This is a genomic window from Acinetobacter sp. 102, assembly GCF_037028485.1.
Taxonomy (GTDB): Bacteria; Pseudomonadota; Gammaproteobacteria; order Pseudomonadales; family Moraxellaceae; genus Acinetobacter; species Acinetobacter higginsii.
Window position 1 is genome coordinate 115,343 of record NZ_JAZEZK010000009.1, and the last position, 57,671, is coordinate 173,013.

A 57,671-nucleotide genomic window follows, 5' to 3' on the forward strand; every position below is an offset into this window, starting at 1 on the left:
TAGCGATTGGTGAGCTCTTTCTTTAATTGCTCTATCGCATTGTCATGTTCTTCAAGTTGACCACGTAACTTACGAATTTCTTCTTCAAGTTTTTGGTTCTTTTGCATGATTTCCCAGTTCAAGCTTGGAGAACCTGCAACAACATTATTGGCCTGTTGTTGGCTTAAAGAGCGCGATTCAATAGGAACATTGGCATATAAATGTGCACTGCTGAGCAGGGCAATAAAAAGTACGGAATGCTTTTTTAGCATAAAAATTCATCCATAAGTTGAAATATAAAGCTGTGGTCGAACAAGTCTTCACCTTTTACTTGCAACACACCAGATATAGATTTTTGATTAAGCCATTAAAACAGCAACTCATTTAAATGCAATAAGCATTTACAATCTTCAAGCACTTTTGAAGGAAATTGGTTGGTTGTTGTTTAATGTTTAAACACAATTAAAATAAATAGATAACAAATATATAGAGATTGATGAGGAATTAGGCAGTTGAGTTGAAAACTCGCTGAAAAACAGAGACAAGGCTTGCAACTCGGATAAAAATCTCTATACTTTGTCAGGCAATGGTAGCCCTGCTGGTAGCTTCGCAATTGTACTCTACGAACCCCGCCAGGACCGGAAGGTAGCAACGGTAGTAGAACTATGATGTGCCGAAGTCATGCTGGTAGGGCTGCCACCATTTATTCCTCTTCGCTCGTTCGAGCAATCGCTTTCATAATTACCCCCATATCAAAACCACGATATTGCAAAAATCGAACTTGTTTCGCTTTGATTTTAGGGTCAGTTGCGACTTCTTCTCCAAATTTTTTGACCTTAAGCTGATAGGCTTGATCAACCCAGTCTACTTCTTGAAGTTCCTCAGTAATCAGCTCTGCATCCAGTTGTTTTGCTTTTAATGCCTGTTTGATTCGTTGTAAGCCTTTACCTTTTCTAATTTGGCTGGCGAGCGTCAGCTCAGCGACACGTTGATCACTTTGATAGTTCTGTTGTGCTAATTCTTCGACAAGGTTGGCCACTTCATCTGGATTGATTGCATAGAGATTTAGTTTGCTGATTAATTCAGCTTTTGAATAATCACGACGCGTGAGCAGGGCAAAAGCATAGGAGCGTAATCGTTGCCCAGTGAGCGTTTTAGGTTTCTCGGTTTGATCTGAATTAAACATGCCTTCCTCATTAAAAAACGCCCCGAAGGGCGTTTCAGTTTAGATTTCTAGTAAATCTGGTTCTTCTTCGATCTCATTTTGAGCTGCTTCGTTTTTATTCTTGGTGAGAAGCTGTTCACGAATGATTTTTTCAATTTCTTGAGCCATCAATGGATTCTCTTCAAAATGACGAATCACATTATTTTTACCCTGCCCAATTTTGTTACCTTGGTATGAATACCAAGCACCTGCTTTTTGAACGATATCTTGTTGAACGGCTAAGTCAACGAGTTCGCCCAACTGGTTGGTACCTCGACCATACATGATCTGGAAGACCGCTTCTTTGAACGGAGGTGCCATCTTGTTTTTAACAACTTTAACGCGTGTTTCGTTACCTGTAATTTCATCGCCTTCTTTTACTGCACCGATACGACGAATATCTAAACGAACTGAAGCGTAGAATTTAAGCGCATTACCACCAGTCGTTGTTTCTGGGCTACCAAACATGACACCAATCTTCATACGGATTTGGTTAATGAAGATCACCATACAGTTCGAACGTTTTGCATTACCTGTGATTTTACGCAGTGCCTGACTCATCAAACGCGCTTGTAAGCCCATGTGTGAATCACCCATTTCGCCTTCAATTTCAGCTTTAGGCGTTAATGCAGCAACGGAGTCGACAACGATGAGATCAATTGCACCTGAACGAACCAACATGTCAGCAATTTCTAATGCCTGTTCACCGTGGTCGGGCTGTGAAACCAATAGGTTATCAATATCTACACCGAGTTTACGTGCATATTCAGGGTCTAAGGCATGTTCTGCATCGATAAATGCACATGTACCGCCATTCTTTTGACATTGTGCAATTGCTTGCAATGTCATGGTGGTTTTACCTGAAGATTCAGGACCGTAAATTTCAACAATACGACCCTTAGGTAATCCGCCAATCCCTAATGCGATATCGAGTGTTAAAGAACCCGTAGAAACAGCTTCAACTGCTAATACAGTGTTATCACCTAAGCGCATCACGGTATTTTTACCAAATTGCTTTTCAATCTGACCTAAGGCAGCTTGTAGCGCTTTACTTTTATTATCATCCATCTCAAAACCTCAAAACTTTATTTCTTAACGACTAACCCAAGTGGATGTATTGAATCTCAACTTGTTGGGACTTGAGTATAGTGGCAGATTCTAGTTGTTTATTCTACATCTGATCTGTGTCTATGCGACACGAGATGACGCATCCAAAAATAGAAAATATTCATCCCATCTATTCATCATGATAAGACCAGGATTCTACATTTTCTTGTTTAAAACGATTGATATCACGACGATCTTTTTTACTTGGTCGATGATCAGGTCGGGCTAGATTATGCAATTTTCGTTGTGAGGCATGCAACTCTCTGCGGGTAATACTTTCTGCTGTTTCTTCATAAAGCAGTTGCGCCATTGGTGCACCACCGCGGATGGCGGAAAGTGCTTTCACAACCACAGTTTTTTTATCGAGACCCTGTTGAATGGTGAGTTCCATTCCAACACGCACATCTCTAGAAACTTTAACGCGATCATTGTTGTGATGGACTTTGCCACCTTCAATCGCAGCTTTGGCAATTGAGCGTGTTTTAAAAAAACGAGCCGCCCAAAGCCATTTATCAATGCGCATGGCATCCATGCTTTCTGCTTCATGCTGTTTTGGCATCTGTTACCTGTTGGTTGGTTTCAAGATAATCAAAAAGTTCGGTTAAATGATCAAGTGCAGGGTATGGCAGCTCAGTTGCGGCTTTCGCAGCTTTGCTACTAGACGGCTGTAGAATACTGAATAACTGGCAGATACCAAAGTCTTCTGCACCTTTGAGCACGGCAACTGTATCGTCAATAAATACTGCTTGTGCGGGATCAAATGGGTGCAATTGTTGTAGCTTTTGCCAAAAAGCAACTTCTTCTTTGGCATGCCCGAGTTCTTCGCTACTGATCATAAGTTCAAAGTAGGGGCTTAGTTCTACATTTTCAAGTTTGAGTTGTAAGCCTGCACGATCTGCATTGGTCAGTAACCAACAGCGATAACCTTGGGCATTGAGTTGCTGCAGGAGTTGATGGCAGCCGACGCGAGCACGAATTTTTTCGCGATGCTCGTATTGCAGTTGTAATACATCAACTCCAACTTTAGCCGTCCAGTACGCCGAAGAATACCAAGATAGTGTATGCTTGTGTTGTTGGTAGAATTGAAACAGTGTTTGTTGGCTTTGCTCCAGCGTACATTGATGTACTTGAGCGTGTCGTTCAGGCAAACAATGATTCCAAATAAAATCATCAAAGGCTAAATCGAGTAAGGTGCCATCCATGTCAAACATGGCGATTGGTTGCTGCTGTAAATCTGAATATGACATAAGGTTGGTCTATGTTTATTAAAACGCTTGCTCCACAAGATCAGTTAATTTCACAACTTGTTCCGATCATGGCGCAGGCAAGTCAAATATTGTTGGAAGAATACCAAAGTTATTGTGCTGGTTGCGAGTTTAATATTCAGGAAAAAAGCGATGATTCGCCTGTAACGCAGGCTGATTTAAAGGTAAATCACTTTTTATTAAAGCACTTAGCGACAGTGACGCCTGAATTACCTGTGCTATCAGAAGAGAGTGATTACTCTGCTCGAGCGGCATGGCAGCGCTGTTGGATGCTAGATCCTCTGGATGGGACTAAAGAGTTTATTCATGAGCGTGACGAGTTCACGATTAATCTGAGTTTGATTGACGGTCACCAGACCATATTTGCGATTATTGCTGTGCCATGCGAGCAGGTGATGTACATCGGACATACCTCGCAATTACCGTATAAATATAGTTTTAGTCGACAAGAGTGGTTCCAATATCAGCTTGAAGAGCATGATATGGTGGCTCCTTTACAAATCGGTTTGAGCCATAACAGTAAAAATCCAAAATATAAAAACTTTATCGAGCCAATCTTACAAAATCGTAAGGTAGAGCGTCGTGAAGCAGGCAGTGCTTATAAGTTTTGTATGATGCTTGAAGGTGAAATTGACATTTATCCTCGGTTCCATCCAACATCAGAATGGGACACCAGCTCAGGCCAAGCCTTGTTAGAAAGTATTGGTGGTGGCTTGATGACCTTGGATCAAAAACCATTTCTATATAATCAACGCGAGACTGTGTTGAATGGTGGCTTTATCGCTTATCGTGATCAGCATTGCAAAAATATTGCATACGATGCGCTCAGTCGTTCTGGCATTTTAGATTGAGTGTTATCTGGCTCATGCTATAGTGAGTTAAATTAAAGCCTGTATGTGAATATGACTCTGCATTTATTGCCTAAAAGTATGTTTGAAGCAATTGATTTACTGCCAGATGCTTCAACGCCTGTGACTTTGTTTACACGCCACTCTTTACGTGAATTGGTGAATGGGCAAGGTTTGGCAGGCTATGATCTACAGTTGACTGAACAAGGTCGGGATTTGGCTTATGCTTGGGGGCAATATTTAATTCAAAATACGGATCGGGCGATTCAACATTGTATTTCCAGCCCGATTCAGCGCTGTGTGGATACTGCTGCTTTGATGATTGAAGGCGCTGATGAAACACGTAAAGTCGTTAATACCCATCAAATTGAAATTGTTGAGCAGCGTTTGTTGGTTGAACCGGGTAGCTTCGTGTTGGATATACAGCAGGCTGCACCTTATTTTCGTAAACAAGGTGCTTTAGGTTTTATTAATAGTTTTGTCAATAATGCTTTACCTGGGATGAAACATCCCATTACAGGCGTATTTGATGTATTGGAATTGCTTTATCATACCCATCCTACACAACAGAATGGTTTAAGCTTGGCTGTAAGTCATGACACGATTCTTGCTGCCATTGTTGCGGTGATTTCTGGTAAAAATCAAATTGAACAAACGGATTGGCCAGACATGATGGAGGGTTTGTTTGTATGGTTTGAGGGTGAGGACTTTGCGGAAAGTCAATTAAAATGGATTTGGCGTGGTGAGCGGCAAGCGTTAGAAATAAAGCAGTTTTTGAATCGCTAGTTCTAATTGATAATAAAAATGTTGCTTTGAAATATTAAAATCAAATCGGATAATAACTCACTAATCAAGAGCATTAGACTGCTGTTGATGTGAATCCAAACCGATCATTTGGATTCAAATATCAACATGATTGAATTAAAGTCTGATTAACCACATTTTCCAATTTTTTGTCCTTCGATATTGCTGAGGTTTGCTTGCAACTTGGTTGAAGCTGAACAGTGAATATTCCCTGAAATTATTGACTTATCTAAACTTAATATTGTCGCAGCTTGTGCAATATGTATATCACCACTGACACTTGAGTTAATTAATTTGATTGCTTTTGCTTGGTTAGCTTGAATGCTGCCTTGGATAGACGAGCTATTTAAAATCAAACTGCCACCTTTCCCGATATTTACATCGCCTTCAATTGACGAATTGTTGAGTGTGCAATTTGCACCTGCGGGAACAGTGAGAGCACTGACCGTATTGTTCTCGATCGTATTTGTGCAGCTTGCAGCAAAACTGAGACTACTGCATGAAAAAAGTGCGACTGCGATGATAACCTTCCCATTCTTATTCATTTGGCTCTCCAGTTTTTGTAGATTGATTGTTGCTCAAAACTTAAATTTAAATGAATTCTATATGCCTGAAATAGGTAGTTTGAGTGAGGGAAGTGTAGTGCTGTTGGTGGGGTTATGTTCAATTTGGAAATGTAAATAAAATTGAATTAGATTAAAAGTGTAATAAATCCAGTATTTCTTGTTTTTACGATAAATTAATTTCCCTTCCTGCTATTTAAGTTGATAGTATATATAAATACATGATTTATATTAACTTTAACTAATTAACTTAATTTGTCATTAACGATAATTTATCAAGTTTTTCTTGGGGAAGTGTGATGCAATTACAACTTAAACATTTAACGGTTTGTTTGTTATCGGCCATGCTCGTCGCTTGCGGTGGTGGTGCAGATCATTCAAATGCAACAAATAATACCGAGCCGCCAAAAAATGATCATGGTACTGGAGGGAATACCAATCCTACGCCAGGTGATGGAACCAATGAGTTACCGGGTGATGGGACGCCTGAGACACCAAATAATGGCTCAGGAACTACTGTGCCAGAACTACCAAATGGCGGTAATACTGGTACAGGTGGTGTCACACCAGAAGTTCCGAATACTGGCAATAATGGTTCGGGAACGACAACACCTGAAACACCGAATAATGGTAATAACAGTTCAGGAACGACAACACCTGAAACGCCAAATGGCGGTAATACTGGTTCAGGTGGTGTTACACCAGAACTGCCTAATACTGGCAATAATGGTTCAGAAAATACAAAACCTGAAACACCGAACAATGGTAATAATGGTTCGGATAACACGACACCAGAAACACCGAGCCAAGGTGGAGGCGGAAATACAGAAACACCGTCCATTCCACCTGTGGTAGAAAAGTATCCAGAACCTCGTAAAAATATAATAGATGAATCGGTGCTTGGTTTTTATGATTACGATAAGCTTGGACTGCCACGTCTACTGCGTAATGATCTAAATGGCAGTTTTGCTGCGATGTTGCAATTTGCACAAAGTCATGTGGTCAATCCTAAGAATAATGAAAAAGACTCAATGCCGCGTCTAACCACAGAAAAAGATGCCTTGTTGTTGGTGACACCATTGGCAGAAATGGGTGATTTACAGAAGCTACAAGTCGAAATTTATCAAGGCAATCAACTACTCAGAACGGTTAAATTGAAAGAGCCGTCAAGAATTGCAGCTTCTGATCAATCCAATACTGATGGGCGTCCGCCTGTGAGTTACTCTAAAAGAGCATGGACGGTTGCCTTAAAATGGAATGAAATTCGTGCCGGTTTACATCTCCGCGTGGTTGATCCACTGAATAATCGTAGCGGTGATTTAACTTCCGACAATATTGATTTGGCTGCACCAGGTGAATTGGTAGTGCAAAATATCCGTTTGGGCTTATTAACGGACCCTCCGAAGTCAACAGGCCACTATATGTTGCTTGAACCTGCCAAAGCGGGGACAGATTATTTTCAGACCATTCCTGCTGCACGTATGATCGTGACCAAATATGAGGATTTAAAGCTGAATAAAGTCATGGTCGCAAGTGGTGTGATCTACGACTCGGCAAGTGCAACCACGGGTGATGTTTATAGTGGTGATATGCGTGAAAACACGGCTAAATCGACTTTTGGTGTGGGGATTAATTTAGCCAATTGGGGTGTCACCAGTGCTTCAATGGCGAGCCAAGAACAGCCACAAATTACGCAAAGTGTGGTGGCCCATTATGCACGCGGCAAATACAGCAACGGTGAGGCAACTCATGGCCTCAGTGGCGGGAATGGTATGCTGACCTTGATTGACTCTGTAGGTAATGAGTTTAGTCATGAAATTGGTCATCATTATGGATTGGGGCATTATCCTGGTTCTGTCGGGGATAATATGTTCTGGGCAGCGCATCATGCTGATAGTGGCTGGGGCTATATTGCGTTTAGAAATAAAATGCGCGGTAATCTCAATTGGACTACCACTAATTTAGGTGATGGTGCAAATGGTGTACCGAATTTTCTGAATAAATATGCCTATGGTTGGGATGCGATGTCTGGTGGTGCGACGGCAAGTAGCATTTCTAAATATACTCATTACACCGGCTATAGTACCTATTTAAAAATTCAGCCTGCATTTGATCGTTATGTTTGGGATGCAACTTCTCCAACGGGTTATAAAAAATGGAATGCCACAACTCGGATGATGGAGGTTGCTCAGCCTAAAACACCAAACTCAAGTAATGTTTGGTATAACCGTGCTGATGGTAATTACTTGAAACCAAAAATGTTTGGTGTGCCAGTCTATACGATTTTGGGGGGATATGATCCAGAGGCGCAGGTTGGCTTGGTTTATCCTGCTGCAAAAGGGAATTGGGGTAATGTATTTGATCTACCACAAGCCAATCCAAATTCAGTAACAGCAAGTTGTTGGCTGAATGTGCAGTTTGCCAGTACGAGTCAAAATATTGCTTTAGCACCACAACGAATGAACTCGAATAGCAACGCCAATAAATTCCATGTCAACCTTGCGCAAAGTGAAGCACCGCAGCAAGTGAATTTGTATTGTAAAAAGGCCAATCAAGCAGCTGTGCTACTTTCAAGTACATCTATTCCTGTGAGTACAGTGGCTCTAGCACCTGCAGTTGAAATTGGTAAAGAAGCAGAATACTCAGCTCTTAGAGCGATTGAGTTGCCTCAATTAGAGCAGGCCTTAGTCGAGAATAAAAACAAGCCAGTTGTAAATCTTTCGACGGATGCAAAGTTACTATTTGATTCATATAGAACCTTTAAAGATCAACTATCACCTGATGCTCAGAATGAGATGGTACGTTATACCCAGCAGCAAATTAAGCTTTATCGACTCAATCGCTGGATCAATGTATATCGTTCGGATTTGACCAATTTAAATTCCGATGCATTAACTGCATTCCATGCTTTTGTTGAAAAGTTAGAACTCAAAGGTGATTTGAATTTTGCATCAAGCACCAGTTTATTAAACAGAACCAATTGTTTAAAAGCTGAGAAGTTGGCGAATGGTGATTTAAATGCATTTATTAGTGGATCAACAGGCTGTGTCGGTGATGACTCTGAGAAATGGATTTATGATGCATTGGGTAAAATCCATAATAAGCAATATATAGATCAGTGTTTAACGACTACAGCTGGTAATGTTATCAATCTCACACCTTGTAGCAGTGCAAGTAGTCAAGTGTGGGAGCTTGATACAACTGCGCTGGCGATTAAGCAATCGAATCAGTGCTTCGATTTGGAGGGTGGCTACTTAACCAATAATCGTGCACGTCTAATTCGCTATCGTTGTACCAGTGGTGCCAATCAAAAATGGACGATTCCAGTCGTAAATAACAGCCTCGTTCTTGCTGGTTTGTCTGCAAAGAATCTGGTATTGGCGACTAAGCTTTTACAATCTAGTCCTTAATGATTTGGGTATTTTATCTCAACGTCATAAGTTGATGATATGAAGTCCTTCGGGACTTCATATTTTTTTATGCAGAGTATTTTCTTAGAAAGTTGAAAAAAATAATAAAAGTGCACTTTTAAAATGTAGAAATTTTCGTCATGATAGGCTTATAAAAAGAGAAACTTGACGCATAATTGGATAAAAAGATGTTATTAAACACGATTTACTTATGGGAGCCTGAGGTTTTTACAGGTAAAGTCCCTTCGGAAGATGATTCACATCAAGTTGCTTTTGAACTGCATCAACAATATCGCCATATCTCTAGTCATGGTAGAACTTTGCAAGCATGGTTGAACTTATTTAGCAACAAGATTTGTGATCCGCAATACCAATCTTATTTTTCTGAACAGACGCAACAATGGGTGCAAGGGATTAAGACTAAGTTCGCTCAAGGGTTATGTGCCAGTGTGCAAGTAGATGTTCTAGCAAATGAAGCACAAAATGATGCGGTCTATCGGGTCTTTTATGAGGCCGCGCATGAAACAGGAATTGGCTTCTATGAGTCAAATTATAATGTGTGGGGAGTGGGTGAGTTACAATCCCCTGAAAATGCGGTTTCAAATATGTTGCAGCCATATTTGTTAGAACCTTTAAAAATCAAAGTGACTGAACCAATTTCTGAGCCTAAAAAGCAATTAAATCATTTTCAAATACCACAAAGCATGCCTGAAGCGGAACAATTGATTAGTCAATGGTTTGAGCAGCAAAGTTATGCCCAGCATTTAAAGTTGGATGTATTTAATGTTGCACATGATTTTATTTCAAATTGGGGCAATATTGGACGGCCTGAATTGGCGTTGGATGCAGGATATCGATGCTTTTTACTGACCCAAAAGCAGCTTGGTATTTTCTATCAGTTGAAAATGGTGCTTAGGAAATTAACAGTCAGTCCAATGCTGTCTTTTGCGATGGATTTTACGGATCGTTTTATTCCTGATCAATTGCAAGAGCAGTTGCCTGAACGCCTGATTTTTCGTCTACGTTCAATAGATGTGCATAAAAATACGGGGCAAAAAAATAATGTAGAACCGAGTTTTGCGTTGATGGGGCGCTGGGATACACAAACAGATATTCAGGATTTCTTTACTAACTTAGATGCTTATATCAATTTTATTTTTTCAAATCTAGGGCAAGGTCGGTTAGAAGTATTACAGGCATGGGCTTACGGTGATATGCCAGTAGATATTAAAATCGATTTGGATTTTCGCTTTGAGTTGATGATGATTGCATTAAGCCAAGATCAGTTGTATTTGCAAGAACGCTATCAACAGCATAAGGCTTTGTTGATGCAGAGCAATGCTCGAGCGAGCGATTTGGGTTTGTTGGAGGAGAGTTATATATTATGCCAAAAGCTGCTCAAGATCGTGACAGAGGCGGGAACGGGCTTACAGCCTTATGTGAAAAATTAATGGCAATAAAAAAGCCCGAAAAATTCGGGCTTTTTTATGTGCATCAAATTAGTTAGCTAATGCTTTAACTTGAGCGTTCAAGCGGCTCTTATGACGAGCAGCTTTATTTTTGTGGATGATGCCTTTATCAGCCATACGGTCGATTACAGGTACAGCTGTTTTATAAGCTTCTGTAGCAACAGCATAATCACCAGCAGCGATCGCATTTACAGTACGTTTGATGTAAGTACGAACCATAGAACGTAAGCTTGCGTTGTGTTTACGTGCTTTAACGTTTTGACGAGCACGTTTTTTAGCTTGAGCAGAGTTTGCCACTCGTGCACTCCTTGAAAATAAGTTGGTCTGGGCGGGCTGAAGTTAAAACCAATAAAACATTAGCAACATTCACCAGCCCGTAAACAAGTGCCATATTTTGAGGAAACTAAGCCGCGAAGTCAAGTCTTGTGATACTTTTAAGTACATTTAACAGGTGAAAACTGTGCAAGAAAACGTTACATTAGCCTTAGATATTGATTGGAATAAATAAAAATGAAAATAGGTGATAAAAAGGCAATCGTCATTGGTGCTACAGGTTTGGTTGGTCAAGCACTCATTGATGAGTTACAACATTCGGATGACTTCAATGCGATTACCGTTGTTGTCAGAAAAAAATCAGATACATTAAAAACTTACAGTAAAGTTAATCAGCTTGTTTTAGAAGATTTCTTATTACTCAATGATGAGGATGTTAGTGCTTATACGCATGCATTCAGCTGCTTGGGAAGCACCATAAAACAAGCAGGATCGAAAGAAGCATTTTACGCGATTGACTATGAAATTAATGCCCATTTTGCTGATTTAGTTCAGGATAAAAATATTCATTTATTAATGGTCAGTGCGTTGGGAGCGAATGCTAATTCACCAGTTTTCTATAATAAAGTAAAAGGTGAGTTGGAAAACTACCTCAAAAGCTTGTCAATTTATAAGCTATCGATCTTCCAGCCGTCACTATTAATTGGTAAACGAAGTGAAGTGCGGGTCTTGGAAGATATGGCTCAAACGATTTTTAAGCTCGTTGAAAAGACATGGACCAGACCGTTTAAACTTAAACCTGTAATGGCTGAGCAATTGGCGCATACTATGTTGCTTGCGGCACAAACGCAGACAGCTGCATTCAAACTCTATGACAATTTAAGCATACAACAAAGCAAATAATGGAGAATTTCAGTGACAACGATCCCTTTCGTAACGTGTGATTTGTTAGATGATAATCCTGAAAAAGACCTACAAGTGGTAATACCCTCACTCGATGGTAAATTCTTTAAAAGTTATGGTGCGCGTAAGACCTTTGGTGGGCAAGTGGTTACTGTAAAGTGTTTTGAAGATAACTCCCGTGTGAAAGAACTTTTGGCAACTGATGGTACTGGCAAAGTCTTGGTTGTTGATGGTGGTGCTTCAATGCGTTGTGCATTGATGGGAGATTTGATTGCGGAGTCTGCGGTAAAGCATCACTGGAATGGCGTGGTGATCTATGGTTGCGTACGTGATGTCGATGCGATTGCAGAATTGGATTTAGGCGTACATGCATTGGCTGCAATCCCGCAAAAAAGTAATCGTAAAGGCATAGGTGAAGTTGATATCACATTGTATTTTGGCAGTGTGACGATCAATTCTGGTGATTATCTCTATGCAGATAATAACGGTATTGTGATTGCAAAAGAAAAACTAGTCGATTGCTAAAAGGATAGCGTTATGTTGAAAATGGTGAACCATCAATTCAAGGTTTTACAATCTGTGGTGGCAAGTGTGATTGAAGGTGGGAGAGGTGTCTCTGGTACACCATTTCCAAATCAACCTGCAAAAGCACTTAAGCTCTATGAATTCGAAGGTTCTCCATTTTGTCGTCGTGTCCGCGAAGTCATCACCTTGTTGAATTTGGATGTAGAAATTTATCCATGTCCTAAAGGTGGTCAAAAGTACCGCCAAATCGTCAAAGCAAAAGGTGGGAAACGCCAATTTCCATTCTTGATTGATGAAAATACAGGTGACCAATTATATGAGTCACAACAAATTATTCATCACTTGTTTAAACATTATGGGAACAGTGGGAAGACACCGAAGAAATTTAGTCATTACCCAAAACTGCCTTATGTCTCTACTTTAGCAACAGTTGCTAATGCAGCGCGTGGTGTATGGATTAACCAGCAGATTGTTGATCGTCCAGCACCAGCTGAATTATTGGAGCTGTGGAGCTTCGAGGCCAGTCCTTATACTCGTTTGGTACGTGAAGTTTTGACTGAATTAGAACTGCCTTATATTTTGCATAATGTCTCAAAAGAACGTTGGCAGGACATGGGACCAGCAGCTTTGCGTTTAAAACCTGGAAAATATATTCCATTGCCTAATGGCAAACGCGAAAAGGTTGTAGAAGTGATGGGGAGAGATATTCAGGTTCCGTATTTGGTTGATCCGAATACTGGCGTAAAAATGTTTGAATCTGCCAAGATTGTTGAATATTTAAAAACGCAGTATGGAAAATAAATGTTGAGAAAGCATCTTGTAGAAGATGCTTTTTTTATAGGTGGTTGTGATGTGAATGTTGCTTGATTGGTCGTTTTAGCGGTTTAATACCAGTGAAAAGTAGAGTGAAGTGATTGATCGATGTTAAGCCAGCTGAGCAGCCTATTCAAAAGTTCTAAAGAGACACCTGAGCAGTTATTTTTAAAAGAACATGCTTTAGCATTTGATGCAGAGCAGGGCACGATTCTAAATGGTGTGGTGTTAAATAGCTTGAGCATTCGTTTGGAATATTTTTCTAATCGAAAATTAGATCGATTTGATGATTTAGAAAAGCTATTTCGGATTGCACCGCAAATTAATGAAAAGATCGATTTGGAAATTCATTCACAACGCTTTGTTGAGCGATTAGGAAATACAGAAGAAAATTTAAAAGAGTTGAAGCAAGCGATTAAAGTGTTAAACGACTATTATGTGAAGTTTAAGCGGGCGAGATAGTAATGAAAGTTTAAATTCAGATGGGTGGTTTTTTTGTGGTTTTAAATGTAAAAAAGGGAATAAATCTAAAGACTTAATCCCTTTTTTTGATCAGGTCGGAGATTATTTTTCAATAATCGCCGTTACACCTTGACCACCAGCAGCACAGATCGAAACAAGAATACGACCTGAACCTTTTTCATTTAAGATTTTCGCAGCAGTCGCGATGATACGACCACCTGTAGCAGCGAATGGGTGACCCGCAGCTAAAGAAGAACCTTTGATGTTGAGCTTGCTACGATCAATTGAACCTAAAGGTGCATCTAAACCTAAACGCTCTTTACAGAATTTTTCATCTTCCCAAGCTTTCAAGGTAGAAAGAACTTGTGATGCAAATGCTTCGTGGATTTCATAGTAGTCGAAATCTTGAAGTTTAAGGCCAGCACGCTCAAGCATACGCGGAACTGCATAAGCAGGCGCCATCAATAAACCTTCTTTCTTACCAACGAAATCAACTGCGGCAGTTTCAGAGAAAGTTAAGTAAGCAAGTACTTCGTGACCATTTGCTTTCGCCCATTCTTCAGACGCTAAAAGTACACATGAAGCACCATCAGTCAGTGGAGTCGAGTTACCCGCTGTCATGGTTGCAGCTTCGCCTTTACCAAAGACTGGTTTTAATTTTGCTAATTTCTCAGCAGTCGAGTCAGCACGTAAGTTGTTGTCACGATTTAAACCCAAGAATGGTGTAATTAAGTCATCGAAGAAACCTTCTTCATATGCTTTTGCCATTTTTTGGTGAGAAGAAGCAGCAAGAATGTCTTGTTCTTCACGTGGAATACCCCACTCAAGTGCAGTGATTGCTTGGTGGTCACCCATAGATAAACCCGTACGTGGCTCACCATTTTTAGGTGCATCCATAAGATCTTTAACATTAATTTTTGCTAGAGCTTTTAAACGGTCTTTACCAGTTTTAGCAATGTTAAGCTCTAATAATGCTTTACGTAAGCCATCACCGAAAGCGATTGGTGCATCAGAAGTGGTATCCACACCACCTGCGATACCCACTTCGATTTGACCTAAAGCAATTTTGTTTGCTACAAGAAATGCTGCTTGTAAACCTGTACCACATGCTTGTTGAATGTCATATGCAGGCGTTTCTGGTGCAAGTTGAGTATTTAAAACACACTCACGAGTCATGTTGAAATCACGGCTGTGCTTTAATACTGCACCAGCAACCACTTCACCTAGGCGTTGACCTTGTAGGTTGAAGCGCTCAACCAAACCGTTTAACGCAGCTGTAAACATGTCGATGTTAGAAGCTGTGAAATAAGCGCCGTTAGAGCGAGCGAAAGGAATACGGTTACCGCCGATAATGGCAACACGGCGCACAGTGTTTTGGCTCATGGTTTTATCCTGTTGAACAGAAGGTTTGGTTGTTTTAGCTGTAGCTGCTTTCGTCGTAGTAGATGATGCAGCAGTGCTTTTTGTAGTCCCCGCACTACGTGTTGTAGAGCGAGCACGCGTTGTTTTAGGTGTCGTCGTTGTCGCTTTCGGAGTTGTGCTTGCAGTTTTACGCGAAGTTGAAGCTGCTTTTGATGTATTTGACACAGTCTCTTGAGCGGAAGTCTCGACTGCTGGATTTTCTTGAGTTGTTTTGCTCATAAGGCTTTTCCAAGCATAATTGCGATATTCTTGCTACAAACATACCATATTTCAAATACTGCTGTATTGACTAGAATGACGCTTGAGACCACATTCAGGTCAAGACATCTAGACATGAACTCAAGTATGATTTGTTATGAGTCAATCAGACATTGATTTCATGCCATATCCCAACATGATTCATGTGTTTGTAACAAATTCATTTGTATGAGAGATAATAACCATGACCGATCAGTACCAAGCATTTACACAATCACCTCTAGGTAAGTTTGTCGTAAAAAATCTAGGTTTACCATCGCCAGTTGCGCTAGATCGTTTTGAAAGTGCTCAACCAGTTGTAAATGGTGCAGTATTGCTTGGCGCAGCACCATCAAGCACGGTTTCTGCTGCGATTGCTCAAGTTCTTAGCAACATTCATGCAGATAGCTATGTGGGCAATAATGTCGAATTACAACAAACTGCTGCAAAAGTAGGTTTAAATCTTCGTCCTCTTAATGCAGATGACAAAGAATCTAAATTTAAAGCGGTTGTATTTGATGCGTCTGGCATTCAAGATTCAGAACAATTAAAAGCGTTATACGACTTCTTCAATCCAATCGCACGTCAAATCTCAAGTTCAGGTCGTGTGATCGTGATTGGTACTACACCTGAGACTGCAAAAACAGTAAAACAAGCGATTGCACAACGTGCGCTTGAAGGTTTTATCAAATCTGTTGGTAAAGAATTCAAAAAGGGTATTACTGCACAAGTGGTCTATGTCGACCAAGGCGCAGAAGCAAACCTTGAATCAACTTTACGTTTCTTGATTTCACCACGTTCTGCTTATGTATCTGGTCAAGTGATCCGTGTGTCTAAAGCAGATGTGGTTGATTTAGATTGGGCGAAACCACTTGCGGGTAAAACAGCATTAGTCACTGGTGCGAGCCGTGGTATTGGTGAAGCGATTGCGCATGTATTGGCGCGTGATGGTGCACATGTCATTTGTTTAGACGTTCCACAACAACAAGCTGATCTTGAGCGTGTTGCGGGTTCAATAGGTGGTTCAGTATTGGCAATCGACATCACTGCTGCTGATGCGGGTGAGAAAATTAAAACTGCTGCTGCAAAACAAGGCGGCGTAGACGTTATTGTTCATAACGCTGGAATTACCCGTGACAAAACTTTGGCAAATATGAAGCCTGAGCTTTGGGATCTTGTAATCAATATTAACTTGTCTGCAATTGAGCGTGTTAACGATTACTTACTATCTCATGATGGTTTAAATGCAAATGGTCGTATCGTTTGTGTATCATCAATTAGTGGTATCGCAGGTAACCTTGGTCAAACTAACTATGCTGTGTCGAAAGCAGGTGTAATTGGTTTGGTTAAATTTACTGCGCCGACATTAAAGAATGGTATTACCATCAATGCGGTTGCACCAGGTTTTATCGAAACACAAATGACTGCCGCGATTCCGTTCGCAATTCGTGAAGCAGGTCGTCGTATGAACTCGATGAACCAAGGTGGCTTACCTGTAGATGTGGCTGAAGCAATTGCTTGGTATGCGTCTACTGGTTCAACAGGTGTAACAGGTAACGTTGTTCGCGTCTGCGGTCAAAGCTTGTTAGGTGCCTAAGCATTAGGGTTTTGAAGAGGGGTGCTTGTGCATCCCTTTTTTATAAAAATATTGAAAGGTTTATTATGAATACACGTCATTTTAGTCAGTTGCCAAAACCTTATTTAGCTTATCCAAAAGTCATTCAAGGTCTCATTTTCAAAAAACCAAAAGGTGAAAAGGTTCTGCCACAAGTTGAGTATGTGGTGGATACACTTAAGATTGATAGCAAACATTTAGAAAGCTATAACGAGATTTGTGGTTTTAAAAATGATGGTTTCGTGCCAGCAATCTATTTGGCAGTTTTGTCGCAAAGTCTGCAAATGCACATGATGACCAGTGAAGCATTTCCATTCCCGATCTTGGGTTTGGTGCATATTCGTAATCAGATCAAACAAACTCGCAAAATTGGTGTGAATGAGCAAATTACTTTATCGTGCAAGTTTGGTGAGCTAAAACCGCATGACAAAGGTTTACAGTTTGATTTCATCACGACTGCGAAAGTCGGTGGTGAAGTGGTGATGGAAAGTTTAACCACTTATTTATCACGCCAAAAAACTGAGAAAAAAGCAGTTGAAAAAGCCAAAGAAGTGAAAGAACCTGCTTACCAACCACAAGCAGAATGGAATATTTCTGAAAATACCGGCCGTCGTTATGCCGTGATTTCGGGTGACTTTAACTTGATTCATATCCATGCTGTGACTGCAAAAGCGTTTGGCTTTAAACAAGCGATTGCACATGGGATGTGGAGTAAAGCTAAAGCTTTGGCAAGTATCGAATTACCTGCGGCTTATGAGGCAGATGTTTGGTTCAAACTACCAATGTTCTTACCTTCTACGGTGGAGTTTTTAACTGCAGCCGAGCCAAAACAAACAGATTTCTTGATTCGTAATGTGAAATCTAAAAAGCCACATGTTGCGGGTACAGTGAAAGCACTTTAATTACGATCATGTCGTGTAAATGCTCCCTGTTGTTCGCAACAGGGATCTGCTAACAAGTATAAATATCATAAGGATTTGAGCTTTGATTAAAGAACTTTTATTTGCCGATACACATCATTATCACGGCAGTGTTGATGAACGCTTTATTGATTTGGCGAGCCAATTTAGCCGTCTACAAGATACACGAACCCAGCAAGGTGGCGCTGCATTGGTGGTTTATTTCCAAGGTCAAAAAGTTGTTGATATTTATACGGGTAAGAAATCTCAAGAAGAAGATTGGCAATCCAATACTTTAGCCATGTGTTATTCAACGGGGAAAGGCATTCTAGCGACACTTGCACATATTTTAGTGAGTGAAGGTGTGCTGGATTATGAGCAACCGATTGCACATTATTGGCCTGAGTTCGCTCAAAATGGTAAAGCCAATATTACTTTACGTCATGTTTTATCACATCAAAGCGGTTTATTTGACATTCGAAATACCATTGAAACAGCAACGGAAATGCTGGATTGGTCGCATATGCTGGATGTGATTGCCGCGGCGATACCACGTTTTGCTGCTGGACAAAGTTTTGCCTATCAGCCTTTGACCTATGGCTGGATTTTGGGTGGTGTGCTTGAGAAAGCAGCCAAGCAACCCTTAAGTTGGCTGATGCAACGTTATCTGGTACAACCGCTTGAACTGGATGGTGCGTATTTTGGGACGCCAACATCAGAATTAAATCGTGTTGCACGTTTATTGGAAAAACCGAAAACGGCATCTCAAGCTAAACCGCAACAAAATAAAAACAGTCAACCACGTAAAGCATCCTTATCAGAACGCTTATTGGAGTTCTCTGGGCAAAATCCACAAGATTTCCAAGATGCCATGATTCCAAAAGGCATGCGTCACTTTAGCTTCTATAGTGATGAAGGTTTGCAAGCTGTTATTCCTGCGGCTAATGGTGTATTTACTGCCGATAGTTTGGCAAAAGTCTATGCAATGCTAGCCAATCAAGGGCAATGGCAGGGGCAACAACTGATTCGCCCAGAAGTGTTTAAGCAACTCAGTACGGTACAAAGCAAAGCACGTGATCGCGTGATGCCGATTCCAATGCATTGGCGTTTGGGTTATCACCGTATTTTAACGATGGGTAAACGAGCACCGCATGGCTTTGGACATGTTGGCTTTAATGGCTCAGGAGCATGGTGTGATTTTGATCGTGAACTCAGTTTTGCTTATACCCATAATTTTAATATTACCTCGGCAACAGGGGACTATCGTCTATGGGGCTTGAGCCAAGAAGCGCTCCGCTGTGCAGATGAAATATTAACAGGTCGAAAAGGCTGGTTTTAATTTACCTTAATTTGATAGGGTGGAATGTGGTAAATCACTGCATCATATTTGCTTTCAGTCTTGTATGCAGCAATAGTTCCACCTAACATTTCAGCCAGTTTACGACTTGGTTGATTATCCACTGCAACAGGGTATAGGAAATATTGGGCGGATATGTGAGTAGAGGCCCAACGGAATACTTCTAAAATTGCTTCTTTGGCAAAGCCTTGATTGTGGCAATCTTCCCGAATCCATAATCCCAGTTCAGGTGTTGCTGTATGCATTCGATGCACACCGATGAGACCAATAAACAGCTGATCTTGTTTACGACGTAATACAAAATGGCGATCGGTATGGTTTGTTTCGGCGATCAGCCATTGTTGCCCAATTTTTTCTTGAGCTGCGAAGTTTTGAGCAGGTTCCCAAGCCATATAACGGGTTAATGTTGCTGTCACACAAGGGTAGATATCAACAAGATCATCCATTTTAAATACAAATAAATCGAGTCTTGCCGTTTGTAAGAGTGCTCGTTTCATTGTTTACTCATTTTGATTTCTTAAATAATTCTGCTTGAATAATGGCTTCGGTGTGGCGTTTAAAATCGTTTTCATTTAAGCCAATCAACCCCAGTTTGTAAATCCCTTCTAGGCCACAGACAAATGCAATTAGTCGCCATGCGATGTCATCGCTATTGGTCTCAAAATGAAATTCACCTAATGCTTGACCTTCATTGATCATCCGTACAATTGAACGATGCCAGTCTTGCATGGCAATATTATAGGCCCGTTTTATTTCTTCATCTTGATCAATAAGGACTTCAGCTTCATTCCATAATCTTAAATAAGGTTGGATTTGCTCAATATTTTCGCAACCGAGTAACAGGGAAAGGCGCTGTAAAGCGTTGGCTGTGTTGACTTGATTTTCAATTTCGTCTAGTTGTTGCATCAATTTGATAAAGGCTTCTGCTTTTAAATGTGAGCTGGAAGCAAAGTGGTGGTGTACTTGTCCTGTAGATGTTTGGGCTTCAGTGGCGATACGACGAACTGTCATTGCAGAAAAACCTTCGTTTAATGCGACCTGCATCGCAGCTTGTAAAATCATTTCACGACGTTGTTCGCGGTTTAAATAAGCCATTCTTTTTTAGCACCTATGAGTACATACAAATCAGAGACAAATTAACTCAACTTTAAAAGTTGGACAAGTGTTCAATTTTGGTTATAATAACGCCAACTTGAACAATTGTCCAATTTAGAGGCATTTATGTCACGCAAGTGGTTAATTCTTGCAATCGTTGTACTGATTTATCTTCCTGTATCAATTGATGCAACCGTTTTACATGTGGCAACACCGACATTGAGTGAGTCACTTTCATTATCCGCAAATGAATTGCTGTGGATTATTGATATTTATTCCTTGGTCATGGCAGGTCTGATTCTGCCAATGGGTGCCTTGGGAGACCGTATTGGCTTTAAAAAGCTGATGATTATTGGTGGTATCTTATTTGGTCTAGCATCATTGGCCGCAGCCTTTTCTTCTACTGCATATGCATTAATTAGTTCTCGTGCTTTATTGGCTGTTGGTGCAGCCATGATTTTGCCTGCCACTTTATCTGCGGTTCGTAATACTTTCCTTGATGAAAAACAGCGTAACTTTGCTTTAGGTGTTTGGGCAACTGTCGGTGGTGGTGGTGCAGCCTTTGGCCCATTGCTTGGTGGTTTTTTGCTTGAGCATTTTCATTGGGGCTCAGTGTTCCTGATCAATGTTCCGATTATGATTGCTGTACTTGCTTTAACGGTCTTTGTGATTCCAAAGCAGGCAGGGCAACCAAAGCAAAATCTTAACTTATTACAGGCCATTGTATTGGTGGTTGCTATCCTGAGCATGATCTATGCGATTAAAACTGTCATGCACGGCTTTAGTATCTGGTCAGTTCTGATATTCGCAGTTGGTTTTAGTTTGTTGGTAGGCTTTATTCGTACACAACTCACATCAACGTCTCCAATGATTGATATTCAATTATTCAAACATCCTGTGATTGCGACAGGTGTGGTGATGGCAATTGTATCAATGATGGCTTTGGTTGGATTCGAGTTGCTGATTTCTCAGGAATTGCAATTTGTTTACCAACTCTCACCGTTGGCTGCTGGGGCATTTATTTTACCGTTTATGATTGCGATCAGTTTAGGCGGTCCAATTGCCAGTATGCTGGTCAACCGTTTCGGTCTGCGTTCAGTTGCATCGCTGGGTATGTTGATGAGTGCTTTAAGTTTATGGGGCTTGGCCAATACCAATTTGATGCAAGCACAAATCCACGCATGGGCATGGATGGTGTTATTAGGTTTAAGTGTGGAAATTGCTTTACTGGCGTCAACCTCTGCAATTATGTCTTCAGTACCGCCAAGTAAGGCGACCGCAGCAGGGGCAATTGAAGGGATGGCATATGAGCTGGGAGCTGGTCTAGGCATTGCCTTTTTCGGTCTGATGTTGTCATGGTTCTATGCCAACTCGATTGTGGTTCCAGCCGATGTACCACATAACATCATTGAACAGGTGAGTAGTTCGATTGGTGAGGCCGTTCAAGCCGCTAAGCAATTACAGCCAATGATTGCTGAACATGTCATTGCAGCTGCTAAGCAGGCCTTTAGCCAGTCGCATCGTTCCGTGTTGAACGTGGCTGCCTTGTTGTTCTTGATCTTGTCGATTTTTATTTGGTTCGCATTGCCAAAAAGAGTCACTGTGGTCGAGGAATAATGATTGACCCTGATCTAAATTGAGTTTAGGTCAGGGCATTTTTTAAGGAATACTTATTTCAAACTGACGCAAGATCTTACACAGTTGAATCATGGGTAAGCCCATCAAGGTGGTTTGATCATCGCCCACCATTTTTTCAAATAAGCTAATCCCCAAGCTTTCACATTTAAAACTACCCGCACAATGCAAGGGCTGGTCAATTTCAATATAACGCTCAATTTCTGGTAATGTCAGCTGACGAAACTTAACTTGGTAATGTTCGACCAGTGTGGTTTCAAAGCCAGATTGCAAATGTTGGACGCTGATCGCGGTACTGAAAAAGACCGTCTGACCTGAGTTTGCCTGCAATTGTTGAATGGCATTTTCAACGCTTAAGGGTTTACCTATAAAGTCATAAGGAGCATGTTCGCGCCAAGCCACCTGATCTGAACCAATCACAATGGCATCAGGATGTTGCTGAGCAATCACCCCCGCTTTCTCAAAAGCAAGACGTTTAGCCAAATCATCGGCATGTATTTCCCCTGATGCAGATTCATCAACATCAGGGGAAATACAGCGATAATTCAACCTTAAACGATCCATCAGATCTTTACGGGTTTGACTGCTGGACGCCAAAATCAATTCATGTTGGTTCATTACACCGCGTATTCCACAAGGATATTCAAGGGAACATAATGCAGTACGGCATTATGGCAAGCATTCAACTTAATCGGTGGTGCTTGTCCTGCTTGATAAGCTTCGACCCAACGCGTCACACAGATACACCAGAAGTCACCTGGTTTAAGACCAGGGAAGCCGACTTCGGGTAACGGTGTAATGAGATCATTGCCGACTTTTTGCGAGAAATTTAGAAATTCAGAAGTCATTTGTGCACACATTGTATGCTGACCTAAATCGGTGACCGCCGTGTGGCAAAAGCCATTACGAAAATACCCAGTGATCGGGTCATAACAACAGCTGGCTAAAGGTTCGCCAAGCACGTTTAAACGATTAATTTTTGGATCTGGATGAATTGACATAATAATAGAAAGATTTAGTGACGGTGATTATCATAATCAAAACTGAAGCTTTCGGCAGCTTTTCTGCAAAAAAACTCACCTTTATTTCAGAGAATCATTTAAAATTACGCCGTTTTTAAAATCAACTAGAGAGCCATCCATGAATTTTCAGCGCATGACTGATCTTGATTTAGCAGGTAAACGAGTTCTTATTCGTGAAGACTTAAACGTTCCTGTAAAAAATGGGGAAATTACCAGTGATGCACGTTTACGTGCTGCATTGCCAACTATTAAAGCGGCTTTAGAAAAAGGCGCGGCAGTGATGGTATTTTCTCATCTTGGTCGTCCTGTAGAAGGTGAGCCAAAACCAGAACAATCACTTGCACCAGTTGCTGCTTACTTAAGCAAAGCGTTGGGTCAAGATGTTAAATTATTCACAGATTATTTAGATGGCGTTGAAGTGGCTGCGGGTCAAGTTGTGTTACTTGAAAACGTTCGTTTCAACCACGGCGAAAAGAAAAATAACCAAGAACTTGCGAAGAAATACGCTGCATTATGCGACGTATTCGTCATGGATGCATTCGGTACGGCGCACCGTGCAGAAGCATCAACTGAAGGTGCAGCACGTTTTGCGCCAATCGCAGCTGCGGGTCCTTTATTGGCAGCTGAGTTAGATGCGCTTGGCCGTGCAATGCAAACACCAGAAAAACCAATGGTTGCGATTGTTGCAGGCTCTAAAGTATCAACTAAACTTGATGTGTTGACTTCATTGTCTACCATCTGTGATCAATTGATCGTGGGTGGTGGTATTGCCAATACCTTCTTGGCTGCAGCTGGTTTTAATGTTGGTAAATCACTTTACGAAGCGGATTTGGTTGAAACTGCAAAACAAATTGCAGCAAAAGTGAGTGTTCCATTACCTACAGATGTTGTGGTTGCAGATGCAAGCCAAATCAACTTTGAAGATTTCCTTGGTTCATTGGCAAGTGCACAAGCTGTTGTGAAAAACGTGGCTGATGTCACTGATACCGATATGATTTTGGATGTGGGTCCTGAAACGGCTAAAGCATTTGCAGACATCTTAAAATCTTCTAAAACAATTCTTTGGAATGGCCCAGTGGGTGTTTTCGAAGTCGATCAATTCGGTGAAGGAACTAAAACACTTTCATTGGCGATTGCTGAATCTGCTGGTTTCTCGATTGCAGGTGGTGGTGATACGCTTGCTGCGATTGATAAATATCAAGTTGCTGATCAAATTGGTTATATCTCAACAGGTGGCGGTGCATTCTTAGAGTTCGTAGAAGGCAAAACTTTACCTGCTGTTGCAGTTTTACTTGAGCGTGCTTAATCAATTTTTAATTTATTGATTAATCAAGAGATAGTTTTAAAAGAGTCGATTTAAATCGGCTCTTTTTACTTTTGCACAACGTTGTCGTCATCAAAATGTCACATATCTGAAATATGCTTGTCATAACTTAACCAAGTAACTGTGGAAAGCCGTGATGAAATTTAAATTAACCCTTGCCGCTCTAATTATTGCTCCAATCATGCTGACTGCATGTGCAAAGAAAGAAGAAGCGAAAAATGCTGAACAGCAAGACCAAACAGCTGCTGCTGTATCAACACAGACATCCCCAGAGCAACAAGCTGCAATTGATGCGATTGATAAACCGAATTTAGATGAAAAGAATACTGATGTTGCTGAACAAGGTGCAGCATCTGAAGTCGCTGCGAGCGAAGCGCACTAAGTGATTTAGAAAATAAAAGCCGATGTTTTTACATCGGCTTTTTTGTATTTATGAATTAGCTTTGCAGTAGAAGGTAAGCGTGGTTTGATAATCATCATCTCGAGCTAAAGAGGCATTCTTGCCCGTAAGTGTGCCGAGTACACCAGCTGCAGCTTCAACCATTTTACCTGTTTGTTCATCGACCACACCTTTTAGTACGCCTTGGTACGCGGTTTTTTCGTCAACAACAACTGGGGCTGTGTTACGGGTACAGGTTTTTTGAGCGGCAGTTACTGCATTGTTTTTTGCAATCAGGTTGGTTTTACCAATACCTGTGACTTCGTACTGATTATTTTCTTTTTGAATTGCCAACGTGTTGGTTGGTGTAGATGCACATGCTGTCAATCCGAGTGCCAAGCCACCAACTAAACTCATGATTAAGGTTTTTTTCATTACTTGTTCTCAAGTCGTTACATAATTGTATTATTGGAACATAGAATTTCTGAGTGCTTTTGCAGGTTATGTACAGTTTGTGCAGACACTCTGTAAATTTTCTCAAATGAATGATGAGTTTAGCGATGATGATATTTGTTATTTACCAACGAAATTCAATTATAGACATCTGTGACAAGCAAGAATTAAGCATAGTGGAAATCATTCAGATTATGCTAATCTAGCGCCATCCTTGTGTTAGTTAGATTCATTTCAATGACGGACTCAAATATAGAGACAATTCATCAAAATATTCATCAACGTCAATCTATTGGGCAACTGATTGAGCCTGCACCAAATACAGAACAACTCGAAAAAGCAGTGCAAGCTGCATTGACTGCACCTGATCATCATCGTTTAAAACCAACTCGTTTTGTGATTGTGACTCCTGAACTACGTGCGGCTTTTGGTGAGCAATTAGCGAGTGCTTTAGCAGATTTAGGTGAGACAGATCCTGCACAACTTGATCGAGTGAAACAGCATCCGTTTCGTGCGCCTCTGTTGGTTTTAGCCTTAACCACGATTCAAGATCATCCTAAAGTTCCACACTTTGAACAGATTTTAAGTACAGGTGCTGCGATTCAAAACTTCTTGTTGTCATTACAAGCACAAGGCTTTGCAACCATGTGGCGTTCTGGGGCTGTGGTTGAATCGAATTGGTTGAAACAGCAATTGGGATTAAAACAACAGGATCTTATTTCTGGAATTATTTATATTGGAACAGCAGCGAAAGCGATTGCGCCAAGAGCAGAAATAGATAGTCAAGATTTTGTAAAAGTATGGCAAGTAACCTAAGCTTTGTTTTGCATGATTAAAGAAAGAAATTCGTTTCAGGATAAAAAATGACAGAGTTAAATTTTAGTGATTTAGTTGAGCCAGTTGCCGTAGATCAGAAAACAGCATTAAGAATTACGGTCTTGGGCGGTGGTAGTTTTGGTACAGCGATGGCAAATTTAGCGACCAGAAATGGTTGCGATACCATGATTTGGATTCGTGATGCCGCTGTTGCGGAAGAAATTAATCAAACACATATCAATAAACGCTATTTACCTGATTATCCATTGGAACCTGCTTTGCGTGCAGTGGCTGACCTAGAGCTTGCTGTACGTGATCGTGACATTATTTTGGTTGCCATTCCAAGCCATTCATTCCGTGATGTACTCAAACAGATTGCGCCGTTTATTACTTCTCAGGCTGTGGTTTCATTGACCAAAGGCATTGAAGCAAAAACCTTTAGTTTTATGAGCGATATTATTCGCACAGAACTGCCAGAAGTGCCGTACGGTGTTTTATCTGGTCCAAATCTTGCCAAAGAAATCATGGCGGGTATGCCTTCAGGAACGGTTATCGCCAGTGAGTCAGAACTAGTTCGTTATGCGGTGCAACATGCTTTACATAGTGCTTTATTCCGCGTGTTTGGTAGCGACGATGTGCATGGTGTTGAATTGGGTGGTGCGTTAAAAAATATTTATGCAGTTGCCATGGGTATGGGTGGGGCTTATAAAATTGGTGAAAATACCAAAAGTATGATCCTCACTCGTGCGTTGGCAGAGATGAGCCGTTTTGCAGTGAAACAGGGTGCAAATCCATTAACCTTTTTGGGATTGTCTGGTGTTGGAGATTTATTTGCCACCTGTAACAGTCCATTAAGTCGTAACTATCAAATTGGTTTTGCATTAGGTTCTGGGAAAACACTGGATCAAGCGACTAAGGAGCTCGGTCAAACTGCGGAAGGGATTAATACAATCGTCCAAGTGCGAACTAAAGCGGAAGAGCTGGATGTATATATGCCAATTACCAATGCGCTGTATGATGTGATTTTTGAAGGTGCGCCACCAATGACCATTGCGTTGTCTTTGATGAAAAATGGTCATCGCAGTGATGTGGAATTTGTTTTACCTCATCATGAAGTCTAGGGGTCTGTTGATATTTCATGCATGCTTGAAATATCAACAGACCTAATTAAAACTGTCATCTATTCGCGTTATGATGCAGCTATAAAAAATAAGGTCGTTTTATGCAGTTAACTTTAGTTCGTCACGGTGAAGCATCTCCAGCCATCAATGGAAATGATATACAGCGTCCACTTACACCACGTGGACATCAACAAGCTGAGCAAACAGGACATTTCTTAAAAGATGTGATTCAACCTGAGATTTTTGTGGTGAGTCCACTGTTACGTGCTCAAGAAACTTTGGCGCATATCAAGGCACATTTTCACGGCATTCCTGTGTTAATTTGCGATAAGATTAAGCCAGATGATGATGCCAAGGATGCGATTGAATGGTTATCCAAATTACCGTATGAGTCGATTGCAGTGGTGTGTCATATGAATGTTGTGGCACATATTGAAGAACAATTGACACACGAAGGCTTTAATCCATTTGCATTGGCCGAAGCACGTATTTATGATCAAGCTGTGATCGCGAATGGTTTGTCGACACAAAAGAATCGTTTTACACCAACATTATAATTTTTATATATCCGCAATAGGATAAGGGTACTGAACACCGATGCTGTATATATGGATGCCCGAAACCAATGGAACATGGTATTGGTCGGCAGGGGAAAATTGGTTGCAGGCACAAAGTCTTGAACAGTTGATTCAGGACTTGCAAGAGCATCATGGAAAAGAGGCTGTGGTTTATTTTCCAAGCCGAAATGCGCAATTATTACAACAATCAATGACCAAGGCGCATTACAAACAATTGGGGCAAGAGGGCATCAAATATCTCTTGGAAGAGTTTGTCACCTTACCGATTGACCATATGAAGGTTGTACATCATTTTCATAATGATCAACTCAATATCTTGGGTGTTGCACAATCTACGATTGAAACGTGGCAACATGCACTGAGTCTTTTGCCGATCCAGATAGCAGCATTTTTACCAGACTTTTTGATTTTACCAGAACCAGAACCGAATCAAGTGGTGTTGCTCAACCTGTACGATCACTTATTGGTGAGAGAAAATGCATGGACAGGTAACTCTGTTGATGATTTAGGTTTGTTCCTAGAGTTTCAGGCTGCAGAAACACAGTATAAATTTGCCAACCTGAATACCAGTCAACTTGATAGCCTCGCGACTGCATCGAGTAAAGATCAGCGGACCGAATTCAGTTATCAATTTGAACAATTGTTAAGGCCTAAACAGCATCCATTTAATGTTCTACCTAAATCAAAAAATGCAGAAGTGCATTGGTCTGGTTATTGGAAAGCTGCAGCCGCAGTCCTCTTGGCTGTGATTGTGGTGCAATTGGGTTATGATGCTTTACGTTGGTCAAAACTGAAAAAAGTTGCGGATCAAACCGCAAGCCAAGCGATTGAGCAGTATAAATCTTGGTTTGGTGAAAATAGTCGTGTCACAGAACAAAATATTAAAAGCCAGTTTGAAAGCCAATTACGTATGAGCCAACTTGGCGATACGCAAGCACTTTCGCTGTTAAGCCGTGTTGGACCAATCTTGATGCAAAAACAGATTGTTGCTCAGCAAGTCAGTTATGATGCTTCAGTATTGGCTATGTCACTCAAAGCAAAATCTGCGGATGATTTACAAGGATTAACTCAACAATTAAACCAACAAGGTTTCCAAGCTGAATTAGGCAATGTTCAGGCGGATACGGTTGGCGCAATTGGGGTGGTAAAAGTAAAATAATGAAAGCATTAACACGATTACAAAATAGCTTTGATCAGAAAATTGAAGCATTAAATGAATATCTACAAGGCTTATCTGTTCGTGAACGGGTAATGGTGATTTTTACCACCATTTTTGTCATTGTGACCGTGATTGGTTTTGCTTTGTGGAAAACGCATGCATTGGCAGACCAACAACAAAAACGGTTAAATGAATTAAAAGATCTAACCGTGTGGATGCAGAGTAATGCGGCGACAATGAAGCCTGCAAATGATGTGGGATTGACTGCAGCAGATAAAATACAACGAACGGCCCAACAACAAGGTTTGGCTGTTTCTTCACAGCAAAATGGTGAGCAGATTCAGCTTGTTGCAGAACACCAGAATTATGCTGTGTTGGCTAACTTTTTGATGCAGTTGTCTCAAATGGGTATCAGTATCCAAAAAATGGATATGGTCTCTAACAATAATCAGATTAAATTAACTGCAACAGTACAGTAAGCAATTAAAAACCCTATGTCAGGCATGGCGTTTTGATACGCCTATGCCTATAATGTGCCTACTTGAAAATCAGTAGACTGTGATTGGTATGTTATATTCATTGGCTCGCCCTTTGTTGTTTACTTTAGCACCAGAGCGTGCACATGAACTGACTCTCTCTATGCTCGATAAAGCCCATAAAATTGGCTTTATGCATCAGAAAGTTGCGGCAAAACCTGTGACCTGTATGGGAATTGAATTTCCAAATCCTGTTGGTCTTGCGGCCGGTTTAGATAAAAATGGTGCGCATATTGATGCTTTAGCTGCATTAGGTTTTGGTTTTATCGAGATTGGAACCATTACTCCACGTCCACAAGCAGGTAATCCTCAACCACGTTTATTTCGTATCCCTCAAGCAAAAGCCATTATTAACCGCATGGGTTTTAATAATGATGGCGTGGATAAACTGATTGAAAATGTAAAAGCGTCAAAATTTAAAGGTGTTTTAGGGATCAATATCGGTAAAAATGCGGACACACCTGTTGAAGATGCAGTATCTGACTATTTGATTTGCCTAGAAAAAGTTTATAATTACGCTTCTTATATTACGGTTAATATTTCATCGCCAAATACAAAAAATTTACGTAGTTTGCAAAGTGGTGATGCGCTCACTGAGTTGTTACAAACTTTAAAAGATCGCCAACTCGAACTGGCAAATCAATATAATCATTATGTTCCTCTCGTTCTTAAAGTGGCACCAGATTTAACTTCAGAAGATATTCAATTCATTGCAGCACAATTATTGCAATTTAAAATTGATGGACTAATCGTAACCAATACCACGCTAGGGCGTGAAGGTGTTGAAAACTTGCCAAATGGAAACGAGGCAGGTGGTTTGTCAGGTGCACCCGTATTTGAAAAGAGTACCGAATGTTTAGCTCAATTTGCCAAAGTATTGGCGGGTCAAATTCCATTGATTGGTGTCGGTGGTATTTTGTCTGGTGAACAAGCGGTTGCCAAACAGCAAGCTGGAGCGAGCTTGGTACAGGTTTATAGCGGGTTGATTTATACCGGCCCAACACTTGTGAAAGATTGTATTAATGCGATGACTGTGTGAAATGAACACACTTGATATCATCATTCTGGTCATTTTGCTCATTGGAGGGCTGAACGGTTTGCGTCAAGGATTTATCAAAGCCTTTGCGAACTTGATCGGATGGATATTCGCATTGATCATTGGGGCAAAATACGCTGTGGTTTTGGCACCTGCAATGAGCAGTCTAAGCCAAGACCCTGTTGTGCAAAAAATCGCAGCATTTGCCTTTATTGTGTTGATCATTGTGGTGTGTACATGGATTGTGTCCGCATTACTGAATGGGCTCTTGAAAAGTCTGAAATTGGGCCCATTAAATCGTTTAGCAGGTGGAGCATTTGGTTCTCTCAAAGGATTACTGATTGTATTGATCGCAATGCAGGGTTTAGGACCTTGGGTTGAGAGTTCACCGCACTGGAAACAGTCTAAATTTGTACAAATTCTATTACCTTATGCACCTTTGGCAACTGAATTGTCCAAAGATGCAGCAAATCAAGCTTTAAATCAAATGACATCGGAAGGCGCGTTGTTACATCGCCCTTCGACTGAAATGGACCAGTCAGAACGTGCTTCAGTTGATGAGCGTTCTGATCATTCGACGAAAAATCCTTTTTATTAATCGCTAGCTTGTCGCGAGGTTGCTATGTGTGGAGTTGTTGGGATAGCCGGTAAATCACCAGTGAACCAAATGTTATTTGATGCCTTAACGATGCTGCAACATCGAGGACAAGATGCTGCAGGGATCGTAACCTGCCATCAAGGGCGTTTATTCCTCCGCAAAGATAACGGTATGGTACGTGATGTATTCCATACGCGTCATATGCGTGCATTGCTTGGTAACTACGGGATCGGACATGTTCGTTACCCAACTGCTGGTTCATCAAGCAGTGCTGAAGCACAACCATTTTATGTGAACTCACCTTATGGCATTACGCTTGCTCATAATGGGAACTTGACCAACGCTGCAGAAATTCATGATGATCTGTTCAAAACAGATTTACGTCATATGAATACTGATTCGGATTCTGAAGTTTTACTCAATGTTTTTGCACATGAGCTACAAAAGATCAGAACTTTAAATCCAAGCCCAGATGATATTTTCCACACCGTATCTCGCGTACATGAGCGTTGTAAAGGGGCTTATGGTGTTGTAGCGATGATCACTGGTCATGGCTTGGTCGGTTTCCGTGATCCAAACGGGATTCGTCCTTTGATTTATGGTTCTCGTGAAACTGAACAAGGTGTTGAATACATTATCGCATCTGAATCTGTTGCGATTACTGCACTTGGTTTTAAAGTTGAACGTGATATCGCACCAGGCGAAGCGATCTTTATCGATTCAGAAGGACAGTTGTTTACCAAACAATGCGCTGCAAATCCTGAATATCGTCCGTGTATTTTTGAATATGTGTATTTTGCTCGTCCAGATGCCATTATTGATGGGATTTCAGTCTATAAAGCCCGTTTAAAAATGGGTGAAAAACTGGCGTATAAAATCTTGAAAGAATGGGGTGAGCAGCATGATATTGATGTTGTGATTCCAATTCCAGATACCAGTCGTACCTCTGCATTAGAGCTGGCAAATATTTTAGGTGTGAAATTCCGTGAAGGTTTTATGAAAAACCGCTATATCGGACGTACCTTCATTATGCCGGGTCAGCAGCAACGTAAAAAATCAGTTCGTCAAAAATTGAACCCTGTAGAACTTGAGTTTAAAGACAAGAATGTACTGTTGGTCGATGACTCGATTGTTCGTGGTACCACCTGTAATGAAATCATTCAGATGGCGCGTGACTCAGGTGCGAAGAAAGTCTTCTTTGCTTCTGCCGCACCAATGGTGAAATATCCAAATGTGTATGGTATTGATATGCCAGCCAAGGCGGAGTTGATTGCGTCAGGTCGTACAGTAGAAGAAATCCGTGAAAACATTGGTGCAGATCGTTTAATTTTCCAAGATTTGGAGGATTTGAAAAATGCAGTTCGTACCAGCAAAGTACCAGATTTAACTGAATTTGATTGTTCGGTGTTTGATGGTGTCTATGTCGCGGGTGGTATTGATAAGGCATATCTGGATGCACTTGAGCAAAAACGTAGTGATGCTGCGAAAAGTAAATCAGATGGTTATATCGATGTGAATATCGATGCCGCATCAGTTGACTTAACTGGGATCAAAGAAGAGTAATCTCATCTTAATCTATAGAAAAGCGGGAATTTCCCGCTTTTTTATTTTATGATAGTGGGTACGGAAACCCTAACTGAAACAATGTAATCAGGAAAACTTACATTGAAAGAAATGAGCCATTATTTAATTGAAAATAAAAATATTGCATGGTCAGTTAGTTTCTGTCTTATCGCAATGTTATTAACGGTCTTTATTCTCAATTTAATTTTGGGTTTGGTCGTTCATTTCTTTGATTATACCCAACCGATTTGGTGGCATGTACTTAGTCCTTATTTCATTGTAGTCCTTATTTTCGTCTTGTTTTGGTCTGTAGGGGCGGAGCTATATGTATTACGTGAGGGCGGTCACTCGCTGGCAAAGCAGCTAAAAGCACGTCGCTTAGTTTTCGATGAAAGTACGCCAGAAGAAAGTACTGCCTTAAAAGTTGTAGAACAGGTCGCTAAAAGTTTTGATATTGATACGCCCGCGGTTTATGTACTCCCTGATGAAGTTGGGGTGAATGCTTTAACTGCAGGGTTTAGATCACAGGATATTGTGATTATTTTGACTTGGGGTGCATTACAAAACCTGGATGAACTTGAACTTTATGGCTTACTCAGTTATGAATTTAATCAGATTTTATCGGGTGAAGCTGTTGAAAATACTAAGCTAAAAATTTTATATAGTGGTTTAACTACTTTTAGCCAGTGGGGCAGTAAGCTTGCTCAGGCGGGTTATAATCCCTATGCAACGACTTATCGAAATAAATTTGAAACCATCTTTGTTGCGATTGGTGGGGTAATTTGGTTAATCGGTAGTTTGGGTATTTTAATTACACGTTGTATTAAATATTTGACTTTAAGTGGCCGTACCTTCCGTAATGATCTCAAGACCATGCGCTTGATGAACAATAATGCCAATGTGCAAACCTTGTTACGGATTTATGTGCATCACTCAGGATCGCAGATCCATAGTGCTTATTCTGAGTCGATTTCGCATATGTGCTTTGCTAACTCGCTGAGTCCGCAGAGCTGGATGAATATTCATCCCAGTATTAAAGAACGAATTTACGAATTAAATCCAACTTTGTTGCAAGATCTGCAATTAGAAAATCTACGCAAGCTTCGTAATCGCCCGTTATTTAGCCTCTTTCGCTCGTTAGAAGAGGAAAGTGCCGAGCTCACCATGCCATGGAGTTCGCCACAGCCATTACCTTTATTGCGTTTATCACCGATTAGTTTTGCACTGAATGATGCAATCAAACCACTTAATCCAGAAGTTCGAAAGAATAAGAAACGCCCTGAGTTAATTCAACGGGCAATGCAAACAGCGACGGGTTCTCGTGAGGTCATGGTTGCGATTTTGATGATTCGTCAGTATCGCGAATTTATTCCGCAAGAAGCACCGGTCAGCCATGCGATTGTCGATGCTTTATTGAATTTGGATGGTCGTATTCATGTGCAGATTTTCCATGATGCCTGCAAAAATATTGGGCATATGCCGACCAGTATTGCACGCCAATTCTTAACCAAGTTGGCGTGTATCATTCAAGAAGATGGTGAAGTCGGTTTGCTTGATGCATTGTTGTTGGAACGGGTGAAACATGAACTCAATTTAATGCCTGCACATTTGCCTGCGGCTTTTGAAGATGTCAAATCTCAGATTGTACATTTGATCGATGCCTTACTGCATGTACAGCAAATTAATAGTCCGAACCAGCTCGAAGTTCGTGAACGTATCTTGCAGATGCTTTTAACTGAAGATGAAATGCAAATTTATGCAGATATTTCAGATGAGCCTTTGGACTTGGCGGAAATTTTGAATGATGTCTCTGGTTTGTTATTACGCGATCGCCTTAATATTTTGTCGATTGCAGAAAGATGTTTGTGGAATGATCGGATTATTACCCAAGATGAATTAGATGTTTTAGGGCTTTTGTATTGGCGTTTAGGCTTTGATACACATGAAGTGGTCGAACAGATGCAGAAGAAAAATAGTTTAATGATTATTTAACAGAAATTCAGGCATTTGTCTGAATATTTTTTGCTAAAAGGTTACGTGACAATCACATAAAATGATGACATTTCAGGTTAAGCTTGCCGTTTATTTTTATTCTGCTATTACGTTCTTTTGAGTAAGTTATGGAACATATTGAAATTTTAAAAGCCTTGTTTTTAGGTTTTATTGAGGGTCTTACCGAATTCTTGCCCATTTCAAGCACAGGTCATTTGATTTTATTTGGTCATATGATCGACTTTCATTCAGATGATGGTCGTGTTTTTGAAGTTGTTATTCAGCTTGGTGCGATTTTGGCTGTGTGCTGGTTGTATCGTCAAAAGATTTTTGACTTGGTCAAAGGCTTCTTTAGTGGAGATGCTGAAGCACGTCACTTTGCCTTTAGTGTCTTACTCGCTTTCATTCCAGCAGTCGTGATTGGTATTTTTGCGGTCGATTTCATTAAGAGTGTCTTGTTTAGCCCGCTGGTGGTTGCTGTTGCTTTAATTGTGGGTGGTCTGATTATCTTCTGGGTTGAATCAAAGAATTTTGATCATAAAACAACGGATGCGACCAAGATCACTTATAAACAAGCATTCTTGGTGGGGTGTGCGCAATGTGTTGCGATGATTCCAGGGACTTCACGTTCAGGTGCGACCATCGTTGGTGGTATGTTCTCTGGATTGTCTCGTAAGGCAGCAACCGAGTTTTCGTTCTTCTTGGCGATGCCAACCATGTTGGGTGCGGCGGTATTTGATTTGGCCCGTAATGCGGATGTCTTAACGCAAGACAATATGCTGAATATTGCTGTTGGCTTTGTCGCAGCATTTATTTCTGCACTATTGGTGGTCAGTGCCTTGGTGAAATTTGTGGAACGCCATACCTTACGAGTATTTGCTTGGTACCGTATTGTGCTTGGTATTATTCTGTTATTTGTCTTTTTATAAAAATAAAAACATCTCCCTTTTGGCAACTGCGAAAAGGGAGATTCTCAGTTAAAATTTCTTTTCTTTATTTTAAATCCTTCAGATCTGGTTCGATAGCACGATGACAATAGTGAAAATGAATGCTCGAGACTTAATTATTGATTTGCTGTTAGGACTTCAAGGTCGAGCGATTTCAATTAAACAAATCATTATTGCAGCGCGGCTTTTTGAAATCAGTGAAAATAGTATTCGGGTTGCTGTGACACGGTTATCCAGTGATGGTGTGATTGAAGCCATTGAACGTGGCGTCTATCAATTTACAGTTCAATCGCACGAATGGGCAAATGTCATGCTGAATCGTAAGCATGGTATTAAACAAACCAAAGTATGGGCACATCACTATTTAGCTGTTTTTACAGGTGAACTTGGGCGGGTTGATCGTACTGCATTAAATCGTCGTGAAAGAGCATTAAAGCATTTTGGCTTTAAAGAATTAGAGCAGGGCATTTATATACGTCCTGATAATTTGGTCATTACATTTGACCAGCTTATTTCAGAGTTAAAAGCTTCAGGCTTAGAAAATAGTGCCAAGATCTGTCAAATTGGCCATTTTGATGCACATACTTTGGCGCTCATCCCCGCACTTTGGCCCACTCAAACCTTAAATCTTAACTATGAAAAATATAGCCAAATGATTCAAAAATGGCTGTCGACTGTCGACCAGCTTAATTTGGAAGACGCAGCGCGAGAGTCTTTATTATTGGGTCGACAAACCATTTCCTTATTGATGAATGATCCATTATTGCCAGAAGGTTTTGTTGATGTGCAACTTCGCGAGCAATTTGCGCAGAGCGTACAACAGTTGGATCAGACAGGATTGAACGTATGGCAGAAGTTTTATGAAAGTAGTCTTGAGTAAATATTCATTACAAATATTACATAAAATTTAATTTTAATTTATTGACAGAAATATTACTTAATTTAGAATAAAAATATAAATTGTGTAGTTTTAAAAATAAAACAAATGCAGGATAGGGATATGAATACACGTGTAGCGATTAGTGATTTATTCTCGCGAGAGGAAATTACTGAGTTAACAGCCAAGTCTGATGCGCACGGCAGTTGGGCTGTGTTTTCGACATGGGCTGTGATTGGTGGAACTTTTGCGGCTGTAGCTAGCTCTTGGGAGTATTTACCTGCTTGGGGTAAATTACTCATGTGTGTTGCAGCCTTGGTCATTTTGGCTGGCCGTCAGTTGGCACTCGCGATCATCATGCATGACGCTTCCCATCAAAGTTTATTTAAAACCAAATGGTTGAATGATACCTTGACGGATTGGTTATGCGCGCGTCCGATTTGGAATGATCTACATAAATATCGTGCCCATCATATGCGTCATCATAGTAAAACCTCTACGGTCGATGATCCTGATTTATCCTTAGTTACAGGTTTTCCAACCACGAAAAAATCCTTAATGCGTAAATTTATGCGTGATTTGTCTGGCGTGACGGGGTTTAAGTTTGCGGTCGGCCGAGTGTTGATGGATATTGAAAAAATGGAGTGGACGGTATCAAACGACCGCCGCTGGATTTCTCAGGAAGGCAAACACTGGAGCGATTATCCTAAAGCATTCCTAAAAAATAGTGGTGGTGCAATTGCAACTAACGCTGCTCTATTTTCAGCGTTGTGGGCAGCGGGGCATCCTAAACTTTATGCATTATGGGTTGTGGCGTATTTGACCCCATTTCCTTTATTCCTCAGAGTCCGTTCAATGGCAGAGCATGCAGGAATGGAAACCAGTCATAGTGCTTTAACCAATACGCGTACAACTAAGGCAGGCTATATTGCTCGTGCTTTGGTTGCACCAATCAATGTCAACTATCATAAAGAACATCATTTGATGGCAGCTGTACCTTATTTTAAATTGCCAAAAATGCACCAGATGTTAAGACAACGCGGTCATGTTGCCGAACCACCAAGCTATTGGCAAGTGCTGAATGAGCTTTCAGCTAAAGCGGATTAAATATTGGATTTTTTAGGGCTCTGTTTTAAATCGGGGCTCACACAACAGGAATGGTGGAAAAGAGTATGGCAATGGATAAACAAGAAATTATTGGATTTTTAGCACAAGAATTTCCGCAGGCGTTACAAAAAAGTACCATTGAGGAGATTCCTCCTAAGGGGGCACAGCTACTTTATCGTGTCGATGCAGGAGACCTGCGTCCAGGACAAACTGTTTCTGGCCCAACGCTGATGTTGATTGCAGACTATGTACTCTATATTGCCATCTTGGGGCATCTGGGGCTGGTTGCAATGGCAGTCACCACCAATATGACCATTAATTTTTTTCGTAAACCCAATGGTAATCGGGATATTCGGGCTGTGTGTAAGTTGATTAAAGTCGGGAAAACTTTGGTCACAGGTGAAGTTTGGCTATATTCTCTGGATGATGAAGAACCAGTTGCGCATGTAATTGGAACTTATGCACTACCACAAAGTTCACCATCGACCTTAGGCGGATGAAACGTTCAAAATACTCGCGCAACTGAATGATTGGCTGTAAATCCGTTAAAAATAAAAATCTCGTCATAGGATAGTATCCACAAATAGGTTGAGATAAAGAAATAAAAGAAATCTTATCTGGGAAGAACGAGATGATAATTAAAAACGGTTTTATTGCTTTGGCATTATTCGGATTCGCTGTAACAACGCAGGCGAAGCAAACAGTTTGTGTATTTGATCCAGTTGGTAAATCGGGTGATGCATTTGCACTGGCAAAAGATTATGCATTAGAAGCAAAAAAGTGGGGCGCAGAGATTGATTTGCGTGCCTATGTCGATGAGCGTGTTGCAGCTGAAGATTTAAAAGTAGGGCAATGTGATGGTGCAATTATCAGTGGATTACGTGGTCGACAATTCAATAAATATGTCGGTTCACTTGATGCAGTTGGCGCTTTAACTGATTTGAAAACGGCAATTCTTGCTTATCAATTGCTCTCTAAGCCTCAAGCGGCAAAAAGTATGATCAATGGCCCTTATGAAATTGCGGGTCTTGGAACGATTGGACCTGCGTATTTGTTTGTTGCTGATCGTAATATAAATACTTTGGCTAAGGCCGCAGGTAAGAAAGTTGGTGTATTTGCTTATGATGAAGCTCAACCGAAATTGGTTGCACAAATAGGTGCACAAGCTGTTTCAGTCGATGTGACCAATGCAGGGGCAAAATTTAATAATCATCAAATTGATATTGTTCCCGCGCCAATTGTTGCTTATAAGCCTTTTGAGCTTTATAAGGGACTCGGTGATAAAGGCGGAATTGTCAAATTTCCACTGACGCAAATTTCGGCAAATTTCATTATTCGAAAGGATAAATTTCCTGACGGGTTTGGGCAGAAATCGCGTGAATGGGTGGCGGGGCAACTCGGTCGAACGTTTAATATTATTTCAAAATACGAAAAAGAAATTCCAACCAAATACTGGATGATTATCCCACCTGAAGAACAAGTCAACTATATGAAGATGATGCGTGAAGCACGTATCTCACTCACTAAAGCAGGAATTTATGATCCAAAAATGATGAACTTCTTGAAAAAAGTTCGCTGCAAACAAAATCCAAATAACTTTGAATGTGCGCTCAATGATGAGTAACACATGATTTGATTGATGAACCCTCTTTATTGATTGTAATTTAGAGGGTTTTTAGTCAGTAAGGCGACACTATATTTTAAAAAACATAACAACATTTAGATATGAGAAAGTCAAAGAACATGCTACAACTAAGCTGTTCAAATTTATTTGTACTCACGATTTTCTATTGATATGACGCTACCGCTCGACTTAACACCTTTATCGCAAATTGAATCAAATCAAGAACATATTTTAGCGATCAAGCGTAATGATTTATTACCTTTATTGAACGATCCGCATCGTTTAAGTCATTATGCAGATCATTTGGTTCAAGCTCAAAGCGTCTTGCTGAATGGTGTCGATCCTAAGTTAAATCAGCAGCTTAGCGAAGTGATCACTCAGATTATTCAGCAGTTGTCTTTATCCAAAAAGTTTTTAGGCACACGCCGTTTTAATGCACTGCAAAAATGGTTGGGCATTGATATTGAATATGATGCTGGGCAAGTGAAATATGTTAAAGATTTAGATCGTTTGATTAATGAAGCGAATTATTTGAGTCAACGTTTGCAGATTGAAATCCAAAAATCACAATCGCGTTTACAGCAGGTATTGGGTTTAAGAGAGCAGATGGCTGCTTATATTCAGGCAGCCGATCAATTCTTGATTGAGTATCCTCAGTTTAGTAAGCAGCAAGTGCTGGATCATTTTGTGGAGCGCTTATCTAAAAAGGTAAATACTTTACAAACATTACAGACCAGTAATGATATTGCAATCAAACAGATGCAGCTTTCACAGCATTTATCTTTTAGCTTGCTTGATCGTTTTAAAGAGGCACAACAGGTTTTAATTCCAGCATGGCAATATCATTTAAAGCAAAGTCGGGAATCCAATTCGACTGCGACGATTGAACAGTTGGATAAAAGCCGCGAAGATTTAATCCAAAATTTGAAAAAATCATTACAGAAATAAGAGGGAAATATGATGTCAGATTCAGAACTGAGTAAGGTATCTCATGAGCTTGAAATTAAGCCAGAGCAGCGTTTTGAGCAGTTGAACTTAAAAGACTTAGGCCTACAACCTCAAGATTTTGCTGAAGTGATGGATGCGCATAAAGAACTGGCCGATATCAGTACCACTGCTGTTGCAGAATATGGCAAAAATATTGCCAATAAAACCTCAACCTATACCGATGAGTTGTTGAATCTGGTACAGAACAAAGACCTTGATGCAACTGGACAAAAACTCAATGAAGTGGTGCAAGTCGCTCAGCAGTTAAATACTTCAAGTATTTTAAATAAATCTAAAAGTTCAGGTTTTTTTGGTGGCTTATTGAGTAAGTTCAAGAATGCTAAACAAAATTTTGATCAGCATTTTAATACCACCAAAGAGCAGATTGATGTATTGGTCAAAGAAATTGAAAGCTCACAATCAGGTTTGAAAGCACGTGTTGGGACATTGGATAAAATGTTTGATGCGGTTCAAGATGAATATAAGCAACTAGGTGTTTATATTGCAGCGGGTCAGTTGAAGCAGCAGGATATTCAACAGCAAATCACGATTCTGACAAGTCAGGAACAAGATCAACAGACCACTCAGCAGATTTATGATCTCAATCATGTGGCAAATAATCTTGAAAAACGAGTCAGTGATCTTCATGTTTTACAGCAGTCTGCGATGCAGACTTTGCCGATGATTCGGATTATCCAGTCGAATAACTTGATGTTGGTAGACAAATTTTACGCGATTAAAAACATCACATTACCAGCTTGGAAAAATCAAATTAGTTTGGCAATTTCGTTGCAAGAGCAAAAGAATAGCGTCCAACTTGCCAAGGCCATTGATGATACTACCAATGAATTATTACGTCGTAATGCTGAGTTATTGCATCAAAACTCAGTTGATACGGCTAAAGCCAATCAGCGTTCCGTGATCGATGTTGAAACCCTTGAACATGTACAAAACACCCTCATTAAAACAGTAAATGATGTGATTCAGATTCAGAAAGAAGGGATGCAAAAGCGTGCCGAAGCGACAACCCGTTTGCGTGCTTTGCAAGAAAATTTGAATCATCTGGTGCTTGAAAATAGCCAACCACCTAAATCTTGATATTGCTAATTTTTGAAGGAAAGATCATTGTCACCCATAGAAGATTTTAGTGTACAACCGATTGACCAGCGTTTAGATGTTTTAAAAAAACGTCAACGCAATTTAATGATCTGGTTTTTTCTGACCAGTACATTCGTTGTTGTTACAATCGCTGGTCTGTTTTTGCAAAAAGAATTTATCTATCGTTTCTTTGATCTTTCTGTACATGTGCAGGCTTTAGATTTACCTTATCATGTACAGGATCTTGTTCCTTTTAAGCAACCCGTCGATTATCTTTTTAATTTATTATCATGGTTCGGCTGGCTGTTTCTCAAACTTTTTGTCTCATTTATTGGCGCTTTTTTACTGCTTAGTTGGGCCAAGAAATTTAAATTTTTTCAGCAACGTTTTCAAGCATGGACACAGCGTATTCTGGCGTGGGTGATTTCTTTTATTTTGCTTTGGTCAGGTCTGACCTACATCCAGTATGACTGGAAAGATGAAACTAAGCAGGCTTATCAACAATGGATGAGCTATCAAAACAATATTGTTGAAAGTCAGATTGCTCAAGATTTACAGCAGGCCAATATTTCTTCGACTGAAAAAGCTTATGTCTTGGCGCAAGTGGCCTTATTGCATCAACCTGTCGATCGAAAGACCGCTAATGTCTATGTGAATCAATTAATTAGTGCAGAGAAAACCAATCCAACTCAATTTAAAGCATATGACTTTAAACCTGAACAGCTGTGGGTCATGCAGCAGCAACTATACGGTAAGAGTATTACCTCAATCACGCAGCCCTTAGACCTGCGCGCACAGCAAGCCGAACGTATTTCTCAGATTGTGAATGTCATTTTATGGGGCTTGATTGTATTGGCTGTTGCTTTAAGCACAATTTTATATGTGCTCGCCAAACATTTGAAAAATCGTCGTGTGCGGATTGGTCAAAAATTGGATGTCTCTTAATTTTAAGTTCGGTTTATCCGATCAAACTCATAAAAACATACTGTTTTACCTATTCATTACTTTTGCGTACTATAGCCTCATTGAATGAATTTAGCTGATTTAAAAGTCTTAGCGTTTGGAGAAATACATGTTAGATCAAAATATTAAAACTCAATTAAAAGCTTACTTAGAACGTTTAGAAAGTCCAATCGAGTTGGTTGCCGCTTTAGATGACTCCGACAAAGCAGAAAAAATTAAAGAACTCGTGACTGAAATTGCTGAACTTTCTGACCAAGTAACGGCGCGTTTTGACGGTTCAAATGCTCGCCGTCCTAGTTTCGGTGTGGCCAAAGCAGGTGAACAACCACGTGTGTTCTTTGCTGGCTTACCGATGGGACATGAGTTTACTTCTTTGATCTTGGCATTATTACAAGTATCGGGTTATGCACCTAAAGTCTCTGATGAAGTACTCACTCAGATCAAAGGCTTAAACTTGACTGCCAACTTTGATGTGTTTGTATCGTTGAGCTGCCATAACTGTCCAGATGTGGTTCAAGCTTTAAACTTGATTGCGATTAACAATCCAAATACTACAGCAACCATGATTGATGGTGCTTTCTTCCAAGACGAAGTTGAAGAACGCAAAATCTTGGCGGTGCCAATGGTGTTCCAAGACAATCAGCATATTGGTCAAGGTCGTATGACTTTGGAAGAAATCTTAGCGAAATTGGATAGCAATTCAGCTGAGAAAGATGCAGCCGCAATCAATGCCAAAGATGCATTTGATGTGTTGGTGATTGGTGGCGGTCCTGCTGGAGGTACAGCGGCGATCTATGCGGCACGTAAAGGCATCAAAACGGGTATCGTGGCTGAACGCTTTGGTGGTCAGGTGATGGATACCATGGACATTGAGAACTTTACCACTGTTCAAAAAACCGTAGGTCCTCAGTTCGCTCAAGACATGGAAGCCCATGTCCGTGAATACGGTGTCGACATCATGAACTTGCAACGTGTCAGCAAGATCACTGGTGCAGATCAAACGGCCAATGGTCTGGTTGAGGTTGAACTGGAGAATGGTGCCAAACTTGAATCGAAAACCATCATCCTGTCTACAGGTGCACGTTGGAGAGAAATGAATGTACCGGGCGAAGCTGAATACCGTACTCGTGGTGTAGCGTACTGCCCACACTGTGATGGTCCATTATTCAAAGGCAAACGTGTTGCGGTGATTGGTGGAGGTAACTCAGGTGTTGAAGCAGCGATTGACCTTGCAGGGATTGTTGAGCATGTGACTTTGGTTGAGTTTGATACCAAACTTCGTGCAGACCAAGTACTGCAAGACAAATTAAACAGCTTACCAAATACCACTGTGATCATGAATGCCTTAAGTACTGAAGTGGTTGGTGATGGTGCTCAGGTAACGGCATTGAAATACAAAGATCGCGCTACTGATGTTGAACACACAGTTGAACTTGCAGGGATCTTCGTACAAATTGGTTTATTGCCAAACACGGATTTCTTAAAGAACAGCGCAGTTGAACTCAGCAACCGTGGCGAGATTGTGATTAATGATCGCAACGAAACCAATGTCAAAGGTGTCTTTGCCGCAGGTGACTGTACGACAGTACCGTACAAGCAAATCATCATTGCCACAGGTGAAGGCGCGAAAGCATCACTGTCTGCCTTTGATTATATGATTCGTTCTGGTGTGTAAGTAATCGCTTAAAAAAAGCCCCAATTATTTGGGGCTTTTTTATTGTGTTTAGTTCTTCGGTTTATATAAACCGTGATCGACAAGGTGTTCACGCAAGATACGACGTAATTCTAGAACTGCTTCTGGGGTCTCTTGAATTGAATGGCCGCCCGTGAAAATCTTCTCGGAAACAGCACCATCTAAATGTGCACTCTTATAAGGAACAATCCCGTCTGTAATGACATTTGGATCATCACTCTTGGTAATGTTGCCCATAATCGAGTGAAAAACCAGTCCATTTTCAGGCGGAATAGAGGCGGTTAATTCCATAAATTTGGATTTTTTACTGAGATCACTTGGCCCATTTTGAATTACATCATTGGTCAGGGTTTTAACGAATTCTTTTAAATCCATATCATCACTGGTGAGTGTATCTGCCAAAGTGGTCAAGAAGGTTGCAGGGAGTTTGATGATTTTACGTGCTGCTAGTGTAAACCAGCGATCAGCAAAGTCAGTTCCTTTATGTGGAGCAGCCAAGAAAATGGCACGATCAAAATTAGTAATCGGTTCCATTTTAAGCCGTTCACCAATCACAGGATGCTTGCGTAAACGCGTTTGTTGACGGCTACTCATCATGGTGAGTGCCTGTTTAGAAATATCAGCATTGCTCACCAAGAGTCGGCTGATAATGCCTCCCATACTATGCCCAATTAAAACTGCATCTTGTGCTGCAGCATCTTTATTGTTGAGTGAGCCAAAGGCTTGTTTTAATAAGGCATAAATTTGAAAACGGCTTTCCAGAATCGGCATATTGGTTGAATAAAACACTTGCCAAACTTGATAGTGTTCACGTAGTACCGCATCACCCATAATATCATTAGTGACCGCAATCCATGCCTCAGGGCTGCTGGCAAGACCATGCACCAATACAATCACTTTCTTGTTCGGATTATAGGGTTCCAGCATATAGAGATGTGGCATGGTCAGATGCTGATCACGATCAATTAAAGTTAAATAAGCCGCTGCACCTAAATTATTCTCAGCTAACCAGAGTCCATAAGGTGCAGAGAAATTGGCTGCAAGCGAATATTCTTTACCTGCAATACTGACTTTCTCTACGCTATAAGGGTCATAAACCTTTACTTCAAAGTTTGGATTATTTAAAACATCATTAATGGTTGCGGCTGCATTCTTGGGTTGCGCAATAATGGTTGCGGCTAAATAACGTGCTTTATGAATATTAGGGTTAATTCCATTTGGATAGCTATAACTTAATGGATCAAGAATATATTTATTTTCGCCATGGGCTGCATCCGTTGAAGGAAACACGGCCACGAAATCTGAACCGAAACCATCACGGCGGTTAATGGCTCGTAAGCCCGAAAAGTTCATGTTATAGCTGGAAATAAATTTCTCCAGCTTCATATTTTGTAAGCGTTGATAGGATTGAATGTCTATCGTATAGGTGCTTTTGCCAATTTGAATGGTAGGGCTAATGGTTTTAGACGGATTTCTTAAACTATGCACATTCACCAATTTGGTTAAAGCTTGGTTGTAAAAGTCTCGAATCTGGACCTGACGGTTATCAAAAATGCGTTCTTGCGGTTGTCGTGTCGTTTTGAACAAATATGCATAGCTATAACGGATGCTTTTATCTAAAGCTTCAAGCTCTTGATCTAAGCATTGCTCATAGGTCTTTTGTATGGCTTTCTGTTCTTCCTCAGGTTTGTGTTTTGTCAGTTTACTGATTTTACATTCGGACGCGTCGGACAGACTCAGCGCTTTTGAGAGATAGAGTTCGCTCGCTGTAGATAAAAGTTGCTCATCCTGGATTTGCGGAATTTTGTGTAGATCTGCAATGCACTCATTTGGTGTTTGCATACACACTTTGGCTTCTTTGCCCGACATCGACAAGACATTGAGGCTGGCTTCACTGAGTTTTTTTTGCGTAAGAATGCTGTTACGTTCGTTGGCAATCGTCACATTGAGAGCTTGTTGTTTGATACTGACAACTTGGCAGCCACTCATCACGACGGTGCTTAGGAGAGAGATAAAAAATAGACGCTTATTCGGTGTAAATGCTAGCATGGTATGTCAGCAATTTCGCTGGAAGATTGTAGCTATAATACGAAAATCGAATGTTTTTTCAATCATAGATAAAAAAATAGACTGCACACAGCAGTCTATTTTTGTAATGCGATTCTACAAGCTCAATTAGTTCAGAACTTGCCACACATTCCAGCGTTTTCCGGCTTCAACTTCTTTGATCAAACGATCAGTCACTTCTGCTTCGTCAGGATAGTTGATTTTATAGTTTTTCAAGGTTTGAAGCGCATTTTTCTTTTGCTCTAACCATAAATAGTTGTTGGCAGCAGAAAGATAAGCTTCTTGGACGCCACCTTTCATTGCTTTGTCTAAATATGGAATAGCCTCACGTTGACCACCACCTTCTGATAAGCCAAAACCGAACCAGAAGTTGGTTTCAGGATCATTCGGGCTGATCGCGAGAATACGTTGCGCATAAGTTAATGACTTTGAAGTATAAGATGTACCTAAGTCTAAGTTACGTGCCATCACGCTTGCTTTAAACGCACGAGTCAAGATATCTAAAGAAGCATTTGGCTTTTCGGCTAAAGCATCTAGTTTCTGCGTGGTTTCTTTTAACTTGACTTCATAGCCCTTACGTTCTTGACGTTCTGGGAAACGAGGTGGATAGTGACGTGCTTTACCTTCAACTAATTGTAAAAAGTCATCGATTTCAGTGACATCAATTTCATTCTCACCAGCAAGAACCGCATATTTCATGTTGCGTTGTTTGTTGTCAATGGTTGGGATAATGAGCTTGTTGATATCCAATGTTGTTGATTTTGATGGATCATTTTGTAATGACACGACCATTTTCGTGACAGGCTGAGCCGCAGCATCTTTGATCGCAACTTCAAAGCTTGGTGGGGCATCATACTTGGTTGGATTTAAAGCATAGAATGGAGGAGTTGGGTCTGGTTCCTTAAACACAAAGGGTTCAGCAACCTTCTCTTTTTTAACAGGGGCAACGCCACAGGCCGTCAAAAAAGAAGTTGAAAGTACAAGTAATGCCAAAGGCTTAAAATTCATGCTTTACATCCATTAATTTTAGTTAAATGAGAAGTAGATCGTTGGTTTCACCAGTCTAGGAAAAGCAAAACCAACTTGCAATGAGAAGCTTGTTACATTTTTTATATATTTGACTAGGTTGCCGAAGTTTTGTTCTGTGCTTCGCACTCACGTCTAACTTCTTCAATAATTTTAAGTTCTTCTTTACTCAATGGTTGAGTTTTTGAACTTTGCGAGGTGAAGCTCGGGTCAAGTTCAGACAGACGTTGGCAAAGTACGTTCATGCGTTTTTCATTTTTTTGCATACGATCGAGTAAAACGCGCATGCCTTCTAAAATAGGATCAGACTGATCTTGTGTTGTCGCATAAGGTTCGAAACCAATACTTTCCGCGTAGTCACGGCGATTGACTTCATCTTGTTCGATTTGACTTTTGTCTTTGAAAATATAACGGGCAGGGTTACCAACAGCAGTTACACCAGCAGGTACTTCTTTGGTTACAACTGCATTTGAGCCGACTTTGGCACCTTTATGTACTGTAAACGGTCCCAAGATTTTTGCACCAGCACCAACAACCACACCATCTTCAAGTGTTGGATGACGTTTGCCTTTATTCCATGTAGTTCCACCTAAGGTGACACTATGATAAAGCGTTACATCATCACCAATCTCAGCTGTTTCACCAATCACTACACCCATGCCGTGATCGATAAAAAAACGCTTACCGATTTTTGCGCCAGGATGAATTTCAATACCAGTGGCAAAGCGGCTAAAAGAAGAAAGTAGGCGGGCGGTACCTTTATATTCTTTTTTCCAGAGCTCATGCGCCATGCGATGCATAATCAGTGCATGGATACCTGGATAGGTGGTCAGGACTTCTAATGTATTGCGGGCCGCAGGATCACGCGCAAATACAGCTTCGATATCTTCTTTTAGCTGTTTAATCATGATTATGATCCTCCGTATTGGTCTTTTTCCATGAACCTTGGGCTAATGCCTGTACGCGGCTAAAGATTCCACGTAATAAATGATACTCCATACGATCTAATTGTATCCTTCCGAATAGACGACGCAAGCGTAATGGGAGTAAACGGGGATTATTTGGATCTAAAAACTCAATTTCAGTCAACATTTTTTCTAAATGAGGATAAAACTGTTCCATTTGTTGTTGTGTAACCAATGGTTCATCCCATTCCATGCTTTGTTGTTGCTTCAGTTGCATGTGGTCATCTGACTTGTCTTGAACCTGAGTATTTTGTTCAAGCGCAGCCATTCTTAACTCATAGCAAACCACTTGAATCGCTTGCGCGACATTGAGTACGCCATATTCAGGGTTTACTGGAATGGTTAAGTGATAATTGGCTAGGGCTAATTCTTCATTGGTGAGTCCACGATCTTCACGCCCAAACACAATTGCAATATTTTGTTGTTTGGTTGCAGCATCTAATGCTTCTTTTGCAGCAGGTCGAACATCTAGCAATGGCCATGGAATCGTGCGACTACGTGCACTGGTCCCAAACACCATATGACAATCTTGAATGGCTTGTTCCAAAGTTTCAACAATTTCAATTTGTTCAATTAAATCTTGCGCACCTGCTGCCAGTGCATCAATATCCGAATGTGGATAGGTCTTTGGTGCGACGAGTACAAGTTTTGATAAACCCATGGTTTTCATTGCGCGTAAAGCACTACCAATATTGGCTGGTAGGGTGGTATTGACCATAACAATACGCACATGATCCAAATGTTTGGACACGTTGTTTGAGTCAAACAGGTTCATATATTATCCAAAATTAAGAGTATTGAGAGACTTCAGCTTGATAAAGATCCAGTGCTTCATCCATTGACATATTGTCTGGTGGAGGAGCTACCGTTGCAACTTTAGGTGCCTCAGCTGCTTTTGCAGCCTTCGATTTCACTTGGTATTCGATGAAAATGGTTTCTTTGCCAAAATAATCGCGTAATTTTCCAAGTAATTCATCTAATGGCACAACTTTCCATTGTGCACCTAAATGTAATTCAGCAGTTGCGAAGCTTTGTTCAAGCAGGATTTGCAGACCAATATGCTGACACATATCGATATTACAATAAGGTAATAGGATCGCCTGTAGATCCTTGGCCAAAGATTTGGTCATCAAATCTTGAGGGAGGCGAATTTGAATGCTTTGCGCTCGTTTTTGGCGAATTTCATTCAAATTAAAAGCTTTACTTAGTCGTGCCATCGGGCGATCAAAGCCTTCACGCTCGTAAATTTCACCCTCAATCACCACAACCTGTTCTAAACGAACAATATCTTTGTAGCGTTGGAAACGCTCATGGTTACAGCTAATTTCAACACGTGCTGTACCATCATCGAGTGTGATCATGATGCGGTTTGGGAAGTTGGCAATATCAACCACTAAACCTGCAAAAACAGTAGTCACACCGCGACGTGTCGGAGTGAGTTCATTCAGTTTGGCAGAAATGAATGATTTTAATTCAGGACGATAGACATCAATCGGGTGACCTGTAAGGTAGAGCCCCAGTGTGTCTTTTTCGCCTTTAAGACGAACCTCATCTGACCAAGGTTTCACGGGTTTGGCTGGTTTACGCTGAACTTCTTCAACTTCACCAAACAAGTCCATGATACCTGTTTCACGATTACTTCGAGCTTGATCAGCTGCTTGGACTGCTTCAGGTAATTGAGCCATTAAACTTGAGCGTTCAATACCAAGACAATCCAGCGCACCTGCACGAATCAAAGCTTCTAAGGTACGCTTATTGATTTTTTTCAGATCAATACGATGACAGAAATCAAATAGATCTTTATATGGACCTTCATTAATTCGTGAATCGATGACCGATTGCATTGCCTGTTCACCTACACCTTTGATCGCACCTAAACCATACACAATGGTTTGCTCATCGCTAGCATGGAAGTGATATAAAGACATATTCACGGAAGGTGGAAGTACTTCCAACTTGTTATTGCGGCAGTCGTCAATCAAGAAGACGATACTGTCCGTATTCTGCATTTCCGATGATAAAACCGCCGCCATAAACTCAGCAGGGTAATGTGCTTTTAACCAAGCCGTATGATAGGCAACTAGGGCATAGGCAGCGGCATGTGATTTGTTAAAACCATAACCTGCGAATTTTTCCATATAGTCGAAAATATGGTTAGCAGTTGCTTCATCAATATCTTTTTTCGATGCACCTTCAATAAAGATTTGGCGTTGTTTCACCATTTCTTCAGGTTTCTTTTTACCCATAGCTCGACGAAGTAAATCCGCGCCGCCAAGGGTATAACCTGCACAGAACTGTGCAGCCTGCATTACCTGTTCTTGGTAAACCATAATCCCGTAGGTCGGTTCTAACACACCTTCCAATAAAGGATGTAGATATTCAAACTCACCACCATGCATACGGTGGATAAAGTCAGGAATAAGATCCATAGGACCTGGTCGATATAAGGATACGAAAGCAATAATTTCTTCAAATTTGCTTGGTCTTGCTTCCTTCAGCATTTTTTTCATGCCGACGGATTCAAACTGGAATACCGCTGTGGTATTTGCATTGGCAAAGACCAGATAGGCATCTTTGTCATCCAGTGGGACATCGGCAATATTAAGTGGTATTTCAGCCTTGATTCTTTTATTAATATTTTGAACCGCATCTTCAATCACGGTCAGGTTACGTAAACCCAAGAAGTCAAACTTTACCAGACCTGCTGCTTCTACGTCATCTTTATCGTATTGTGCGACACGGTTAGTACCATCTGAATCACACAGTACCGCGGAGTAATCGGTAATTTTACCTGGCGCAATAACGACACCACCCGCATGTTTACCTGTATTACGGGTAATACCTTCAAGTTTGAGTGCCATTTCCCAGATTTCAGCAGCATCATCATTGTCAGGGTTGGATGGGTTGGTGACGATATCTTTAAGCTGCGGCTCCATGTCAATCGCTGTGACCAAATCGACACCCAGCGGTTTTGTTGGAATCATTTTTGAAATACGGTCAGCAAGACCATAAGACTTACCAAGGACACGTGCTACATCTCGAATCGCACCTTTTGCTGCCATGGTACCGAAGGTCGCAATCTGTGATACTGCTTGGCGGCCATAGTTTTGGGCCACATATTCAATCACACGGTCACGGCCAGCAATACAGAAATCGACGTCGAAATCGGGCATCGAAACACGTTCTGGGTTTAAGAAACGTTCAAATAGCAAATCATATCGTAATGGATCAAGGTCGGTAATTTTTAAACTGTAGGCAACCAATGAACCAGCACCCGAACCACGACCAGGACCTACAGGGACGCCATTATTTTTGGCCCACTGAATAAAGTCCATGACGATCAGGAAGTAGCCAGGAAATCCCATCTTAAGAATGATATCAACTTCGTATTTGATTCGTTCATCATAAGGCTTCCGAATCTCAGCCCAATCCTCATCACGTTCAGCAATCGGATAAAGATGATTTAAACGCTCCTCTAAACCTTCACGAGACAAATGTTCAAAATAGGTGTCGATGGTATAGCCATCTGGAATCGGGAAGTCAGGTAAGAAATAAGTACCCAGTTGCAATGCAACATTACAACGTCTTGCAATATGGTAGGTATTTTCAATCGCACTTGGAATATCTGAGAATAGCTCAGACATTTGCTCGCCAGTTTTGAAATACTGCTCAGTACTATAGTTTTTAGGACGTTTATCATCACCTAAAACATAGCCGTCGGCGATACAAACACGAGCTTCATGTGCTTCAAAATCATCTTGTTTAACAAAGTGCACATCATTATGTGCGACCACACCAATTTGATATTTGGCAGCGAGCTTAACTGCTTGTTGAATAAAATCTTCTTCACCAACACGTTCAGTCCGTGTTAAAGCTAAATAGACACGATTTCCAAACTTTTCAATCCATGCTTCTAATAAAGGTTCTGCTTTTTGTGGATTGGAAGAGCAGAGCATTTTACCAACATCACTGTGTTGGCCCAGTAAGACAATTAGATCTTCAGCTTGTTCAAGCACCCATTCTTTTTGTACACAAGGGAGACTGAGTTGCTGGCCTTCAATAAAACCGCGTGACACGATTTCAGTCAGATTACGCCAACCTGTACTATTCATGGCCAATAAGGTTGCACGATGTTCAGCATCATTTAAGCGAATGACACTGCCTAGAATAGGCTTAATCCCTTTTTTTAAACAGGATTCATAAAATTTGACTGCAGCATGTAGATTGGATAAGTCAGTCAATGCCAGTGCGGGCATTTCGTTTGTTACGGCAGCCTTGACCAAATCAGGTATGCGAACAATCGATTCCGTGATCGAAAATTCTGTGTGGATACCGAGATGAACAAACCGCATAGAAGGACTATCCTTTTTTAAAGCAACGCATAGTTTAGCATGCAAACCGAAAATGACATGCTTAATATTTTGGCAAACCGTGTGTTTGCTTTGTTATTTTTATAAAATATTAAAAATTAGTTTTTGATTTTTCAGTAGATATAAATACCTATTTACACAAAGTGTTTTACCGCTAGAATGTAATCGAATAAAAATGTAGCAATGTGAGCGAAATAATGAAATTAAAAAACATCGTATTTTCAATATTATTGACTAGTAGTTTATTTACCTTCAGTCATGCGGATGATGTGTCCTTTAGCCAAGAACTCGTACAACAAGCGAAAGCGGGGGATGCGACGGCACAGAACAATTTAGGTGATGCTTATTATTATGGAAACGAGATTGATCAAGATTTTGGTAAAGCACTGGAATGGTTTAAAAAAGCGGCAGCAAAAGGCAATGCAGATGCGATTTTTTCAGTTGGCTATATGTATGATTATGGCGAAGGTACAGAAGAAGATAATCCAACTGCTTTGAAATGGTACACCCAAGCGGCACAAAAGGGTCAGCTCTATGCGCAATACTATTTAGGTTATTTGTATCTCTATGGTGATGATGGTGTGAGTGTAAATACCAAAAAAGGAGTGGAGTGGATGACCAAGTCAGCTGATGCTGGTTTGGATATGGCGCAAGCTGAACTCGGTCATTTATACAATGATGGTGAGGAAGGTGTGCCACAAGATCTCAAAAAAGCACTGCATTATTATCAGTTAGCTGCGAAACAAGAAGAGTCTTCTGCCATTAATAACTTAGGTATTTTTTATTTAGAAGGCAAGGCTGGATTAAAACAAGACTATAAAGAAGCTTTACGTTTATTTAGTTTGGCTTCTGGTGCAGGAAATGGTTTGGGTTCTTCTAATATTGCGTATATCCATGAAGAGGCCAAAGGTGTTGCAAAGAATTATAAAAAAGCAGCAGAGTTTTATGAGCTCGCAGTGGCACAAGGTGAGGACGAAGCCTTACTGGATTTGGCTCGGTTATATGAAAAAGGTGGTTATGGTTTGACTAAAAACCTAAAAAAATCGAAAGAATATGAAGCGCAGTGGGATGAGTTACAGGATTCTGATTCTTAAATAAAAAAAGCCCCCAAAATTTAATGGGGGCTTTTTTTTATTAACGCATCTTGGCTAAGAAGCGACTCAAGCGATTGATCGCTTCACGTAGTTCATTTTCAGCAGGTAAGAACACCACACGGAAGTGATCTGGTGTTGGCCAATTAAACCCTGTGCCTTGTACCAAGAGAACTTTCTCTGCTCTTAATAAATCCAACATTAATTTTTCATCATCTTCAATTGGATAAATTGTTGGGTCGAGTTTTGGGAAGCAATACATTGCGCCATCAGGTTTAACACAACTCACACCTGGGATCTCATTCAGCATTTCCCACGCAATATTACGTTGTTCGTATAAACGACCACCTGGTCGAATCAAGTCATTAATCGACTGATAACCGCCTAAGGCTGTTTGAATTGCATATTGCGCTTGGTGGTTGGCACATAAGCGCATTGAAGCCAGCATATCTAAGCCTTCAATATAGTCTGCAGCACGTGCTTTATTACCCGTGATTGCCATCCATCCTGCACGATAACCTGCGATACGATATGCTTTTGATAAACCATTGAATGAAATACACAGTTGATCGCCAGCTAAAGCCGCAACCGCTACATGCTCAATGCCGTCATAAACGATTTTGTCGTAGATTTCATCAGCAAATAAAATCAGGTCATGTTTTTTCGCTAGCGCAACAATTTGCTCTAACACATGACGTGGATAGACAGAACCCGTAGGGTTGTTCGGATTGATAATCACGATACCACGGGTGTTCGGTGTGATTTTACTTTCCATATCCGCAATGTCAGGATACCAGTAGTTTTCAGAATCACATTTATAGTGAATTGCAGTGCCACCAGAAAGATTCACTGCTGCTGTCCATAATGGATAGTCTGGCATAGGTACCAGCATTTCATCACCGTCATCAAGCAGACCTTGCATCGCCATCACGATCAGTTCAGAAACACCATTACCGACATACACATCATTGACATGCATATCAAAAATGCCTTTCTGTTGGTAATACTGGCAGATGGCTTTACGTGCAGGGAAAATCCCTTTTGAGTCGGTATAGCCAATTGCATTTGGAAGGTTTAATGCAACATCGTTAATAATTTCTTGAGGGGCTTCAAAACCAAAAGGTGCAGGGTTGCCGATATTCAGCTTGATGATCTTATGTCCTTGCTCCTCCATTTCATTGGCGGCGCGTAATACTGGTCCACGGATGTCGTAACAAACATGCTCAAGCTTAGATGATTTTTTAATTTCTCGGCTTGATTGATTAGACTGGGGAACAACAGTATTTTTTGACATAGCTGGATTCACTTTTGCATATCGGTATAAATAACTTTTAAAGGTTTCAACACTTACCAAATTTAGATCGTGTTGATCTCTCAGCAATTCAACAATTTTTTCATGGGTGAAACCTGATTGTTGATATTGTCTGATGGTTGGTAATAGATTTTGGAAAACCACACTTTTTTTCTGAGACATTGTTTGTCCTATACAACCGTGCGAAATTAGAATAACACCATATTTGCTTACGCAAAAGATAATATTGTTAAAAATTGCTTACCATATGGATTTAATTTGCTTTCTTTTTGCTTTTGTTGATTTTATTGCTTAAATTTCACCAAATTATACGATCTGAGACTAGAGTTTTTTTTTTGAATGGCGTAAATATAAAACCTGATCATTAAGATAGTTCTAACATCAGAATAAAAGGTGCAGGTTATGGGAAAAGTGAATAAAACAGACCGGGAATGGCAAAGAGAATTATCACCTGAAGAATACCGCATAACTCGTCAAAAGGGCACAGAACCCGCATTTACTGGACAATATTGGAACAATAAACAACATGGTACGTATGTTTGCCGTTGTTGCGGTGCGGAATTGTTTTCTTCAGAAACAAAATACGATAGTGGTTGTGGTTGGCCGAGCTTTTTTAGACCTATTGACAGTGTTGCAATCGAAGAACATGAAGATTTATCACACGGTATGGTCAGAACAGAAATTGTCTGCCATGATTGCGATGCACATTTGGGCCATGTGTTTGAGGATGGTCCACAGCCGACAGGACTGCGTTATTGTGTGAATTCGGCATCATTACAACTTAAAACAGAAGAAAAGAACGACGAGGAAACGTATCCATGAGTAACATTTATCAGTTTGAAGCTGAATTGTTAGAGGGAGAAACAAAAGCGCTCGCTGATTATAAAGGCAAGGTCATGCTGATTGTAAACACTGCAAGTAAGTGTGGTTTTACTCCGCAGTTTGCGGGACTTGAGAAACTTTATGAAAAATATAATGCTCAAGGCTTAGAAGTTTTAGGATTTCCATGCAATCAATTTGGAGGACAAGATCCAGGGACAAATAAGGAAATTGGCGCATATTGCCAGCGTAATTATGGGGTCAGTTTTCCCATGTTTGCCAAGGTGGATGTGAAAGGACCTGAAGCACATGTGATTTTTCGTTATTTGACTCGTGAGGCAAAAGGTCTTTTGGGGAGCCGAAATATCAAATGGAACTTTACTAAGTTCTTGGTGGGGCGTAATGGTGAGGTTTTAGAGCGTTATGCGCCAACAACTAAGCCAGAGGCTTTGGAAGCTGATATCGAAAAAGCATTGGCGAAGAAATAAATGAGCAAAGTTTTTGGTTGAGGTTTGAATTCTTTTGGACTCAACTGTTGAATTCTGGAGTGATCCAGACATGCCTTATGTTGAAACGCGTAGGGCATGTCAAAGTCGAATTTGCTATAAATCCCACAGCCATCCGACCTTTTCAATTGGTGCTGTTGATATTGGACAGAGCCGCTTTTCAAGTACTTTTGCACAAGAGCAAGTCATTCAGGCAGGGGCTTTGGTGGTTATTCCTGCGCACGTAGAACATTCTTGTAATCCTTTACCTGATCAGGCATGGAGTTACCAGATGATGCATTTGGATGCTGCTTGGTTAATCACCTTGATTGAAGAACTGCACCAAGATATTGCTTTAGAAACTGACAGACAAACAATATATCTCCCTCAGTTAAGACCAACCATTGCTCATGATGTAAAAGCCTACGACGCATTTACAGTTTTGAATCGGCTACTATTTAACGAGCAAATTTCAGTACTCGAAAAAGAACAGTATTTAATTCAAACCTTAACAGAGATTCTAATACCGAGTTTTCATTGGGAAAAGATACATTCCTCTCATTATTTTCAGCAGTATCTTCCAGACTTATTGGAATGCCTTAAAGACAATATTGAGAATCTGTCTCTGCGAGAGCTTTCCGAAAAGATGAACATGAGTCGTTATGCATTAATACGATTATTTAAACATTACTTTGGATTAACCCCACATGCTTATCAGTTGAACTATAAGGTCAACCAAGCTCGGCAGCGTTTAAGAGAACCTGATCGTGATTTAGCAAGATTGGCATATGAACTCGATTTTAGCGATCAAAGTCATTTTCATCGTGTTTTTAAGCAATATACTGGCATAACACCCAATCAATATTATAAAAAATCTTAGCCCACGCAATTTTATACAAGAACAAAGCACCGCACTTTTCTAAGCTGACTCCGATTCACTTGGAGAGCATCTATGGAGCTTTTTCTAACCATCGCCATCACGCATTTTATTGCATTACTGACACCTGGTGCAGATTTCTTTTTAATTTTAAAGACCTTGATACAGAGCCAGAAAAAGGCTGCAAGATTCACCTGTGCAGGCATCGCACTTGGGAATGCCATCATATTGATCAGCATTTATTTGAGTCTATTTATCATTGGTCAGGTGAATACCGAATTATTCATCCTCATGAAGTGGTTGGGTGTTGTTTATTTTGCATATTTGGCGATTCAATGTTTCCGTTTGGCTCAATCGGCACAGAGGGTCAATCAACTTGATGAGAAACGTGTTCATCAACCGCACAATAATGCTTACCTGAAGGCGTTTCTATCGGGATTGCTTTCCAGTGTGTTGAACCCGAAGAATTTGATGTTCTATAGCGTGTTGGTGATCTTGATTTATCCGCAATATAATTTTGTTCAAAATACTTTGTTGTGTTTCTGGATGGTGGGGTTAGTGTTGATCTGGAATCTCGCTATTGTTCAATTGATCGGTTCAAGTATTTACCTGTCGTGGTTAAATCGGCATCTGCGCCATTTATATTATTTAGCAGGACTCAGTTTTTTGTTATTGATGCTGGTACTGATCATGTATTAAATAAAAAGACGGTCAAATGACCGTCTTTTTTATGCAAGCTTATTGAGTGGGTTCAATAGGTTGATGTGGTGTCTTCCTAAAGCTATGGATCTTGCGATTAATATCATCGATAAAGGTGTATACCACAGGAATCACCAATAACGATAAGAAGGTACTGGTAATCAAGCCACCAATGACTGAGATTGCCATTGGTGCACGGAAA

General features: G+C 40.6%; 57 protein-coding genes and 1 other RNA gene (2 of these 58 running past the window's edge). 38 read left to right on the plus strand and 20 right to left on the minus strand.

The genetic code is table 11. The features are described 5' to 3' along the window. On the minus strand, positions 1-251 hold the start of the coding sequence (locus WA352_RS10900; RefSeq protein WP_004807964.1) for a YbgF trimerization domain-containing protein. Its footprint begins 607 nt before the window's first position; only the first 251 of its 858 coding nucleotides appear in the window; it begins with the start codon at positions 249-251; the stop codon falls past the left edge of the window. A 324-nt stretch (positions 252-575) separates the two neighbouring features. Here WA352_RS10900 and ffs point away from each other — a divergent pair. Beyond that, positions 576-672: signal recognition particle sRNA small type (ffs, locus tag WA352_RS10905), an RNA gene on the plus strand. 10 nt (positions 673-682) lie between these two features. Here ffs and WA352_RS10910 read toward each other — a convergent pair. The 4 genes from WA352_RS10910 to WA352_RS10925 form a co-directional block, all read right to left on the minus strand. After that, on the minus strand, positions 683-1,165 hold the full coding sequence (locus WA352_RS10910) for a regulatory protein RecX (RefSeq protein ID WP_005202859.1): 483 nt from the start codon (positions 1,163-1,165) through the stop codon (positions 683-685). 39 nt (positions 1,166-1,204) lie between these two features. Further along, entirely contained in the window at positions 1,205-2,251 is a 1,047-nt protein-coding gene (recA, locus tag WA352_RS10915; protein ID WP_004807961.1) for a recombinase RecA, read from the minus strand. A gap of 169 nt (positions 2,252-2,420) precedes the next feature. Next, positions 2,421-2,849 (minus strand): RNA-binding S4 domain-containing protein, encoded by a 429-nt coding sequence (locus WA352_RS10920; protein WP_004807958.1) that lies wholly within the window; start codon positions 2,847-2,849, stop codon positions 2,421-2,423. Further along, positions 2,833-3,537 carry an HAD-IA family hydrolase gene (locus tag WA352_RS10925; RefSeq protein ID WP_033134092.1) on the minus strand — a complete coding sequence of 235 codons (705 nt, stop codon included), beginning with the start codon at positions 3,535-3,537 and terminating at the stop codon, positions 2,833-2,835. Before WA352_RS10925 ends, WA352_RS10920 begins: the two co-directional genes overlap by 17 nt. An 11-nt stretch (positions 3,538-3,548) precedes the next feature. Between WA352_RS10925 and WA352_RS10930 the strand changes: the two genes are divergently transcribed. After that, the gene (locus WA352_RS10930; protein ID WP_033134091.1) at positions 3,549-4,406 is read left to right on the plus strand and encodes a 3'(2'),5'-bisphosphate nucleotidase CysQ family protein; all 858 of its coding nucleotides are present in this window, start codon (positions 3,549-3,551) and stop codon (positions 4,404-4,406) included. A 51-nt stretch (positions 4,407-4,457) separates the two neighbouring features. Next, positions 4,458-5,189: a histidine phosphatase family protein gene (locus tag WA352_RS10935; protein WP_005202872.1), complete on the plus strand. Its 732-nt coding sequence runs from the start codon at positions 4,458-4,460 to the stop codon at positions 5,187-5,189. Positions 5,190-5,335: 146 nt separating this feature from the next. On the opposite strand, the gene WA352_RS10940 is transcribed toward WA352_RS10935, so the two are convergent. Continuing rightward, complete coding sequence (locus WA352_RS10940; RefSeq protein ID WP_241345345.1) at positions 5,336-5,752, minus strand: hypothetical protein; 417 nt, start codon at positions 5,750-5,752, stop codon at positions 5,336-5,338. Positions 5,753-6,069: 317 nt separating this feature from the next. On the opposite strand from WA352_RS10940, the gene WA352_RS10945 reads away from it, so the two are divergent. Continuing rightward, positions 6,070-9,180, plus strand: coding sequence for a M66 family metalloprotease (locus tag WA352_RS10945; protein WP_033134089.1), 3,111 nt, complete (start codon positions 6,070-6,072; stop codon positions 9,178-9,180). Positions 9,181-9,368: 188 nt separating this feature from the next. Continuing rightward, positions 9,369-10,631: a hypothetical protein gene (locus WA352_RS10950; RefSeq protein ID WP_033134088.1), complete on the plus strand. Its 1,263-nt coding sequence runs from the start codon at positions 9,369-9,371 to the stop codon at positions 10,629-10,631. Between the two features lie 48 nt (positions 10,632-10,679). Here WA352_RS10950 and rpsT read toward each other — a convergent pair whose 3' ends face one another. After that, the gene (gene rpsT, locus WA352_RS10955; protein ID WP_004807943.1) at positions 10,680-10,946 is read right to left on the minus strand and encodes a 30S ribosomal protein S20; all 267 of its coding nucleotides are present in this window, start codon (positions 10,944-10,946) and stop codon (positions 10,680-10,682) included. A 213-nt stretch (positions 10,947-11,159) separates the two neighbouring features. Between rpsT and WA352_RS10960 the strand changes: the two genes are divergently transcribed. The 4 genes from WA352_RS10960 to WA352_RS10975 all read left to right on the plus strand — a co-directional run bounded on the left by WA352_RS10960 (position 11,160) and on the right by WA352_RS10975 (position 13,625). After that, entirely contained in the window at positions 11,160-11,825 is a 666-nt protein-coding gene (locus WA352_RS10960) for an NAD(P)H-binding protein (RefSeq protein WP_033134087.1), read from the plus strand. Positions 11,826-11,837: 12 nt separating this feature from the next. Then, positions 11,838-12,350: a ribonuclease E activity regulator RraA gene (gene rraA, locus WA352_RS10965; RefSeq protein WP_005189586.1), complete on the plus strand. Its 513-nt coding sequence runs from the start codon at positions 11,838-11,840 to the stop codon at positions 12,348-12,350. 12 nt (positions 12,351-12,362) lie between these two features. Further along, complete coding sequence (locus tag WA352_RS10970) at positions 12,363-13,151, plus strand: glutathione S-transferase N-terminal domain-containing protein (RefSeq protein ID WP_005316336.1); 789 nt, start codon at positions 12,363-12,365, stop codon at positions 13,149-13,151. A gap of 120 nt (positions 13,152-13,271) precedes the next feature. Continuing rightward, the gene (locus tag WA352_RS10975) at positions 13,272-13,625 is read left to right on the plus strand and encodes a hypothetical protein (RefSeq protein ID WP_005316333.1); all 354 of its coding nucleotides are present in this window, start codon (positions 13,272-13,274) and stop codon (positions 13,623-13,625) included. 102 nt (positions 13,626-13,727) lie between these two features. Here the strand turns inward: WA352_RS10975 and WA352_RS10980 are convergent, their stop codons facing one another. After that, a complete protein-coding gene (locus tag WA352_RS10980) occupies positions 13,728-15,266 on the minus strand; it encodes an acetyl-CoA C-acetyltransferase (RefSeq protein ID WP_033134086.1) in 1,539 nt (512 codons plus the stop codon). A gap of 223 nt (positions 15,267-15,489) precedes the next feature. Here WA352_RS10980 and WA352_RS10985 point away from each other — a divergent pair, with 223 nt between their 5' ends. The 3 genes from WA352_RS10985 to WA352_RS10995 all read left to right on the plus strand — a co-directional run bounded on the left by WA352_RS10985 (position 15,490) and on the right by WA352_RS10995 (position 19,137). Continuing rightward, positions 15,490-16,881 (plus strand): 3-oxoacyl-ACP reductase, encoded by a 1,392-nt coding sequence (locus WA352_RS10985; RefSeq protein WP_005189566.1) that lies wholly within the window; start codon positions 15,490-15,492, stop codon positions 16,879-16,881. 65 nt (positions 16,882-16,946) lie between these two features. Next, complete coding sequence (locus WA352_RS10990; RefSeq protein ID WP_033134085.1) at positions 16,947-17,801, plus strand: MaoC family dehydratase; 855 nt, start codon at positions 16,947-16,949, stop codon at positions 17,799-17,801. An 82-nt stretch (positions 17,802-17,883) separates the two neighbouring features. Then, entirely contained in the window at positions 17,884-19,137 is a 1,254-nt protein-coding gene (locus tag WA352_RS10995) for a serine hydrolase domain-containing protein (RefSeq protein WP_033134084.1), read from the plus strand. Here the strand turns inward: WA352_RS10995 and WA352_RS11000 are convergent. Further along, positions 19,134-19,652 carry a GNAT family N-acetyltransferase gene (locus WA352_RS11000; RefSeq protein ID WP_033134083.1) on the minus strand — a complete coding sequence of 173 codons (519 nt, stop codon included), beginning with the start codon at positions 19,650-19,652 and terminating at the stop codon, positions 19,134-19,136. The genes WA352_RS10995 and WA352_RS11000 overlap by 4 nt on opposite strands. Positions 19,653-19,659: 7 nt before the next feature. Beyond that, a complete protein-coding gene (locus WA352_RS11005) occupies positions 19,660-20,250 on the minus strand; it encodes a TetR family transcriptional regulator (protein WP_033134082.1) in 591 nt (196 codons plus the stop codon). A 126-nt stretch (positions 20,251-20,376) separates the two neighbouring features. Between WA352_RS11005 and WA352_RS11010 the strand changes: the two genes are divergently transcribed. Next, positions 20,377-21,867 (plus strand): MFS transporter, encoded by a 1,491-nt coding sequence (locus WA352_RS11010; RefSeq protein ID WP_033134081.1) that lies wholly within the window; start codon positions 20,377-20,379, stop codon positions 21,865-21,867. A gap of 42 nt (positions 21,868-21,909) precedes the next feature. Here the strand turns inward: WA352_RS11010 and WA352_RS11015 are convergent, their stop codons facing one another. Next, positions 21,910-22,503 carry a Maf family protein gene (locus WA352_RS11015; protein WP_033134080.1) on the minus strand — a complete coding sequence of 198 codons (594 nt, stop codon included), beginning with the start codon at positions 22,501-22,503 and terminating at the stop codon, positions 21,910-21,912. Continuing rightward, positions 22,503-22,886 carry a DUF2237 family protein gene (locus tag WA352_RS11020; protein WP_004653014.1) on the minus strand — a complete coding sequence of 128 codons (384 nt, stop codon included), beginning with the start codon at positions 22,884-22,886 and terminating at the stop codon, positions 22,503-22,505. Before WA352_RS11020 ends, WA352_RS11015 begins: the two co-directional genes overlap by 1 nt. A gap of 139 nt (positions 22,887-23,025) precedes the next feature. Here WA352_RS11020 and WA352_RS11025 point away from each other — a divergent pair, with 139 nt between their 5' ends. Further along, a complete protein-coding gene (locus WA352_RS11025; protein ID WP_005202901.1) occupies positions 23,026-24,213 on the plus strand; it encodes a phosphoglycerate kinase in 1,188 nt (395 codons plus the stop codon). A 154-nt stretch (positions 24,214-24,367) separates the two neighbouring features. Next, complete coding sequence (locus WA352_RS11030; protein WP_004807917.1) at positions 24,368-24,613, plus strand: hypothetical protein; 246 nt, start codon at positions 24,368-24,370, stop codon at positions 24,611-24,613. A 48-nt stretch (positions 24,614-24,661) separates the two neighbouring features. Here the strand turns inward: WA352_RS11030 and WA352_RS11035 are convergent, their stop codons facing one another. Continuing rightward, entirely contained in the window at positions 24,662-25,045 is a 384-nt protein-coding gene (locus WA352_RS11035; RefSeq protein WP_004807915.1) for a hypothetical protein, read from the minus strand. A gap of 255 nt (positions 25,046-25,300) precedes the next feature. Between WA352_RS11035 and WA352_RS11040 the strand changes: the two genes are divergently transcribed. The 18 genes from WA352_RS11040 to ahpF all read left to right on the plus strand — a co-directional run bounded on the left by WA352_RS11040 (position 25,301) and on the right by ahpF (position 43,740). Further along, a complete protein-coding gene (locus WA352_RS11040; protein ID WP_005202906.1) occupies positions 25,301-25,879 on the plus strand; it encodes a nitroreductase family protein in 579 nt (192 codons plus the stop codon). A gap of 47 nt (positions 25,880-25,926) precedes the next feature. Next, positions 25,927-27,000, plus strand: a complete 1,074-nt coding sequence (locus WA352_RS11045) for an NAD(P)H-dependent glycerol-3-phosphate dehydrogenase (RefSeq protein ID WP_004807911.1) — start codon at positions 25,927-25,929, stop codon at positions 26,998-27,000. 101 nt (positions 27,001-27,101) lie between these two features. After that, complete coding sequence (locus WA352_RS11050; protein WP_005189535.1) at positions 27,102-27,557, plus strand: SixA phosphatase family protein; 456 nt, start codon at positions 27,102-27,104, stop codon at positions 27,555-27,557. A 40-nt stretch (positions 27,558-27,597) separates the two neighbouring features. Then, positions 27,598-28,737 (plus strand): type II secretion system protein GspL, encoded by a 1,140-nt coding sequence (gene gspL / locus WA352_RS11055; RefSeq protein WP_033134079.1) that lies wholly within the window; start codon positions 27,598-27,600, stop codon positions 28,735-28,737. Then, complete coding sequence (gspM, locus tag WA352_RS11060; protein ID WP_005189530.1) at positions 28,737-29,216, plus strand: type II secretion system protein GspM; 480 nt, start codon at positions 28,737-28,739, stop codon at positions 29,214-29,216. The genes gspL and gspM overlap by 1 nt, the downstream gene beginning before the upstream one ends. Positions 29,217-29,304: 88 nt before the next feature. Beyond that, positions 29,305-30,312 carry a quinone-dependent dihydroorotate dehydrogenase gene (locus tag WA352_RS11065; RefSeq protein ID WP_033134102.1) on the plus strand — a complete coding sequence of 336 codons (1,008 nt, stop codon included), beginning with the start codon at positions 29,305-29,307 and terminating at the stop codon, positions 30,310-30,312. Between the two features lies 1 nt (position 30,313). Next, the gene (locus WA352_RS11070; protein ID WP_004807899.1) at positions 30,314-30,907 is read left to right on the plus strand and encodes a CvpA family protein; all 594 of its coding nucleotides are present in this window, start codon (positions 30,314-30,316) and stop codon (positions 30,905-30,907) included. A 24-nt stretch (positions 30,908-30,931) separates the two neighbouring features. Next, entirely contained in the window at positions 30,932-32,470 is a 1,539-nt protein-coding gene (gene purF, locus WA352_RS11075; protein WP_033134078.1) for an amidophosphoribosyltransferase, read from the plus strand. A gap of 102 nt (positions 32,471-32,572) precedes the next feature. After that, the gene (locus WA352_RS11080; RefSeq protein WP_164467928.1) at positions 32,573-34,462 is read left to right on the plus strand and encodes a M48 family metalloprotease; all 1,890 of its coding nucleotides are present in this window, start codon (positions 32,573-32,575) and stop codon (positions 34,460-34,462) included. A 128-nt stretch (positions 34,463-34,590) separates the two neighbouring features. Then, positions 34,591-35,391, plus strand: coding sequence for an undecaprenyl-diphosphate phosphatase (locus WA352_RS11085; RefSeq protein ID WP_004807892.1), 801 nt, complete (start codon positions 34,591-34,593; stop codon positions 35,389-35,391). Positions 35,392-35,491: 100 nt separating this feature from the next. After that, on the plus strand, positions 35,492-36,289 hold the full coding sequence (locus WA352_RS11090; RefSeq protein WP_033134076.1) for a PaaX family transcriptional regulator: 798 nt from the start codon (positions 35,492-35,494) through the stop codon (positions 36,287-36,289). Between the two features lie 120 nt (positions 36,290-36,409). Next, complete coding sequence (locus tag WA352_RS11095; protein WP_033134075.1) at positions 36,410-37,393, plus strand: fatty acid desaturase family protein; 984 nt, start codon at positions 36,410-36,412, stop codon at positions 37,391-37,393. A gap of 65 nt (positions 37,394-37,458) precedes the next feature. After that, a complete protein-coding gene (locus WA352_RS11100; RefSeq protein WP_033134074.1) occupies positions 37,459-37,893 on the plus strand; it encodes a PaaI family thioesterase in 435 nt (144 codons plus the stop codon). A 131-nt stretch (positions 37,894-38,024) separates the two neighbouring features. After that, complete coding sequence (locus WA352_RS11105) at positions 38,025-39,017, plus strand: putative solute-binding protein (RefSeq protein WP_004807883.1); 993 nt, start codon at positions 38,025-38,027, stop codon at positions 39,015-39,017. Positions 39,018-39,188: 171 nt separating this feature from the next. Next, on the plus strand, positions 39,189-39,965 hold the full coding sequence (locus WA352_RS11110) for a hypothetical protein (RefSeq protein ID WP_033134073.1): 777 nt from the start codon (positions 39,189-39,191) through the stop codon (positions 39,963-39,965). Between the two features lie 12 nt (positions 39,966-39,977). Next, entirely contained in the window at positions 39,978-41,102 is a 1,125-nt protein-coding gene (locus WA352_RS11115; protein ID WP_033134101.1) for a toxic anion resistance protein, read from the plus strand. A gap of 27 nt (positions 41,103-41,129) precedes the next feature. Continuing rightward, the gene (locus WA352_RS11120; protein ID WP_005316248.1) at positions 41,130-42,047 is read left to right on the plus strand and encodes a hypothetical protein; all 918 of its coding nucleotides are present in this window, start codon (positions 41,130-41,132) and stop codon (positions 42,045-42,047) included. A 127-nt stretch (positions 42,048-42,174) separates the two neighbouring features. Next, positions 42,175-43,740, plus strand: coding sequence for an alkyl hydroperoxide reductase subunit F (gene ahpF / locus WA352_RS11125; RefSeq protein ID WP_241345346.1), 1,566 nt, complete (start codon positions 42,175-42,177; stop codon positions 43,738-43,740). A 48-nt stretch (positions 43,741-43,788) separates the two neighbouring features. On the opposite strand, the gene WA352_RS11130 is transcribed toward ahpF, so the two are convergent. The 5 genes from WA352_RS11130 to dnaE form a co-directional block, all read right to left on the minus strand. Then, a complete protein-coding gene (locus WA352_RS11130) occupies positions 43,789-45,807 on the minus strand; it encodes an esterase/lipase family protein (protein ID WP_005202951.1) in 2,019 nt (672 codons plus the stop codon). Positions 45,808-45,933: 126 nt separating this feature from the next. Then, positions 45,934-46,833 carry an ABUW_2363 family tetratricopeptide repeat lipoprotein gene (locus WA352_RS11135; RefSeq protein ID WP_005202952.1) on the minus strand — a complete coding sequence of 300 codons (900 nt, stop codon included), beginning with the start codon at positions 46,831-46,833 and terminating at the stop codon, positions 45,934-45,936. A gap of 113 nt (positions 46,834-46,946) precedes the next feature. Continuing rightward, positions 46,947-47,759: a serine O-acetyltransferase gene (cysE, locus tag WA352_RS11140; RefSeq protein ID WP_005202954.1), complete on the minus strand. Its 813-nt coding sequence runs from the start codon at positions 47,757-47,759 to the stop codon at positions 46,947-46,949. Next, complete coding sequence (locus WA352_RS11145; RefSeq protein ID WP_033133355.1) at positions 47,752-48,591, minus strand: RNA methyltransferase; 840 nt, start codon at positions 48,589-48,591, stop codon at positions 47,752-47,754. Before WA352_RS11145 ends, cysE begins: the two co-directional genes overlap by 8 nt. A gap of 13 nt (positions 48,592-48,604) precedes the next feature. Further along, the gene (gene dnaE, locus WA352_RS11150; protein ID WP_033133354.1) at positions 48,605-52,168 is read right to left on the minus strand and encodes a DNA polymerase III subunit alpha; all 3,564 of its coding nucleotides are present in this window, start codon (positions 52,166-52,168) and stop codon (positions 48,605-48,607) included. 215 nt (positions 52,169-52,383) lie between these two features. Here dnaE and WA352_RS11155 point away from each other — a divergent pair, with 215 nt between their 5' ends. Continuing rightward, positions 52,384-53,280 carry a tetratricopeptide repeat protein gene (locus WA352_RS11155; protein ID WP_033133353.1) on the plus strand — a complete coding sequence of 299 codons (897 nt, stop codon included), beginning with the start codon at positions 52,384-52,386 and terminating at the stop codon, positions 53,278-53,280. A gap of 40 nt (positions 53,281-53,320) precedes the next feature. Here WA352_RS11155 and WA352_RS11160 read toward each other — a convergent pair whose 3' ends face one another. Next, positions 53,321-54,751: a pyridoxal phosphate-dependent aminotransferase gene (locus tag WA352_RS11160; protein ID WP_005202960.1), complete on the minus strand. Its 1,431-nt coding sequence runs from the start codon at positions 54,749-54,751 to the stop codon at positions 53,321-53,323. A gap of 240 nt (positions 54,752-54,991) precedes the next feature. On the opposite strand from WA352_RS11160, the gene msrB reads away from it, so the two are divergent. The 4 genes from msrB (at position 54,992) to WA352_RS11180 (ending at position 57,469) form a co-directional block, all read left to right on the plus strand. Beyond that, a complete protein-coding gene (msrB, locus tag WA352_RS11165) occupies positions 54,992-55,411 on the plus strand; it encodes a peptide-methionine (R)-S-oxide reductase MsrB (protein WP_004653048.1) in 420 nt (139 codons plus the stop codon). Continuing rightward, positions 55,408-55,896 carry a glutathione peroxidase gene (locus WA352_RS11170; protein WP_004653049.1) on the plus strand — a complete coding sequence of 163 codons (489 nt, stop codon included), beginning with the start codon at positions 55,408-55,410 and terminating at the stop codon, positions 55,894-55,896. Before msrB ends, WA352_RS11170 begins: the two co-directional genes overlap by 4 nt. 28 nt (positions 55,897-55,924) lie before the next feature. After that, positions 55,925-56,773, plus strand: a complete 849-nt coding sequence (locus tag WA352_RS11175; protein ID WP_201772398.1) for an AraC family transcriptional regulator — start codon at positions 55,925-55,927, stop codon at positions 56,771-56,773. A gap of 72 nt (positions 56,774-56,845) precedes the next feature. Then, a complete protein-coding gene (locus WA352_RS11180) occupies positions 56,846-57,469 on the plus strand; it encodes a LysE family translocator (protein ID WP_033133351.1) in 624 nt (207 codons plus the stop codon). Between the two features lie 39 nt (positions 57,470-57,508). Here the strand turns inward: WA352_RS11180 and WA352_RS11185 are convergent, their stop codons facing one another. Beyond that, positions 57,509-57,671, minus strand: partial view of an efflux RND transporter permease subunit gene (locus WA352_RS11185; protein WP_033133350.1) — the end only. The gene runs 2,990 nt beyond the window's last position; only the last 163 of its 3,153 coding nucleotides appear in the window; the start codon falls outside the window, past its right edge — the gene reads right to left on this strand; it ends in the stop codon at positions 57,509-57,511.

Bases quoted from the DNA above. Each gene is read 5' to 3' on its own strand.
- WA352_RS10910 (WP_005202859.1), bottom strand. From the start codon at position 1,165: ATGTTTAATTCAGATCAAACCGAGAAACCTAAAACGCTCACTGGGCAA.
- recA (WP_004807961.1), bottom strand. From the start codon at position 2,251: ATGGATGATAATAAAAGTAAAGCGCTACAAGCTGCCTTAGGTCAGATT.
- WA352_RS10920 (WP_004807958.1), bottom strand. From the start codon at position 2,849: ATGCCAAAACAGCATGAAGCAGAAAGCATGGATGCCATGCGCATTGAT.
- WA352_RS10925 (WP_033134092.1), bottom strand. From the start codon at position 3,537: ATGTCATATTCAGATTTACAGCAGCAACCAATCGCCATGTTTGACATG.
- WA352_RS10930 (WP_033134091.1), top strand. From the start codon at position 3,549: ATGTTTATTAAAACGCTTGCTCCACAAGATCAGTTAATTTCACAACTT.
- WA352_RS10935 (WP_005202872.1), top strand. From the start codon at position 4,458: ATGACTCTGCATTTATTGCCTAAAAGTATGTTTGAAGCAATTGATTTA.
- WA352_RS10940 (WP_241345345.1), bottom strand. From the start codon at position 5,752: ATGAATAAGAATGGGAAGGTTATCATCGCAGTCGCACTTTTTTCATGC.
- WA352_RS10945 (WP_033134089.1), top strand. From the start codon at position 6,070: ATGCAATTACAACTTAAACATTTAACGGTTTGTTTGTTATCGGCCATG.
- WA352_RS10950 (WP_033134088.1), top strand. From the start codon at position 9,369: ATGTTATTAAACACGATTTACTTATGGGAGCCTGAGGTTTTTACAGGT.
- WA352_RS10960 (WP_033134087.1), top strand. From the start codon at position 11,160: ATGAAAATAGGTGATAAAAAGGCAATCGTCATTGGTGCTACAGGTTTG.
- WA352_RS10970 (WP_005316336.1), top strand. From the start codon at position 12,363: ATGTTGAAAATGGTGAACCATCAATTCAAGGTTTTACAATCTGTGGTG.
- WA352_RS10975 (WP_005316333.1), top strand. From the start codon at position 13,272: ATGTTAAGCCAGCTGAGCAGCCTATTCAAAAGTTCTAAAGAGACACCT.
- WA352_RS10980 (WP_033134086.1), bottom strand. From the start codon at position 15,266: ATGAGCAAAACAACTCAAGAAAATCCAGCAGTCGAGACTTCCGCTCAA.
- WA352_RS10985 (WP_005189566.1), top strand. From the start codon at position 15,490: ATGACCGATCAGTACCAAGCATTTACACAATCACCTCTAGGTAAGTTT.
- WA352_RS10990 (WP_033134085.1), top strand. From the start codon at position 16,947: ATGAATACACGTCATTTTAGTCAGTTGCCAAAACCTTATTTAGCTTAT.
- WA352_RS11000 (WP_033134083.1), bottom strand. From the start codon at position 19,652: ATGAAACGAGCACTCTTACAAACGGCAAGACTCGATTTATTTGTATTT.
- WA352_RS11005 (WP_033134082.1), bottom strand. From the start codon at position 20,250: ATGGCTTATTTAAACCGCGAACAACGTCGTGAAATGATTTTACAAGCT.
- WA352_RS11010 (WP_033134081.1), top strand. From the start codon at position 20,377: ATGTCACGCAAGTGGTTAATTCTTGCAATCGTTGTACTGATTTATCTT.
- WA352_RS11015 (WP_033134080.1), bottom strand. From the start codon at position 22,503: ATGAACCAACATGAATTGATTTTGGCGTCCAGCAGTCAAACCCGTAAA.
- WA352_RS11020 (WP_004653014.1), bottom strand. From the start codon at position 22,886: ATGTCAATTCATCCAGATCCAAAAATTAATCGTTTAAACGTGCTTGGC.
- WA352_RS11025 (WP_005202901.1), top strand. From the start codon at position 23,026: ATGAATTTTCAGCGCATGACTGATCTTGATTTAGCAGGTAAACGAGTT.
- WA352_RS11030 (WP_004807917.1), top strand. From the start codon at position 24,368: ATGAAATTTAAATTAACCCTTGCCGCTCTAATTATTGCTCCAATCATG.
- WA352_RS11035 (WP_004807915.1), bottom strand. From the start codon at position 25,045: ATGAAAAAAACCTTAATCATGAGTTTAGTTGGTGGCTTGGCACTCGGA.
- WA352_RS11040 (WP_005202906.1), top strand. From the start codon at position 25,301: ATGACGGACTCAAATATAGAGACAATTCATCAAAATATTCATCAACGT.
- WA352_RS11045 (WP_004807911.1), top strand. From the start codon at position 25,927: ATGACAGAGTTAAATTTTAGTGATTTAGTTGAGCCAGTTGCCGTAGAT.
- WA352_RS11050 (WP_005189535.1), top strand. From the start codon at position 27,102: ATGCAGTTAACTTTAGTTCGTCACGGTGAAGCATCTCCAGCCATCAAT.
- gspL (WP_033134079.1), top strand. From the start codon at position 27,598: ATGCTGTATATATGGATGCCCGAAACCAATGGAACATGGTATTGGTCG.
- gspM (WP_005189530.1), top strand. From the start codon at position 28,737: ATGAAAGCATTAACACGATTACAAAATAGCTTTGATCAGAAAATTGAA.
- WA352_RS11065 (WP_033134102.1), top strand. From the start codon at position 29,305: ATGTTATATTCATTGGCTCGCCCTTTGTTGTTTACTTTAGCACCAGAG.
- WA352_RS11070 (WP_004807899.1), top strand. From the start codon at position 30,314: ATGAACACACTTGATATCATCATTCTGGTCATTTTGCTCATTGGAGGG.
- purF (WP_033134078.1), top strand. From the start codon at position 30,932: ATGTGTGGAGTTGTTGGGATAGCCGGTAAATCACCAGTGAACCAAATG.
- WA352_RS11085 (WP_004807892.1), top strand. From the start codon at position 34,591: ATGGAACATATTGAAATTTTAAAAGCCTTGTTTTTAGGTTTTATTGAG.
- WA352_RS11090 (WP_033134076.1), top strand. From the start codon at position 35,492: ATGACAATAGTGAAAATGAATGCTCGAGACTTAATTATTGATTTGCTG.
- WA352_RS11095 (WP_033134075.1), top strand. From the start codon at position 36,410: ATGAATACACGTGTAGCGATTAGTGATTTATTCTCGCGAGAGGAAATT.
- WA352_RS11100 (WP_033134074.1), top strand. From the start codon at position 37,459: ATGGCAATGGATAAACAAGAAATTATTGGATTTTTAGCACAAGAATTT.
- WA352_RS11105 (WP_004807883.1), top strand. From the start codon at position 38,025: ATGATAATTAAAAACGGTTTTATTGCTTTGGCATTATTCGGATTCGCT.
- WA352_RS11110 (WP_033134073.1), top strand. From the start codon at position 39,189: ATGACGCTACCGCTCGACTTAACACCTTTATCGCAAATTGAATCAAAT.
- WA352_RS11115 (WP_033134101.1), top strand. From the start codon at position 39,978: ATGTCAGATTCAGAACTGAGTAAGGTATCTCATGAGCTTGAAATTAAG.
- ahpF (WP_241345346.1), top strand. From the start codon at position 42,175: ATGTTAGATCAAAATATTAAAACTCAATTAAAAGCTTACTTAGAACGT.
- WA352_RS11130 (WP_005202951.1), bottom strand. From the start codon at position 45,807: ATGCTAGCATTTACACCGAATAAGCGTCTATTTTTTATCTCTCTCCTA.
- WA352_RS11135 (WP_005202952.1), bottom strand. From the start codon at position 46,833: ATGAATTTTAAGCCTTTGGCATTACTTGTACTTTCAACTTCTTTTTTG.
- cysE (WP_005202954.1), bottom strand. From the start codon at position 47,759: ATGATTAAACAGCTAAAAGAAGATATCGAAGCTGTATTTGCGCGTGAT.
- WA352_RS11145 (WP_033133355.1), bottom strand. From the start codon at position 48,591: ATGAACCTGTTTGACTCAAACAACGTGTCCAAACATTTGGATCATGTG.
- dnaE (WP_033133354.1), bottom strand. From the start codon at position 52,168: ATGCGGTTTGTTCATCTCGGTATCCACACAGAATTTTCGATCACGGAA.
- WA352_RS11155 (WP_033133353.1), top strand. From the start codon at position 52,384: ATGAAATTAAAAAACATCGTATTTTCAATATTATTGACTAGTAGTTTA.
- WA352_RS11160 (WP_005202960.1), bottom strand. From the start codon at position 54,751: ATGTCTCAGAAAAAAAGTGTGGTTTTCCAAAATCTATTACCAACCATC.
- msrB (WP_004653048.1), top strand. From the start codon at position 54,992: ATGGGAAAAGTGAATAAAACAGACCGGGAATGGCAAAGAGAATTATCA.
- WA352_RS11170 (WP_004653049.1), top strand. From the start codon at position 55,408: ATGAGTAACATTTATCAGTTTGAAGCTGAATTGTTAGAGGGAGAAACA.
- WA352_RS11180 (WP_033133351.1), top strand. From the start codon at position 56,846: ATGGAGCTTTTTCTAACCATCGCCATCACGCATTTTATTGCATTACTG.